The sequence below is a fragment of the Acinetobacter sp. 789_lipA genome, from assembly GCF_058242845.1.
This window is the reverse complement of record NZ_JBZAYS010000001.1, coordinates 57,458-115,128: the sequence shown is the minus strand read 5'-3', so window position 1 is coordinate 115,128 and position 57,671 is coordinate 57,458. Positions and strand designations below refer to the sequence as shown.

The window sequence follows — 57,671 nt, the reverse complement described above, 5'->3', positions numbered from 1 at the left end:
TCGGCTATAACGGTGAAACATAAAAAAGCGAAGCAGATGCTTCGCTTTTTTCGTTTAGATCAACGTTCTAAATTACTGAGCTAGAGTGTGTTCTTTTAAATAATCTTCGGTGCGTTGCATTGCGTCTTTAATGTTAAGAATTGCATTTTCAACATCGGCAAAAGTCTTGGCATTACCACCACTTAAAGCCTGACGCCATTTTCGAGCACCCGGAAGGTTTTGGAATAAACCCAAAATATGGCGCGTGATAATCGACAATGGCGCACCCTCAGCCATACGCTTTGCAATATACGGCAGCATTTGGTCAATAATTTCAAAGCGATCAGGTAGATCCAAATTCCACAGCTGTCCCAGCTCTGCCAAAAGGTAGGGATTATGGTAGGCCTCACGACCAATCATCACACCATCAACATGTTTGAGATGTTCTTGTGTTTCAGCAAAGGTTTTGATCCCGCCATTAATTTCAATCAATAGATTTGGACGTTCTTGCTTTAAACGATAGACATCTTCATAACGTAGTGGGGGAATGTCACGGTTTTCTTTCGGAGAAAGCCCCTGAAGCAAGGCAATACGTGCGTGTACGATAAAATTATCGCAGCCCGTTTTCGTGACTGTATCGACAAAATGTAGCATTTCTTCATAAGAATGCATGTCATCAATCCCGATACGATGCTTTACCGTGACTGGAATCTCCACGGCATTTTGCATTTCAGCAATACATTCAGCGACAAGGTCAGGTTCTGCCATGAGACAGGCCCCGATTTTATTATTTTGTACACGGTCGCTTGGACAGCCGACATTTAAATTGACTTCATCATAACCCCAGTCTTGTGCCATTTTGGTACAAGTGGCTAAGTCTTTAGGATTTGAGCCACCGAGTTGTAGCACAATCGGGTGTTCTTCATTGTTATAGTCGAGATGACGATTTGCACCGCCAAACAGAATCGCGCCAGTGGTCACCATTTCGGTATAAAGGATGACATTCGGGTTAAATAAGCGGGCAAAGAAACGATAATCTTTGGTCGTCCAATCCATCATCGGTGCTACGCTGATTCTCGGAGATTGAGTGTTTTCAATGTTTTTGTTAATAGTCATTAAAAATCATACCTTTAATCTATATTCTGCAACCTGCGAGAATTTGTTTGAACCTGTGTTTAGGTGGGTGAATCCATTTGCATTTACACCAAATTTTACACCATAATAGAAAAAATAGCTTTTGGTGTAAATTATGGGTTCAATTACAGCAAGGAAAGGTGCAGATGGTAAAGTTAACTATCGTGCTGCGATTCGAATCACTCGAAAGGGCTTTCCTGCTTTTTCTGAAAGTAAAACATTTCACTCAAAGAAATTAGCTGAAAACTGGATTAAGAAACGAGAAGTCGAAATTCAAGAAAATCCTGATATTTTGCTTGGCAAAGAAAAGTTGATTGATCTGACCTTATCAGATGCCATAGATAAATATTTGGATGAAGTCGGGAGCGAGTACGGAAGGACGAAACGCTATTCTCTGCTCTTAATTAAGAAGCTACCAATTGCGCGCAATATTATCACAAAAATAAAATCAGTACATTTAGCCGAGCATGTGGCTTTAAGGAAGGGTGGAATTCCGTACCTCGATCTTGAACCTATTGCGACTAGTACACTGCAACATGAGCTTTTACATATCAGAGGTGTTCTTTCTCATGCTGCTGTTATGTGGGAAATGGATATTGATTTAAATAGCTTCGATAAGGCTACTGCTCAGTTAAGAAAAACACGTCAAATATCCTCCAGTCAAAAAAGAGACCGACTGCCTTCGAGAGATGAATTGATTGCATTGACGAAGTATTTTGCAGAACGATGGAAGCTAAATCGTTATGGCTCTAAATACCCAATGCATTTGATTATGTGGTTTGCAATTTTCTCATGCAGACGTGAAGCTGAATTAACACGATTGTATCTTCGAGATTATGACCCACATCATTCAACGTGGAAAGTGCATGATTTAAAGAATCCTAATGGTTCTAAAGGTAATCATAAGTCATTTGATGTACTTGATCCTTGTAAGGAGCTGATCAAAAGACTGAAACATTCAGAAGTTCGAGAACGGATGCTAAAGCTTGGACATAATGAAAATTTGTTATTGCCTTTGAATCCCAAAATTTTGGGTAAAGAGTTTAGAGAAGCTTGTAAAATTTTGGGGATTGAAGATTTACGATTTCATGACTTGAGACATGAAGGCTGTACTCGATTAGCTGAACAGAGTTTTACTATTCCTGAAATTCAGAAAGTAAGTTTGCACGATTCTTGGGGGAGTTTACAGCGTTATGTATCAGTGAAAGCGAGAAGAAATATATTACAGTTGGAGGAGGTGCTACGCCTCATCGATGAAACGTAGCAAAATCTTTGGATGCCTCTGAATATTGCTTATCCAAGACAGCAGCAAGATCCTTAATGTGTACCAAAAATGGAGCACGTTTACTTTTATCTATTTTGAATACTGAGAAAGGGAATTGTTGATTATTCGCTTTTCTCAGTGCTTCGGCTTTGCTGAGGTGGGGATAATAGTCAGAAACTACTGTCATTAGTTCAACGGTCATAGAACGATACTTTATAAAAAGTAGTTCGGTAGTATTAATTTGAAAGCAATTCATGAAGTGGGTATTCCATACATAAAACTTTTTTAATTTGAATGGGCTTTGTTGCACAAAGATTTCATAACTATATGATTTTAAAAGTTTTGATTATTTTTTGATCCAAAATTAAATTTATTTAAATCAGATGCTTACATATTTATGCAACAAAGCCGCTTCTACAGCAAAAATTAACAGTGCACCAATAATCAGTGCAGATGCCACAACCGAAGGACTGAATAAAACTTGTTTAATAAAATCAACAGCTATAACTCCGATCACTACTGCAGGAATAAATGAAATGAAGACATTTATCGCAAAACGTCTCGCATGGTAATCACCTGATATAAAACCATGTAGTAGATTAATAATTTTTTTACGGTAGAGCCAACAAACGGCTAAGATTGTGCCCAGTTGAATGACAACTTCAAAGACACAGCCTGAGCCTGAATGAAAATCAATTAAATGGCCAAATAAAATTAAATGACCAGTACTGGAAATGGGTAAAAACTCCGTTAAACCTTCTATAAAACCTAAAAATAAGGCTTTAAGTACTGAAATTATATCCATAAATAAAGTGAGTCACAGAATAATAATAGCCATCACTTTTAAGATATTTTTCTGCATTTATAAGTGCATTGAGCTAAATTTTTACGCTTTCTTTACGCGGCATCCAAAGTTATGAATAGAGACTTTACGGTCTTATTTTTCATACTGGATTTTGGAATATCCCAATGCTTAGGATGAAAAACATGAGTGCGGTCATTCACGCGCATCAGCAGGTACAGCATCAAAAAAATTGCGTTGTACTAAATAATCAAAATAAACGTTATTTCAATATCTGCATGCAGATTTCAGCTCTGAAACATAGGAGTGAAATGCCATGTTAGAGTTTGCTTTGCTTTTAGCCATCGTCTTTGTTCTGGCTTATCCCTTGGGTAAATACCTCGCAGCAATTATGCACAACCGCGATATGAAAATTGATCCTCTATTCAATTGGATTGAAAAGCCCATTTACGCGGTTTTAGGAATCAATCCCAAACGGGGGATGAATGTCAAAACCTATTCATTCAATTTTGTCATGAGCTGTGCAGTGATCGGTTTGGTGACTTGGACTCTATTTATGGTTCAAGCCAGCCTGCCGTTGAACCCAAACCATGCACCGAATATGTCATGGGATTTGGCGCTGCATACCATGATTTCGTTTCTGACCAATACCAACCAGCAGCACTATTCAGGACAGGCGCAACTGTCTTATTTATCGCAAATGGTCGGCATTGTCGGCTTGCAGATCTTCACGCCGATGATGGGCCTGGCGATGGTGGTGGCTACAGTTCGAGCACTGTTCTACAAACAATCCAATGCACTTTCTGAAACCGATCAACAGACCAGCTTTAAGCATAAAGTGCAACAAATTAATGTCGGCAACTATTGGGCCGATGTGATTCGTCCGACGTTCCGCTTTCTGATTCCTTTATGCATGGTTTGGTCATTATTGCTCACTAGCCAAGGCGTACCATCGACTTTTCAAGGCGGCCCAGAAGTTCAAGTCATCGACCAAAGCAGCGAATTAACAACGCAAAAAATACCTTTAGGCCCTGTTGCGCCCATGGTAGCAATTAAGCAATTGGGCAGTAATGGTGGTGGCTGGTATGGTCCGAACAGCAGTGTACCTTTGGAAAATCCGACACCATTGTCAAACTTTCTGGAAATGCTTGCGATTTTACTGATCCCTGTTTCGGTGATTTTTATGCTGGGCTTTTTCACCAAACGCGCCAAATTCGCAGGCTTGGTCTTTGCTTCAATGCTGCTGATGTCGATCATTTCTGCGACTAGCGCTATCTGGTCAGAAAGCCTTTCATCGACTTCGACATTGCTTTCCGCCATGGAAGGTAAAGAAGTGCGTTTTGGCGAGGCATCATCTGCTTTGTGGTCAGCGGTCACCACCCAAGTCAATAACGGCTCAGTGGATATGATGCATGATTCATCTGCACCGCTCACAGGTATGGTGCAATTGTCCAATATGCTGATCAATGCCATTTGGGGCGGGATTGGCTGTGGTTTACAGCAATTCATTATTTATCTGTTTTTAGCAGTCTTTATTGCAGGCTTAATGACCGGCCGCACCCCAGAATTGTTTGGCCGCAAAATTGAAGCCGGTGAAATCAAGCTGCTCGCTGTTGTGATTTTGATCCAACCCATCGTCATTCTTGGTTTAACCGCAATAACTGTATTTTTTCCTGAATTGACGGGCAACAGTAATCCGCAATACCACGGCATTTCTCAAGTGCTGTACGAATATGTGTCTGCATTTGCCAACAATGGCTCAGGCTTTGAAGGGCTATCAGACAATACCGTGTGGTGGAATGTCACATGCGGTATTGCTTTATTGCTCGGCCGTTTCCCGACATTAATTATTCCTTTAATCATCGCTACACGTTTAGCTGCTAAACGCCAAGCACCTGAAAGCAGCGGCAGTTTAAAAGTCGAAACGCCAACATTCGCACTGACTTTAATTGCCATTGTGGTGATGTTGACCTTATTGCAATTTATGCCAGCCCTGGTCTTGGGGCCAATTGCTGATCATCTGTTATTGGTTCAAGGTTAAGGGGGAGTACAATGAATCATTCAAAACACACTGTTCAAACACAGCAAAACACCATAGCTTCAACCTTATTTCAAGCTGAAGCATGGAAAAATGCTTTTATTAAACTGCTGCCGCAGCATGTGATTAAAAATCCGGTGATGGCCATCGTTTGGCTTGGGACGCTGATTACACTGGTTAGTACAATTCTAGGTCAATCTAGTTTGGTTTTTGGCTTATTGGTGACGTTGATTTTATTTGTGACGGTTCTCTTTGCCAATTATGCCGAAGCGGTTGCTGAAGCCAAAGGCCGCGGACAGGCGTCATCCCTGCGTCAAGCGCGTCAGAATTTGACGGCGCGCCGGATCCATTCTAAAGATGATATGGATGGGGTGCAGATTTCAGCGGCTGAATTGAACATGCATGACTTGATTGAAGTGCGTGCAGGGGAATTGATTCCCGCAGATGGTGAAATAATTCAGGGCTTTGCTACGATCAATGAAGCTGCAGTAACAGGTGAATCTGCGCCGGTACTCCGTGAAGCGGGCACAGATAAATCTGGGGTGATTGGCGGAACCAAAGTCTTAACCGACCGGATCATCGTGCAAGTGACCGCAGAGGCGGGAAATAGCTTTCTCGACCGAATGATTGCTTTAGTCGAAGGCTCAAACCGTCAAAAAACACCGAATGAAATTGCCTTAGGTATTTTACTGACCGTGATGACTGTGACTTTTATCATCGTCGTGGTCAGCCTGCCGTTGATTGGACATTTCCTGCATATTGAAATCAGCCCGATTTTATTGGTGGCGCTATTGGTCTGCTTGATTCCAACCACCATCGGCGGCTTATTGCCAGCTATTGGAATTGCAGGGATGAACAGAGCGCTCAAAGCCAATGTGATTGCCAAATCAGGCAAGGCGGTTGAAGTTGCAGGCGATATAGATGTTTTACTACTCGATAAAACCGGAACTATTACTTACGGTGACCGTCAGGCGACTGCTTTTTATCCCTTAACAGGAGTGACGGAGTCTGAACTTCGCCAAGCGGCGGTACTGACTTCTTTGGCCGATCCAACGCCAGAAGGTAAATCGGTGGTTGCTTTGGCCAAAGAGCAAGGTGAAAGAGTGGCCGAGCCTGAACAGGCTGAATTTATCGCTTTTAATGCGTCCACACGCATTTCAGGCCTTAACTTGGCGGATGGTCATCAAGTGCGTAAAGGCGCTATGGATGCCATTCTTAAATTCGCTTCGCAAAACCTTGAAAATCATGCCGAACTGAAAGCGCGCGTAGAACAAATAGCTTCAAAAGGGGCAACGCCGCTGGTCGTGGCTAAAGACCAGAATTTGTTGGGTGTCATTGAACTATCAGACGTGATTAAGCAAGGCATTAAAGAAAAATTTGCGCGCTTACGTGAAATGGGCATTAAAACTGTGATGGTGACCGGAGATAATCCGCTCACAGCAGCGGCCATCGCAGCAGAGGCTGGTGTGGATGATTATATCGCTGAAGCGAAACCAGAAGATAAACTCACATGCATTCGAACCGAGCAAAACAAAGGACATTTGGTAGCGATGGTCGGTGACGGTACTAATGATGCACCGGCGTTGGCCCAAGCAGATATTGGCTTAGCCATGAACTCGGGAACGCAAGCAGCCAAAGAAGCAGGCAATATGGTGGACTTAGATTCTGATCCAACCAAATTGCTATCTGTGGTTGAAATAGGCAAACAGCAGCTGATTACTCGCGGTGCATTAACCACCTTTTCCTTGGCGAATGATGTATCAAAGTATTTTGCAATTTTGCCGGCATTATTCGTCGCGGCAATTCCGCAAATGCATGTGTTAAATGTCATGCAACTAGGCAGTTCTGAAAGTGCCATCCTGTCTGCGCTGATCTTTAATGCGATCATTATTCCTCTGCTGATTCCAATTGCACTGCGCGGTGTGAAATTCAAACCTTCGACATCTACCCAATTATTGCGCCGCAACATGCTGATTTATGGTGTGGGCGGGGTGCTGCTACCGTTTATTGCCATTAAAGCGATTGATCTGCTGATCAGTCCAATCTTGGCCCTATAAATTTTTTGAGGATGACAAAGTGAATATGCAAAATCATCAATTGGCAGACTCATCATGGGGTGAGAAACTGCGCGCTTCGTTTGGAATGACCATCATTGCTCTAGGCTTATGCGGCTTTGTATATAGTGCTGCTGCAACCAGCTTAGGACAAATGCTCTTTCCAAAACAAGCCAACGGCAGCTTGATTGTCGAAAATAATCAAGTGATCGGTTCACGCTTAGTGGCACAGCCTTTTGCCCAAGTTCAATATTTCCATCCGCGTCCATCTGCCGCAAATTATGATCCTATGGCGATGGCCGGAAGCAACATGGCGAGAACCAATCCTGAACTGCAGAAAGCCATAGAGGAACGGCTGAATCGAATCGCAGCGAAGGAACAGATTGAAAAATCTAAAATTCCTGCGGATCTGGTCACCGCTTCAGGCAGTGGCATCGACCCTGAAATTAGCGTGCAATCAGCCATGATTCAAGTGAAGCGGATTGCCCATGCACGGCATATGCCTGAACAGAATGTCGAAAAACTGATTCAGTCGCATACGGTTCAGCCGATTTTTGGGATTTTAGGGCAGGCACGTATCAATGTGCTTGAATTGAATTTGGCTTTGGATCGGGGCGGGAAGTGATATGAATGGCTTGAAGATTAAAATATAGTGATTGAACGCTATTAAATAATTTGAATTAAGTTACATACGATTGTTGGGCGAGGGGATGTTCTATACCTCCGCCCAACGGTGGCATCCATATTGCCCAGCAATAGCCAAGCTGACTTTAGACGCATTTAAATGAATTTAAAAACATCTTTTTAAAGCAATAAATAAAGATTACTTCTATGACTGATCAACGAACCAATAAAGCCGATGTTTTGCTGCAACATACACAGCGTTATCAGTCTGGGCGGCTGACGATTTTTTTAGGCGCAGCTCCGGGCGTGGGAAAGACCTTTGCCATGCTGGTTCGTGCGCATGAACTGGCGCTGCAGGGTATTAATATCGTCATTGGCTATGTAGAAACGCATGGCCGTAGAGAAACTGAAAATTTAATTTCTGGTTTAGATATAATTCCGCGCAAGGCTATTGAATATCAAGGGCAGCATCTGGAGGAAATGAATCTAGATGCCGTTTTGGATAAAAAGCCCAGTATTGTTTTGGTGGATGAATTTGCCCACACTAATATGCCCGGCAGCCGTCATGAAAAACGCTGGCAAGACATCAATGAATTATTAGATGCTGGTATTGATGTTTTTACCACCATGAACATTCAGCATTTGGAAAGTTTGAATGATGTGGTATATCAAATCACTGGGATTCGTGTCACTGAAACCGTGCCAGACCGGGTGTTCGAACGGATTAGAGATATCCGCTTAATTGATTTGCCTGTGAATGAGCTGTTGGAGCGCTTAAACCAAGGGAAGGTTTATGTGCCTGAGCAGGCGGAACAGGCCTTACAGCGATTTTTCAACAGCTCCAACTTAACGGCACTGCGTGAACTGGCAATGCAAACCGTTGCCAATTATGTTGATAATGATGTACGCGAAAATTTCGCCATTCAAGGGCTTGCTCAAATCCCCTTAAAAAATCATGTCTTAATTATGATTGATGGCAAAGGGCATTCTGAAGCTTTAGTTCGGACTGGATGCCGTATTGCCGAGCATCGTGCGGCAAACTGGACGGTTGTTGCTTTTTCTCATGATACGCAAATCATGAATAAACAGGAAAACTCGCAAAGCCGTGAAATAGAACGGGCTTTAAACTTAACGCGTCAAATGGGCGGAATGACAGAAGTCCTTTACGGCCAGCAACATGCTAAAACTTTATTTGATTATGTGATGGACCGCGGCATTTCAACCTTAGTTTTAGCGCAAGCGGCTCCGCAAAAGTTTTCGCTGAATTTAAGGCTCAATTTGATTGATCAATTACTGCAATACCGGCCCAGTTTTGAACTCAGTATAGTGCCGATTATTGCAGAGAATAAGCATCTGTCCTTTTTCACTCAAAGGGCATTCTTGTCGCTGAGAGAAATACAGTACGTACTAGCCACCACGGTCATCAGCATTGTGATTGCAAGCTTAGGGGAAAAGTATTTAGGGATTGAAGATCTTTCGGTGATTTTTATCACCGCTGTGGTTTTTGTGGCATCAAAAACACGGATGCTGGCTGCAGCTTTTTCAGCCATCCTATTCTTTCTAGCTTATAATTTTTTCTTTATTTCCCCGCAATTTACATTTCAGATTTCTGCACATCAGGGGATTGTCACCGTGATTGCATTTTTGGGCGCGGCTTTAATTTCGAGCCGATTAGCGTCACGTTTGAAAGAGCAGGTGACTGCACTCAAAACGGCGAACAGTTATAACAGCATTATGCAGGATTTAGGGCAGAAGCTGTCCACAGCATTAGATTTGGCACAAATCAAGGAGATTGCTGAACATAGCCTGAGTAAAAATCTCAATGCAGATGTCTGGCTGTATTTCCCAGATACTGCAGCAACTCAAGCATCATCGACTATCATGAGTAATAAAGAAAAAATTTCAGCCGATTGGACATTCAAAAACCATCAACCGTCCGGTCGCTTTACCCAAACCTTGACGGAAAATGAGTGGTGGTTTTTGCCCTTATTGGCTTCCAAGCAATGCTTAGGCGTGGTGGGGTTGAAACTTAAAGATGTGCAAGCAGTAATCAATACGGAGCAAAAACAGCTCGCTGAACTCATGGTAGAGTATCTTGCGCAGGCGATTTTCCGCACCCAGCTGACCAAGGCTTTGGAAATAGCCAATGTGAATTCTGAAACGGAAAAATTGCGCTCGGCATTATTATCATCCGTATCGCACGATTTACGCTCGCCTTTGGCGTCGATGATTGGAGCAGCGGATACTTTGAGCACTTACCGCCATTCCATGAATGAAAATGATCAGGACAGCTTGCTGGAAGCGATTCATTTAGAGGGGGAGCGTTTAGACCGCTATATTCAAAACCTACTGGATATGACCCGTTTAGGCCATGAAGGCTTAAGCTTGAAGCGGGACTGGATTGGAGTTGATGAACTGATCGGTTCAGCAGTGCGCCGTTTAAACCGTTATATGCCAGATGCATTGGTTGAAGTGCATGCGCCTCAAGAATCTTTGAGTTTATTTGTACATGCCGCCTTGATTGAACAGGCCATTTTTAATGTACTGGAAAATGCCGCAAAATTTTCACCAGAAAATAAAGCTGTGATGATTGAGGTGCAGCAGGTGAATGAAAATGAGATCGAAATTGCCATAACTGATAAGGGGCAGGGTATCCCGGAAGGTGAGCGGGAACGCATTTTTGACATGTTTTATACCATGCAGCGCGGCGACCGCGGGCAATATGGTACAGGCTTGGGCTTGACGATTGTGAAAGCGATTGTGGGTGCGCATATGGGGAAAATCATGGCATCATCAGGCAAGAACAATCAAGGAACATGTATCCGCATACAGCTTCCTATTCAGCAAATTACTTAAAGCATCTAGCAGCTTTTAGGTGGGAAAATGCCAGAACAGAATGAATCAGCCAGCTCCATGACCAATGTCTTGATTATTGATGACGAAAATCAGATTCGAAAATTCTTGGATATAGCACTCAGAGCGCAAGGCTATAAAACGCTTTTGGCTGAAAATGGCCAAAAGGGTTTGGAACTCCTAGCTTTGCAAGGCGCGGATTTAGTGATCCTCGATTTGGGTTTGCCAGATTTGGATGGTTATGAGGTTTTGTCTGAGCTTCGCACATGGTCGCACGTTCCAGTGATAGTGCTGTCTGTGCGGGCAAATGAAGAAGAAAAAGTGAAGCTTCTGGATGCTGGCGCAAATGATTATGTCACCAAGCCGTTTAGTGTTCAGGAGCTGGTGGCGCGCATTCGTGTACTGCTTAGGCAGCACCAGCATAGTACTGTTGATACTGTAATTTTTGATGATGGCGTATTAAAAATCGATTTTTCCAAACGGCAGGTTTTTTTTAATCAACAATTGCTCTCCTTAACACGCAAAGAATATCAGCTGCTGAATTTATTGGCGAAAAATAAAGGCCAATTGATTACTCAGCCGCAAATATTGAAAGAGCTGTGGGGGCCAACGCACCAAGAAGATACGCATTATTTACGGATTCTGGTGGCTAAATTAAGAGTGAAGTTAAATGATAATGCTGTGCAGCCTAAATATATTATTACTGAACCGGGAGTGGGTTTGCGATTTTTGAAGATTTATTAATATTAAATATGCCATTTATTTTACATGAGTAATTAGACCTCTTTCATAAATCATTTTTTGCTCAGTTCCAAGTTGTAGATTCCAGCGATTAAATTGAATCTCAAACTAAGCCTTTTACATCTATTTCGATAACGCTCAGCAAGGATTTTGAAGGTTTTCAGGTTGCCAAATACATGCTCAATTCCGATTCATCTTTTATTGATTTCTTGATTATAGATTTTCAATTCAGGATCCAATTTACAGTGTCTTTTGGCTTTTAATGGCAACAGGCTATTCGGATACAACACATAAATCCGCTGATAGCCTTTATCTGCCAGGATAAAAGCCCCAAAAGGAATCTGGTTTAAATTGCGTTTGAACAACTCGAAATCATGCACTGCCCCGCGACTGGCACATAAACTCAGAATTTGCTGAGTTTTGTAGTGAATCATGGCTTGTACTTTAAAGGTATGGGTCTTTTTTTTGCCGCTATAGCTTTTCTTCTGTTTTTTTAGGCCTTTGGATTGGAATTTCCGTGGCATCCACGATCACAACATTCCAGTCGATGCCTTCGCCCTCGGGTAAATCTTTGGGTAAATTAAACAGATTGGACCGAAGCAGGCAGTCTTCAACATGACGGACAATTCTTGAGGCTGTGGGCTCTGAAACCCCGTAACTCGTCGCAACGTGAAATAAGGTTCGGTATTCCCGCCAATAGCTCAGACAGAGCAGAACCTGATCCTCCAGGCTTAACTTGGGCGGTCTGTCTTTGGCAGAGACATGCTTCTGCAATTGCTCAACCATCAAATAGAAAGTTGACCATGAGATGCCTGTGTATCGCTTGAACTGAGGATCAGAAAGCTTGTTTGAATCGATGTATTTCATCCGCAGATTATGCACGGGTGGTGTATCAAAAAGTATGCTAAAAAAAAGCAGGTTGAATTTTGATAAAATAGAGAAATGCAAATAACTCTAGAAATCAAATGTCCAACCTGCCTCAGTGACAGTATAAAGAAAAATGGCATCAAAGTAGATGGGAAACAAAACTACCAATGCAAAGACTGCAAACGTCAGTTTATTGGTGACCATGCTCTGAGCTATCTAGGATGTAATTCTGGCATTACTCGTAAAATATTACAGTTAATGGTCAGAGGCAGCGGTATACGAGATATCGCTGAAGTTGAGCGCATTAGTATCGGTAAAGTCTTACGGACTTTAACTGAATCGGCCTATCAAATTCAGCCTAAACAAAGTCATTATGAATCTCTCGAAGTAGATGAATTCTGGACTTTTGTTGGAAATAAAAATAATAAACAATGGCTTATTTACGCCTACCATCGAGAAACAGGTGAGATTGTTGCTTATGTTTGGGGTAAGAGAGATTTAGCTACAGTCCAAAGGTTGAAGACAAAGCTTAAACAATTAGGTATTCACTACACCCGAATTGCAAGTGATCATTGGGACAGTTTCATCACTGCTTTTAAAAACTGCAAGCAAAGTATTGGTAAGTTTTTTACTGTAGGAATTGAAGGTAATAATTGCAAAATAAGGCATCGAATAAGGCGTGGTTTTAGAAGAAGTTGCAATTTCTCCAAAAAGCTTGAAAACCATTTTAAAGCCTTCGACTTAACCTTCTTTTACATCAATAATGGCTTCATTTAATGTCAGCATACTTTTTAAAACACCACCTATGCACGAATGCTAAGAAATCCGGAGTGCAAATATTAACCAAAAAGAAGATCGTTTTTTGATTTATGAAAGAGATCTATTGTTATTTTTATGTTTTAACTTATTTTAAATTAGCTTTTTCGTGGTTTTAATAGTTTAAAAAATAATCATATTAGTTGGGTGCTTTTTTACGGTTTATTTACGTTACATTCGGTAGAACTTGTTTTATTTTGATCATTGTTAATATTTAACAGGACAAAATAATGAGTAATTTACTCATGGCTAGACATAATATAGCTGACGAAGAAGCGGTCCCTGAATCCATGCCATCTGCGCGTCAATGCTGCGATATTGAAGATATTCTATTTTCAGAAGAAATCGAAAACTATCTGCAGCGCTATCCCAATACCCGTCATGTTGAGATTTGCCTGCACGATCTGAATGGTCATGTCCGCGGCAAGCGCATAGATATTGTCGGTCTAAAAAATATTGCACAAGGCTGTTATTTCCCAATGTCTATTTATGCCATGAGTCTTGATGGAGAAGTGATTGAAGAATCGGGTTTAGGAAAATCGATCGGTGAGCCGGATTATTTATGTAAACCTATATTGGGAAGCCTGCAGCCCTGCGCTTTAAATCCAGAGTCCAATGCACAGTTATTCCTAACCATGAAAGATGACAATCATCAAGATTGCGAAGTTGAACCGCGCAATATTTTAAAAAAAAGTTTAAGAGCGCTGCATGATCAAAACTTTTATCCTTGCATGGCCGCAGAATTGGAGTTTTATTTATTTGACAGCAATGAAAAATCTGGCTCCAATCAGATTTATTTAAATCAATGTTTTGATGTGAATGCGCAAGATAAATATCAAGACGTTCTGGATGAAATTGAACGGATTGCCCTTTTGCAGGGGATTCAGATTACAGGCTTAGTCTCGGAATCATCTTCCGGACAATACGAAATTAATATTCAGCATAGCGGTGATATTTTGAAGCTATGCGATCAGATCATGATGCTAAAGCGCACCATTAAGCAAGTCGCTGTAGAACATGGGTTACATGCAAGCTTTTTGGCTAAGCCTGATCTGAATAAAGCGGGCAGCGGCATGCACTTTCACATGAGTTTGTTAAATCAAGACCAGCAGAATATTTTCAGCATGAAGCAGAATCCTTTACCGTCACGGCAATTATTAAAGGCGATCAGCGGGCTGATAGTCTTGCTGCCGCCGTCCATGGCCGTGCTTGCCCCGAATGTAAACTCATTCCGCCGGTTTAAAGCTGGAAACCATGTGCCCTTAGAAGCTAATTGGGGCGTGAATAACCGCAATGTGGCCATTCGCATACCACGTTCGGACAATGAAAATCAACGCTTGGAATATCGTGTTGCAGGTGCGGATTGCAATCCTTATTTAACTGCAGCCCTGATTTTGATCGGCACACTGCATGGGTTGACACAGAATCTGGAAATTCCACAGCAAGCCACTCAGATAAAAAATAAACATCAGCCGCACTTTTTAAGTACGAATCAGCTGGATGCTTTAACATTTTTTCACCGGAATACTGTTTTGCAAAAATATCTCGGCAAAAGATTTATGGAATTATGGTGTGCAGTTAAACGTGCTGAGCATCAGTATATGTACAGCCAAATTACTTTGATCGAACAACATTGGGATATTTAACTGCTTAAAAATGTATAACACGATAAATAATGAAGATGATGCTAGAAATCAGAAGCTCAATGAAGAATTATATTTGAAGTATAGTTTACAGGAAATTGATTCTGACATTTTAGTAAAGAAATACCAGTATGCGTCAAAAAGTATGAAAAAAATAATTCATACTATTTTTAAAGAAAGAGGTTTTAATCGAAGTGAGATAGATCATATATTGAAATCACTCAAGTAAAATAATTATGCCAATAGTATTGCTGATACTATTGGCATTTAACTTTTAAAAAGATTTAGTCAGGGTGAATACTGCTTCAGTTTTTACCCCTTTTTTATTTTGACTTGTAAAGTCTTTGGTTTTTAAATTACTACCAACCGCTGCTAATTCTGCATTTATTCCCATTGGCTTATAGCGGTAAGTTGCACCAATTTTCCAATCAAAAAAAAGGTCTTTTGCTTCAGAACCATAAATGTCCTGATTTGCTTTGGAATAACCTAAGCTAACATTTGTGCCAAAATTAGTTTGAGCAATCGGTGTAGCATATAAGACATTAAAATACCAATTTGAGATATCTTTACCTATACTGTCACTGGCAGCTTTGCCGCCATAGTTATAGGTATAGCTTATGCTTGGTGTAAAGCTATCGTTCTGATGCAGCAACGCATTAAAGATCATTTTGAAATAGTATTCATTATAATTTAAATCGCTGTTGCCGATGTAATTGTAGCGCAGCATGCCAAGATCAACTGCAGGATGGATTGAACCTAGCGCGATTGGCGCTGTATAGCCGATCTGGGGATCCAGTTCTAAATTTACTTCGTCATCAAAATCAACATTCGATGCAAATGCAGCAAGATAAAATCCTGAAGCATGGCTTAAAACAAAGTTTCCCTGCAAGGCCGGATCATTCTGGGTTTGCGTTTGGCCGCGCCAGCGGTAGTCGCTGGCCAATGATACATTACCTGAAAAGCTTAAAGCGGGAGAGCTTTCATCTCCAGTAGCAAAAGCATAACTTGAATAGAGCGGTATAAGGCTAAAAAGTAGATGGTATAATTTTTTCATAACACTTTAAATTAGTAGTCATTGAAGTAATGTATGTTATGGTTTAATTTATTGATATATAATAAAATTATCGTAAATTTTGCGTAAAATAAGTATAAAATTTAAGATGAATATTTTTTAAAGTCGCAGATTCAAATCCCAAGTGCAACACATTTGTAGTTAGTTGAAAAAGTTAGGTGTATTCATAGAATCATTAGACTTTACCGCAAGGAAGGGTTTTGCCAATGCACGGTTTGAAACGGATATAGAGGAAGGGTTAGAGGTGCTGGAGGAATACTACCCTGAACAAGAACAAAACCGTACGGTGGAGCAACAAGCTTCGCCTGAAGGGTTTGTGCAGGGTATTCAGCAGGGGTTGCAGCGATCAGTCAGACCCGTCAATTAATCGATTGGTTGGAAAAGAGCAACTTTCTAGGTTGCTCTTTTTTTTTACGACATTATAAGACGTAGCAGTTGTTAAAGGACTATTTTAGCTAAAGTTATCCCGTTAAAATGACAGGACTTTATTAATCTCTATTTTTTTTGTTAAGTGCATGACTTTTAATAGGTCATTGATATGCTAACTTAGCAACATTGTTTAACATTAAGTATAAAACCAAAGCGGTTGATCTTGGATTGAGGAAATAAAATGCATTCATTGGAACAAAAGTTTCTAAATGACTTAGATGACAAGCTTTGGAAAGCCGCCGATAAATTACGCAGCAGTCTGGATGCCGCTAACTACAAGCATATTGTTTTAGGACTGATTTTCTTAAAGTACGTATCAGATGCTTTTGATGAACGGCAATCTGAACTCAAAGAATTGTTTGCACAAAAAGACGATCACAACATCTATTACATGCCGCGTGATCAGTACGACAGCGAAGAAGAATACCAACAGTCTATTGCTGATGAACTAGAAATACTGGATTACTACCAAGAAAAAAACGTATTTTGGGTGCCAAAAGCAGGCCGCTGGTCAAATATCCGTGATGCAGCAGCTTTACCAATTGGCTCAATCATTTGGCAAGATGAACAAGGACAGGACGTGAAGTTACGCTCTGTATCTTGGTTGATTGATAATGCCTTTGATGAAATTGAAAAAGCCAATCCAAAACTGAAAGGTATTCTGAATCGCATCGGACAGTATCAATTAGATAATGATAAGTTACTAGATCTGATTAATACCTTCTCTGATACCAGTTTCACTCAGCCTGAATACAACGGTGAAAAACTAAATCTGCACAGTAAAGATATTCTTGGACATGTCTATGAATACTTTTTAGGACAATTTGCCTTAGCTGAAGGCAAGCAGGGTGGGCAATATTACACACCTAAAAGTATTGTTACCTTAATTGTTGAAATGTTACAGCCTTATAAAGGGCGCGTATATGACCCAGCAATGGGGTCAGGCGGATTCTTTGTATCTAGTGAAAAGTTCATTGAACAACATGCACAGGAAAAGCGTTACAAAGCGTCTGAACAGAAAAAGCATATTTCTATCTATGGTCAGGAGAGCAACCCGACCACATGGAAACTGGCAGCCATGAACATGGCGATTCGCGGGATTGATTTTAATTTCGGTAAAAAGAATGCAGACAGCTTTTTAGAGGATCAGCATCCAGACTTGCGTGCCGATTTTGTCATGGCTAACCCACCTTTTAACATCAAGGATTGGTGGCATGCTTCTTTAGAAAATGATGTGCGTTGGAAATACGGCACGCCACCGCAAGGTAATGCCAACTTTGCTTGGATGCAGCACATGCTGCACCATTTGTCACCTACAGGCAGTATGGCATTGCTACTTGCCAATGGTTCGATGAGCTCAAATACCAATAATGAAGGTGAGATCCGTAAGAACCTGATTGAAGCCGATCTGGTGGAATGTATTGTTGCATTACCAGGACAACTGTTTACCAACACGCAAATTCCAGCCTGTATCTGGTTTCTAACCAAGGACAAAAAGAATGGCTTGTCTTTAGATAAAAAGAAAGCCAACCGTGAAGGCAAGACTCTGTTCATCGATGCCCGTAATTTGGGCTATATGAAAGATCGCGTACTGCGTGACTTTACCGATGCAGATATTGCTAAAATCACCAATGCTTTACATGCTTGGCAACAAGGCGAAAATTTTGAAGGCGAAGCGTATCAAGATGAGAAAGGTTTCTGCTTCTCTGCTGAGTTAAAGGATATTCAGAAGCACGATTACGTACTGACTCCGGGACGTTATGTTGGTGCAGTCGAGCAGGAAGATGATGGCGAGCCATTCGCTGAGAAAATGCTGCGTTTGACTGCTCAGCTCAAAGAACAATTTGCTGAAAGTGCTGTCTTGGAAAGTGAGATTAAAAAGAATCTAAAGGGCTTGGGCTATGAGTTCTGATCATCCTTTATTGCTGGAAATTCAGAAGGGTGAAAGTCAAGCCCTTGAATTTAAAGAGCAATTACCGAAAGGGCAACAGGTGGCAAAGACCCTGATTGCTTTTGCCAATACCAGTGGTGGTAAATTGGTAGTGGGTGTAAGTGATGATCGCCAACTCGTAGGTATTCAAGATGATATTTTTGAGTTGCAAGATCAGATCACTTCGATGATCAATGAACTCTGTATGCCCAACATTCTGCCGTATATCTATATCGAGAATATCCAAGGCATAGAGTTGCTGGTGATTGAAGTCAGCCGTGGTTCATTGTTGCCTTATTATCTCAAGCCACAAGGCAAGGCACAGGGGACTTATATCCGTTTAGGTGCAAGTAATCGTGTGGCATCGCCTGAGTATATCCAGCAACTTGAATTGCAACGTCTGAACCAGACTTTTGATGAGCAGCCGAATCCGCAATACAGTTTAGATGACATCGATTTACAGCCTTTAAAGCAAGCCTTTGCTGAGCTGGGCAAAGAACTGTCTTTGCAGAAAATGCGTAATCTTAAATTGATCATTCAGCAGAATGGACAGGATTACCCAAGTCATGGGTTACTCATTTTGTTGGGGCTTTATGAGCAGGTTGAGATTAAATGTAGCCGCTTTAAAGGCACGACCATGACGGTGTTTTTGGATAAAAAAGAATACCGTGGAGACTTATTTAGTCAGTTGAAGCAAACAGAGCAATTCATCAAGAATCATCTGCATCTACGTGCTGAAATTTTAGGGTTACAACGTACAGAAAGTTATGAAATCCCCATTCCTGCCATTCGTGAAGCCTTGGTGAATGCAGTGTTGCATCGTGACTATAGCAATGCAGGGCGTGATATCAAGGTTGGCATTTATGATGACATCCTGAATATTGTATCGCCGGGTGGTTTGCCCAATGGTCTGACTGAAGAGGATTTAGCGCAAGGTCGTTCAGAGATTCGTAACCGTGTCTTGGCCCGTGTGTTTAAAGAGCTGGGTTATATCGAGCAATGGGGCAGTGGGATTGCCCGGATCAAAGATCTTTGTTTGCAAGCAGGCAATCCCGAACCTCAACTGAAAGCACAAGGTGATTTTGTCGATTGGGAGTTTTACCGTCCTTCGATTGAGCAATTAGGTGGCTCAATAGGTGGCTCAATAGGTGGCTCAATCCAAGAAACAATGCTGACAGATCGTCAAAAAGAGATTTTAGTTTTGATTCAAAAAAATCCGAAAGTTTCCTATCGTGCTATGGCGGAGCAGCTCGGTATTAATGAGTCAGCAGTGAAAAAGCATCTGAATCATTTAAAAGATGCAGGCTGGCTTGAGCGTATGGGTGGAACTCGTGGGCATTGGGCGATTAAAAAAGAATTTGGGGAATGTAGTGAGTAATAAAAATTATGTGCCATTAAATGAATTTATACTTTTACAAAGAGGATTTGATTTGCCTCAGAGTGACAGGATTTCTGGAGATATACCTGTCGTAGCATCTACAGGAGTAGCTGGATTTCATAATGAATATAAAGTTGATGCACCAGGGGTTGTAATTGGTAGAAGTGGCAGTATAGGGGGAGGCCAATATATTAAAGAGAAATTTTGGCCTCTTAATACGACTTTGTGGGTTAAAGACTTCAAAGGACATGATGCCAGATATGTCTATTATTTGCTGAAAAGTATAGATTTTCATCGATTTAATGTTGGAACAGGTGTTCCAACATTAAATCGCAATCACTTATCAAGTGTTTTGGTCAAAAACTTAGGATATATAAATGAAAAAGTAATAGCCAAAACTCTTGGTGATCTAGATGACAAAATCCACCTCAACAATCAAATTAACCAAACCTTAGAATCGATTGCCCAAGCCCTCTTTAAAAGCTGGTTTATCGACTTTGACCCTGTCCGTGCCAAAATTGTAGCAAAACAAGAAGGGAACAATCCTGAGTTTGCTGCGATGTGTGTTATTAGCGGTAAAAGTGAAGTTGAGCTTCAGCAAATGGCTGAAGATGATTTGGCGGAATTGCGAGCAACTGCTGCACTGTTTCCTGATGAATTGGTAGAAAGTGAGTTAGGGGAAGTACCGAAGGGGTGGGAGGTTACGCGGTTTAGTAATATTGTTGAAAAGTATATTGATAATAGAGGTAAGACTCCTCCTATTCAGTCGGAAGGGATTCCTTTATTGGAGGTAAAACATTTACCAGAATTCTCTTTAAATCCTGATTTAAATACTGACAAAAAAGTGAGCTTAGAAACTTTTAATACTTGGTTTAGAGCACATTTACAGGAAAATGATTTGATAATGTCAACAGTGGGCACTATAGGTCGCCTTTGTATTGTTCCTGCTAATAGAACTCTAGCAATTGCACAAAATATATTAGGATTAAGATTTAAGTTGAATAAAGTAAATCCACTATTTATGTATTATCAAATGAATAGCGCCAAATTTAGGAATGATGTAGATGCTAGATTGGTTATTACTGTTCAATCGAGTATTAAAAGAAAAGACTTGGAAACTATAGATTTATTGCAACCAGATATTAAAATTCAAAATATTTTTGCAGAAAAGATAAAACCATTTGTATTATCACAGCAGTCAGATGAATCTTTAAAATTAATTGATATTAGAGATGCTTTATTGCCAAAGTTATTGTCGGGTGAGATTACTTTAATTTCTGATGAAGATAGAAAATAGTGTATGTGAGATGAAGAATGATTAAAGATTTTGATTTAGAGAACTATGGGCCAATTATTAGTTCTCATGGTAAAAATTTGGGACAAATTAACTTAATTTTGGGTAAAAACAGCACAGGGAAAACTTTTCTGCTCAAAGCTTTATATAGTGCGATACGTAGCCATGAGGAGTCCAATAGAGGGAAAAATAATCAAGAGTTTTCCGATGTTTTGAGTGATAAATTATATTGGACATTTCAAACAGATAAAATTGGTGACATAGTTACCAAAGGTGAGGGCAAAAAGCTCTCAGTATCAATTAGCTTGGATGACAATAGCTCACTTGGATTTAGTTTTGGAAAAGATACAACTGTTAAAGTAAGTACTATTCACAATAATCTGACCAAAAGAGAATCTAATTCAATTTTCCTACCTCCTAAAGAAGGGCAGAGTAAAACTTGAAGTGCGACATAAACCACCTAATTAATTTAAAGGGTTTATGGAGTATATAAAATTGTCATACCATCATCTTAACTTTGAAGATCGTACTGCATTAATGCTTGAGTCAAGAAAAGAAGGCTTTTCAGCCAGAAAATTTGCTGAACTTATTAAAAGACATCCTAGTACGATCTATCGTGAGCTTAAAAGAAATAGCATCAATGACGTTTATCAAGCTCAATATGCTTCTGATAACACTTTTGCTAGACGTAGACGTGGTCACAGAAAACTCAAAATCGATTCAATCCTCTGGAAATTTATTGTTGAAGCGATCCGTTGTTTATGGTCTCCTCAGCAAATAGCAAAGCGTTTAAAGACATTTCCTGATTTGGATCAAACAATGAATGTAAGCCATACAACGATTTATTCAACGATACGAGCATTACCCAAGGGTGAGTTGAAAAAAGACTTATTATCCTGTCTACGTCATGAAAATAAAAAGCGAAAAGCTAACGGTGAACCTAAAAAAGATTCTATATTACAGGATATTAAAACTATTCATGAGCGCCCAGCCGAAGTTCAAGAAAGAAAAATACCGGGTCATTGGGAAGCTGATTTAATTAAAGGTAAAGACAATAAAAGTTCGATAGCAACACTTATTGAACGAAATACACGGCTCTGTATCTTGGCAACATTACCTGATGCAAAGGCAGAATCAGTGCGCAAGGCTTTAACTGAAGCTCTGAAATATTTACCTGCAGAACTGCGTAAAACGTTGACCTATGACCGTGGACGTGAGATGTCAGAACATAAAATACTCGAAGAAGATTTAGGCATAGATGTATATTTCTGTGACCCACATTCACCCTGGCAAAAAGGCACATGCGAAAATATGAATGGTTTAATTAGGCAATATTTACCTAAAGGGATTGATTTAAATCAGGCAGATCAGCATTATTTAAATCAAGTTGCCATGTCACTGAATACTCGTCCTAGAAAAGCGTTAGATTGGCTTACACCATTAGAGAAATTTGCTCAGCTTGTTGATTATCATATGGCTTTTGAAACTGTCGCACCTCATGTTTGAATTCGCCAAGTATTGTCACTGATTGATGTTATTCATAAGTCGGCAGTAATCGATAAATTATTTGGCTTTGATGCAACTTATGTCGATCTAATTACTGCTCTTAAAATTCCTACGCAAAAGGGGCGTAATTCAGATGCGTTTGTAAGCTCTCGAAAACAGTTAGAAAATATGTTTTCAGGGAAGGTTGAATTCGATAATAAAAGCCAAAGCTGGATTTATAAAAAAGGAAATAGTAAGTACTCAATGATGGCTACAGCTGAAGGTGTTAAAAAGGTTGCAATTCTTGATACTCTTTTAGGTAATCGCTATCTTGATAAAGATTCCATTGTATTTATTGATGAACCTGAGTCTGCTTTGCATCCGACAGCAATTGTGCAACTGTTAGATATAATTAGTGTTCTTGCTAAAGCTGGTATTCAATTTTTTCTTGCTACTCACTCTTATTACGTTATCAAAAAATTGGTATTAATTGCTCATCAGTATCAAATGCCTATTCCAACTTTTATGGCAACAGAAAATGGAAGTTGGCAACAAACCTGTTTGCTTAATGATGGTCTACCTGATAATGAGATCATTAATGAGTCAATTCGACTTTTTGAAGCTGAATTTCAAGGGGTTTGATTATATATGATTTTTTTTGAAGAGTCAGGAGTGAGCTTTGGTTCTTTCCCACGTGATGATTTTTATAAAATAGAACATTCCAAAGGCCATAAATCTCTAGGTAATGGTTTTAAAATGGTTGAGTTTACTTATTTAAAAAATCAAAAGATGTTTATGGTTGAAGCTAAATCGAGTATACCAAATCCTAGGAATACATCCGATTATGAGAATTATTGGAATGAAATTTTTGAGAAGTTTGAAAATGCACTACCATTACAAATGATGGGGTGTTTAAAACAAAACTCTATTGTAGAGCAAGAGCTACCATCTAATCATAAACTTATTGATTGGCAAAAAGCTACAATTCAATTAAGGCTAATTATACCTAAAGTACCTAATCAACATTTACCCCAAATAACTGACAAATTTAGACAGCGTTTACATAAAATAAAAAAATTATGGAATATTAACGATATGAATATATTTGTAATAAACGAGGAAAAAGCACGTAAAGAAGGCCTGGTGCTTTAGAAACTTAAACTTTATCTATCAGAAAAACTTAAAGACAACATACCAGGTAATATTAATCATGAACGAAACACAACTCGAAAACCTTTGCCTTGATTGGTTCGCCGAAAATGGCTGGGAAGTCGTTCATGGTATTGATATTGCACCTGATAGTAGCACTCCTTTACGCAAAGACTATAAACAGATTTTACTGGAAGCTGATGTTCTGGCCGCTTTTGAACGCTTGAATCCGCATTTACCTGTAAGTTGTTTTGAGCAAGTTCTGCAAAAGCTGAATCAACCTGAAAGTCTGGACTTGGTGACCAATAACCGTGCCTTCCATCGTATGTTATTGGAAGGTGTATCTGTCACCTATAAGAAACAGGATGATTGGGTACATGACCATGCCTTCTTGGTGGACTTTAATCATGTGCATCAAAACCGTTTTGTTGCGGTCAATCAATTTACCATTCTAGGTGTGAAGCAGCCGCGACGCCCTGACATCATCTGTTTTATCAATGGTATTCCGTTTGCCGTGTTGGAGCTAAAAAGCCCAACCGATGAAAATGCAGATATCTGGGATGCCTTTAACCAGCTGCAAACTTACAAAGAAGAAATCTCCGATCTGTTTGTCTTTAATGAAGCCTTGGTGGTGAGTGATGGGGTAACGGCTCGTGTCGGTTCACTTACGGCGAATCAGGAACGCTTTTTACCGTGGCGTACCATTAAGAATGAAGATGATAAACCTGCTTTAGAATGGGAACTAGAGACAGTTATTCGAGGCTTCTTTGATCGAGAGTTGTTTCTGGATTACATCCGATTTTTTGTGTTGTTTGAAACAGATAGCGAAAAGACTATTAAGAAAATTGCAGGCTATCATCAGTTCCATGCAGTACGCGAAGCCGTACAGGCTACCATTACAGCAGCCAATCCAACCGGAGACAAAAAAGCAGGTGTTGTTTGGCATACCCAAGGTTCGGGTAAAAGTATTTCCATGTGCTGCTATGCGGGGAAACTCTTACAACAGCCTGCTATGCACAACCCGACCTTGTTGATCGTAACCGACCGTAATGACTTGGATGGACAGCTCTTTGAAACTTTTAGTAATGCTCAAGAACTATTAAAACAAACGCCAGTACAAGCCAATAACCGCGATGAGCTGAGACAGCTTTTAGCTGAGCGTGAGTCAGGTGGCATCATCTTTACCACGGTACAAAAGTTTGCATTATTGGAAGGTGAGAGTGAGCATCCATTACTGAATGGACGCCACAATATTGTGGTGATGTCAGATGAAGCACATCGTAGCCAATATGGTTTGAAAGCAAAACTAAATAATGATGGCACATACAAGTTCGGCTATGCCAAGCACATGCGTGATGCTTTAAAGAATGCTGCTTTTATTGGCTTTACTGGAACCCCTATTTCGAGTGAGGATAAAGATACCCGAGCTGTCTTTGGTGATTATGTTTCCATCTATGACATTCAGGATGCCGTGGATGATGGGGCAACCGTCCCGATCTACTACGAATCACGCTTGGCAAAGCTGGACATCAATCAGACTGAAATTGAAGAGCTATCTGATCAAGTCGATGAGGTTGTAGAAGATGAAGAAGATGTTGGTAACCGAGAAAAGACTAAAAGTGAGTGGAGCCGACTAGAAAAGCTGGTGGGTGCCACACCACGGCTGAAACAGATTGCTGCGGATTTAGTCGCACACTTTGAAGCCCGTACAGAAGCCACGGCGGGTAAAGGCATGATTGTGACCATGAGCCGTGAGATCTGTGTCCACCTTTACAATGAGATTATTGCCTTACGTCCAGATTGGCATGACCCTGATCCTGAAAAAGGCAAAATCAAAATTGTGATGACGGGTTCAGCTTCAGATAAACCATTATTACAGCCGCATATCTACAATAAGCAAACTAAAAAACGCCTTGAGAAACGCTTTAAGGACGTAAACGATCCTTTACAACTGGTGATTGTACGCGATATGTGGCTTACAGGTTTTGATGCACCGTGTACGCACACCATGTATATAGATAAGCCAATGAAAGGCCATAACCTCATGCAGGCCATTGCACGTGTGAACCGTGTCTTTAAAGATAAGCAGGGTGGACTAGTTGTTGACTATATCGGCATTGCTAATGAATTGAAGCAAGCCTTAAAAACCTATACCGATGCCAAAGGTAAAGGGGAACCAACATTACGTGCAGAAGAAGCTTATGCGGTTCTTGCTGAAAAGATGGATGCGATACGGGGAATGTTTGCCAAAACCAATGAACAGGTTGGCATGGATTTAAGTGCTTATGAAACTCAGGCACACCGACTGATTATCCCCGCAGCCAACTATGTGCTGAGCTTAAAGGATGGTAAAAAGCGTTTTCTTGATTTAGTCCTGGCAATCAATAAAGCCTTCTCTTTATGCAGCACCTTGGATGAAGCGAAGAACCTGCACAAAGAAATTGCCTTTTACTCAGCCATTAAAGCGGTCATTAGCAAGCATACCTCTGTAGATCGTAAACTGTCGCAAGCGGAAAAGGACAGTACACTAAAACAGATTCTGGATAATGCTGTCATTGCAGATGGGGTAACAGATGTTTTTGCAATGTGTGGTTTAGATAAACCAAACATTGGCTTGCTTTCAGATGAGTTCTTAGAAGATGTACGGCAGATGCCATACCGTAACTTGGCAGTTGAACTGTTGGAAAAGTTACTCAATGATGGCATTAAGGCAAAGACACGAAACAATGTCGTGCAGGAAAAACGCTTCTCTGATCGTTTGCAGGAAACCTTGAGGAAATACAATAACCGAGCTATTGAAACCTCTCAGGTCATTGAAGAACTCATTCAAATGGCAAAAGAGTTTCAGGCCGAAATGCAGCGTGAAGCTGCACTTGGTTTGAATCCTGATGAAATCGCTTTCTACGATGCCTTGGCGAATAATGAAAGTGCGGTCAGAGAGCTTGGAGACGATACGCTGAAACAGATCGCACGAGAGATTACAGAGAAGCTACGGAAATCAACGACTGTCGATTGGCAGGTTCGGGATAGTGTGCGTGCTCAGCTGAAAATATTAGTACGTCGTACTTTGCAGCGTTGGAAGTATCCACCTGATAAAGCAGCTGAAGCGATTGAGTTGGTGATGAAGCAGGCTGAGCAGTTGTCGAATGCTTGGACGACTAGCTAAAAAATCATTTATAAAGAACGTAATTTACACAAAATAATTTACATGCTCTTCTTGGGCGAAACCTTTGAAAAAATAGATAAAGTTACAATAACCAATGTATTTTGGGGGGAACAATGCGTATCGAAAAAGTTAGAGTTGAGGGGTATAGACTTCTTGAAGATATTGAGATTGTATTAGAAAAGAATTCAACTGTGATTGTTGGGCGAAATAATAGCGGAAAAACATCTTTTACTAGCATATTTGATTGTTTTTGTGGTGAGTCAGGAGCCCGTTTTAGGTTGGAAGATTTTTCTAGTTTGTCTCGTGAGAAGTTTTTAAATGCAAGAAAATTGAAAGAAGAGGGGGCAAGTCCAGAGCAGATATATAATACACTGCCTATAATCACTCTTTCTTTGACATTTCGATACGATAGTGATGCCCCGACTTTAGGACCTCTTTCACCATTTATCATTGATTTAGATATGGACTCTACAACAGCGATTGCTTGTATTGAATATAGGCCTGTCTTAGCAAAAATGCATTTGTTGTTTGATTTACCTCAACCACCAGTAGGTATGGAACCTCAAATACATTTTTTTAAGTGTTTACGTAATAATTTATCAAAAATTTACGAAGTGCATGTTAGTGCGATAGATCCGACGGATAAGTCTAATAAGAGAAATTTCGAGGGTACTTCAGCATTCGCAGCATTATTACAATGTAACTTTGTTCAAGCACAAAGAACTCTTGATAAGACAAAGCTTGGTGAGGCTGATGTTATCGGAAAATTACTTAGTGAATTGTTTAAAACAGCTGCTGCACCAACGGCTACAGAATCTGATCAAGAGTTAGCTGCGAAATTAAAGAAATCTGTTGAAGATATTGAGCTTAATGTTCAAAGTGATTTTGACAAAATGCTCAAAAAGTTATTACCTGTTATGGGGGTGATGGGTTTTCCAAGTCTTAATGATACTGAATTAAGGCCTGAAACTTCATTAAATGTAGAGGCACTTTTGTCTGGGCATACAAAAGTTGTTTATAGCGGTACAGATGGTGTGCATTTACCTGAGGGATATAATGGTCTTGGTACGCGAAATTTAATCTATATGCTGCTACAACTTGAAAGCTATCACAAAATTTACCGATCTCAAATTACTCGCCCTTCAGCCCATTTGATATTCATTGAAGAACCTGAAGCTCATTTGCATCCACAGATGCAGGAAGTTTTCATTAATCAATTAAATGCTGCTATTCAAAAGCTTTCGAGTGCCTATCCAGCAGAAGACGTTTGGAATGTTCAGTTTATTATTACTACACATTCTTCTCATGTTGCTAATGCGGCATGTTTTGATGCAGTAAGATATTTCTATAACCAGAAAGATTCAGTGAAAAGTATTAGAAATACTAAAGTTAAAGATTTTAAAAAGGGCATGCAAACAATATCTTCTGCTGATAAAGAGTTCTTGCATAAATACATGACTCTGACTAAGTGTGATCTTTATTTTGCAGATAAAGTGATTATGGTTGAAGGGACAACTGAACGGTTATTAATGCCTCGCCTCAGAGAATTAGTTGATATATCCTTACCAGAACATCAAAAATTAGCAAGCCAGTATGTAACTTGTATTGAAGCTGGAGGGGCTCATGCTCATGTTTTTTATCCACTCCTCGACTTTCTTGAACTTAAGACTCTAGTCATTACCGATTTAGACTCAACTAAAATGGTGGAAAAAGAAAATAAGAAGAAAGTAAAAACCAAAATATGGGAAAAATGTCCAGTAGCTCAAGGTGAGAGAACCTCTAATGCGGCTATCAAGGATTGGTTTCGTCCTAAAGATTTAGATGAAAAAGTAATTTGGCAAATATCTCCAGCTGATTTAATTGCTAAAAATGCCATAGAAAAGCAGGTTAACTTTCGTCGAATTGCCTACCAAATCCCTGAAGATCCAAAAACTAATATTTGTGCAAGAAGCTATGAAGATGCTCTTATTTTAGCGAACCTTAATCAATTTCCATTACCAAGTGAAGACGATGTTGCTACAGAAGCTTGGGAATATGCGCAGGGACTTACTAAAGCGGATTTCGCTTTAGAATATGCAATTCGTGTAAAAGAATGGGTTGTACCTCGATATATTCGAGAAGGCCTGATTTGGCTTTCTGAATCTGATGTTCCTATACAAAATTTAGAACCATTAGACAAAGGAGGAGCAGCATGAGTCAGATTAAAGAAAATCCTGCACTAGTTGCTGCACAAGAAGCTCAGAGAAAGATCAATCAGGCTCTAGATGCGGGTTATAGTTTTAGACTTGAAGCAGGTGCGGGAGCAGGTAAGACATATTCTTTGGTAGCTGCACTCAAGAGACTAATCGACGAACGTGGTTCAACGTTAGTACAGTCAGGCAAAAAAGTTGCTTGTATTACTTATACAGAAGTTGCACGCAATGAGATTGCTCAAGAAATTGAAGATCATCCGGCAATTCTTGTTGACACAATTCATGGCTTCTGTTGGGCATTCATTCGTCAATTTCAGAAGGCAATACGTGATTTGGTAATTGAACTAAAGGATAAAAAAGAGAAAGTTGAACAAAGTGGGGGGATTGGATCACAGTTAGTAGAATATGATCTGGGATTCTTTAGTGTAGATGAGATGCGCATTACACTTAATCATGATGATATTCCTGAATTGATGGCAATGCTTTTGGCTAAGGAAAAGTTTCGGATGTTATTTAGTCAGCAATTTCCAGTAATTTTTATTGATGAATATCAAGATACTCATCGTCAATTTATGGATGCTATTACTGATTATTTTTTAAAGTCGAAGACTGGACCAATCATAGGTCTTTTCGGAGATCATTGGCAGACTATTTATAGTAGTGAGTATGAATTAGCTGAATACCCAATTGAAGAAATTGCAAAGGGTTCAAATTTTCGATCAGTTCCTGCTGTAGTAAATGTTCTAAACGCTTTACGCCCAGAGCTTCCACAAGTTGTTAGCTTACCAGAAGCCAAAGGTGAAGCTCGGTTTTTCCATACTAACAGTTATAATGGGCCTAGAACGAATACAGCACATTCAAAGGAAGATTTACCTTCTGACATAGCACGTAGTTGTCGTGAAGAGTTGATGGCTAGGTTAAGAGTAGAGGGGTGGGACTTAAAAAAGACAAAAGTATTAATGCTTAGTCACAATGTTTTGGCAGTTGAACAAGGTTATCCGAAAATTGTTGAATTATTTAGAGGTCGTACAGAACAGTTTACAAAAAAGGAAGATCCGGTCATTAGGTTCTTTGCTGAAGTAATAGAGCCAATGTGCATGGCTTATAGTTCATCACATTACGGAGATATGTTTAAGATATTGGGTGCTAGACCTGCTATTACAAAACATGAAGATAAAATGTTGTGGCGTAGAGATATGGATCGATTGCTAAAGTTGAGAATAGAAGGGACTATTGGTCAAGTTATAGACCATTTAAAGATTACTAAACGTCCATCTCTGCCTGATCGTATACTTAGAAGAGAGGAAGAGCTTATTTCATTGATGGGCATACCTGAAGTTGAAATGTCTTCAAGACCACAACGTTATAAAAAATTAAGAGAAATCCCGTATAAAGAAGTTATCGAGGTTACAAGATTTATTGAAAAGTTAACCCCTTTTGCAACCCAGCATAGTGTTAAGGGTGCTGAGTTTGATAATGTATTGGTAATCTTAGGTGGAGGGTGGAATCATTATAATTGGCCTCAGCTTCTTGAGCTACTTGAAACTAAAAAGCTGACTAAGACAAATATGAAAGGTTTCTATCGTGCTCGGAATCTTTTCTATGTATCTATATCTCGCCCAATGACGAGACTTGCTGTGCTGGCAACTCAGTCATTGTCAGACACTGCACTTCTTACAGTGAGTAATCTTTTTGGAAGTGAGAATGTTGAAGAGTTAAGTTTTGGTACATAAAATAGAATTTACGCCAAATTTACACCATAAATTATTTTATACAATTTAAGTTGTTGATATTAATTTGTTATTTTATTTTAAGTGTCCAATCCATCATCGGCGCAACACTAATTCGTGGAGATTGAGGGGTTTCAATGGTTTTGTCAGTATTCATTAAAAAATCAGGCTCTTGATCAGTGTTTATCAGCTTTTGTCTGCAAAGACATGGTGAACAACCTATGTCTTAGAGCGGAAGCGGTGCAAAGAAATATGTGGGAAATTACATGAAAATCAGATGTCGCAAAGCCAAAGCGTCAATCCATTTATTGAGCAAGATACAGCACAATGTAGTGAGCTGAAATGCATTCATTACCGATAGGAGGATCTTTGGGAGTGGACGAAAAATGAAACTCGATGCTTCATTTTATTCAGGTATTTCCGATAGCACGCAATACTATCACAAAAATGGAATACATTCATTGAGAGATATTATCTGCTTTTATCAAGCTTAGAACTTATAATTAATGGTAAGAGGAGCAGCCAATATTCATTAGATACATTGAAATATAGAAAACAGAATGTTTTTTTCGATAGAACATTCACACTGAACTAGCGGGATTTATCAATCACTATGGTCCTAGCAGGATTAAATTGAATTTAGCTTAATCATTCAGTATGTTGAATACATAGAAGAATAAAGTATAGGAAAAGCCGATGTTGCTTTTAGAAGAAATTTTTAAAACTAAAAAAGTACAACAGAGTGATGAGTTTAATCTGAGAATACATCGTGGGCTGAGTTGGCTAAAGCAGGCATTACTGCTCGATCATGATCCCGATTTACAATTTATCAGCCTCTGGATTTCCTTCAATGCGATATATGCACAAGACTTGGGGCAAAGTCAGGACAAACAGAGTTTACGTCAGTTCTTGCATTTAATTTGCCAGCATGATGTCGATCATAGAATTTATAGCATTTTATGGGACAAATTTAGTCAGCCTATTCGTATGCTCTTAGACAACCAATACACCTATCAAGGGTATTGGGACTATCAAAATAAGAAAATTGGTTTAGAGATCTGTAAGGCTCAGCTTGAACAAGAAAAGAAAAAAGTGGCGAAAGCGCTACAACAGAAACATTCGGTTGATATTTTACTGGTACTGTTTAATCGTTTATATACCTTGAGAAATCAACTGATGCATGGTGGTTCAACCTATAAGAGTTCATTGAACCGCAAGCAGCTACAAGATGGCTGTCAAATTTTATCGGCTTTACTGCCCGCATTTTTGTACATTGCTTTGGAAAATGCCGATAGTCTCGATTTGGGTAAACCTTTTTACCCCGTGGCTCAGGTCAGTTAGCGCTCAAAAAGAAGTGCCCAAACCAAAAGACAATTGACTCAGTCAACTGTCTTTTTAAGGGTTAAGCAATACCCTGTTTTTTGTTATACAGGGTATCCAGCAGAGCAAAGACACCCGCCATCATCACCAGTGTAATACCGACTAAACATGTACTGCTCCAGCCGCCGTGATGCCATGCATAGACACCCAGTGCCGAGCCACACGCGCCACCAATAAAATATAATGTCATATAGATGGAGTTCACCCGAGACTTCGCATCGGGGCGTAAACGGAAAATCACGTTTTGGTTACAACTATGTGTAGTTGCAAGCCCTAAGTTAATCAGTGCATAACCGATGATGTAGCTGATGAGTGAGCTCCCGCCTAAATATAGGAACACCCAACTGAGGGCTAACGTCCCGCAGCCGACCCAAGTCAAAAGCAGGGTATAACCGCGATCGGCCCATTTACCAATCCACTGAGTGGAGAGTGCGCCAAATACGCCGACCAAAGTTACCACGCCGACTAAAACATCCGAAAGTTGAAATGGCTCAGAGGTTAAAAGTAGGGCAATGGTTGAAAACAGCATACTCATGGCAGCAAAAGCAAATCCACCCGTGATTGAGCGAAACACCAAACGAGGCTCTTGTTGCAGCAGACTCCCCATGGACTTAAAAATGTCGAAATAGGTGATTTTAAGTTTTGGTAGTTGGGGTAGTTTTCCTTTCATCAGAAGGGCCAAAGCAAACATGGCGATGCCACTCAGCACATAAATCATTTTCCAGTGCCATAAGTCTGAGAGTAATCCAGCCACACTGGTCGACAGTAAAATCCCGACCAATAAGCCACTCATGAGGAAACCGACCACTTCTCCCGTTTTTTCAGGTTTGACTGCCATCGTGGCCAGAGGAATCAGTACTTGTGCTGCGACAGAAAAGAGTCCTGTAATAATGGTGCCTAGCCAGAGCATCGATAAGTTGGTAGATGTCGCACAGATAAACAGTCCAGCAGATGCGCCAAACATCAGGAATGGAATCAGTTTGGCTTTGTTCAGCATGTCGCCTAAGGGCACAATGAACAGTAAACCCAAAGCATAGGAGACTTGCGCAAAGGTCACGGTCAAAGCCACTTGTTCTTCTGGCGCTTGAAAGCTTTGCTGAATAGAGGAAATCAAAGGCTGGCAATAATAGTTTGCCCCTGCACATAAGCCACAGACAATTGCCATCAGCCAGAGCAGAGATTTGTCTCGACTGATGTCGAAAGAGGTATTCATAATGAGCCTTTGATGAGGGAGTATTTTTTTCAGAAAGACGTTTACATCATGTTTGAGCTAAATAGATGCATCGTTTCAGAAATTGTATACGAAGCTGGGTCAAAAGCCTAAAACAGGCGAGAAAAGACTGCATAAAAAATGAGTCGAAGATGAAGACATAGAAAATAGCATGACCTGTTCTCAGGAGAGTATTTTCGTCTAATACAATCAAAAAATAATGATATTTCGAATTTCCTGTCAAAAAATGATAAAAATCTTTAAAAAATTCTGAACGCACCCGTCTATTTTGTATGAAATTGTTGCATTCGATCATTTTCACTCATAAAGCATACCAAGCATTTGGGGCTGATTGTTGAAATATTCATCTATTTAAAGTGTTTTTGCTTAATTATGGTGCATTTTTGCTTAAGGCTAGTGCGTCAATGCACGCCATTATCATCCCATAAAATATGAAAAAAACATTTTTGTTGGTCGTTCCGCGTTTTAGATCTATTTAAACGTGATTAATCCTTCCTCGTATTTTTATATGATCCACTTCAAATATACGTTTCAGTTGGACTAAATTTTGAGCATTGGCATTTTTGATCGATGAAACATAGGAACAGGCCAATTCTAAGCTTTTGCAAATGGGGCAAAACTGTCATTCAAGTCAATGCCTGCAAAGTTTGCGCGACGGCAGATGGCAAAGCTCGATGAATGACAGGTTCGGGTTAATGTGAACGTGGTGGTTCATATTCTTGGATTGGTCAAAAAGATCAATACTGCGGAATTAAAGGACTTGGTTTTGTGCAAAAAAAGTGCAGATTTTAGTGTAAAAAGATCTGTAGCTCAGAATTTGAATAGAAATAAATCAATTTTTAAGCGGATTCAAAGTAAATAAACGAGATATCACCCAATATTTTTTATGAATCACCAGTTCAGTATATGGGTATTTATTAAATAAATAGTGGGTGTTATTTTAAAAAAGTTTCATTAGAATCCAAAAATTCATAAGAACATCCTGTGAGAAAATATTGCCTAATCGGTGATGTTTACTTTAAGAAAAACTAGCTTGAGGGACGCTCATGCAGATCGGAATTCCAGCCGAAACTGTCGTCGGTGAAAATCGTGTAGCCGCAACGCCAGAAACGGTAAAAAAGTTGATCAGTGCTGGTCATAGTGTAGTGATTGAACGTAGAGCAGGTGTGAAAGCTGCTTATATCGACAGTGCTTATGAGCAAGTCGGTGCTACGCTGACAGATGATGCCTATACCGGTAGCCAAATGATTTTGAAAGTACGTGCCCCTCAGGGTGCTGAAATTCAAAAGCTTGCGCCAAATACATCGGTTATTGCCATGTTTGACCCGTACCGTAATACGGAGCTTGATCAATTTGCATCACAACACGTGTCTGCATTTGCTTTGGAGCTACTGCCACGAACTTTATCTCGTGCGCAGAACATGGACGTATTATCTTCACAAGCTAACTTGTCCGGTTACAAGTCTGTGCTTCTTGCTGCGGCAGAGTACCAGCGCATGTTCCCAATGTTGATGACGGCTGCGGGTACTGTAAAACCTGCACGTGTCGTGATCATGGGGGTTGGTGTTGCAGGTCTACAAGCGATTGCGACAGCAAAACGTTTGGGTGCTGTGGTTGAAGCAACGGATTTACGTCCGACGGCGAAAGATCAGGTGGAATCTTTGGGTGGCAAATGGTTAGACGTACCTATGTCAGCAGAAGAGCAGCAAAAAGCAGCCGATGCTGCGAAAAATGGTTATGGCTGGATGCCAGGTGAAGACTATATCCGCGATCAAGCCATTATTGTGGACAAAGCTGTATCGAATGCTGACATCGTGATTACCACTGCACTTTTACCAGGTCGTAATGCGCCACGTCTGATTAAGGCGGAAACGGTTGCCAAAATGAAACCAGGTTCAATCATCCTTGATATGGCGGTTGAAACAGGCGGTAACGTTGAAGGTTCTAAGAATGGTGAAAATGTTGTGACTGACAACGGTGTGACCATTCTAGGGATTCCAAACATTCCGTCTACGGTTTCAACTGAAGCTTCTGCTTTGTATGCACGAAATGTCTTGAACTTTTTAGATACTTTATTTGATGCAGAGAAAAATTTTGCTATCAATCCTGAAGAAGAAATTCAAAAAGCCCTTCTAGTAACTCATGGCGGTCAAGTACTGCTGAAGCGTGGTTAAGGAGATAGATCATGGTTGAAACAATTACAATTTTCGTCCTTGCCATCTTTGTAGGCTACTACGTTGTGTGGGGCGTTACGCCTGCACTACATACACCGCTTATGGCAGTAACCAATGCGTTGTCATCGATCATCGTGGTCGGTGCAATGATTCAAACGGTGGGGATTCCTGCAATTGGTGTTGATGCGAATGTTGCATTCCAAAGTGTGAATGTGGTGAGCATCTTAGGTGCGATTGCTGTGTTCTTAGCAAGTATCAATATTTTCGGTGGCTTCGCAGTAACAGCGCGTATGCTTGAAATGTTCAAGCCAAAGCAAAAGAAAAAAGAGGGCTAATATATGGAATTCATTCGAGACTATGCGGATTGGTTCTACCTGATTGGTGCTGTCCTCTTTATCTTAACTTTACGTGGTTTGTCTGGCCCGAAGACGGCAATTCAAGGTAACCGTTATGGCATGATCGCAATGGCGATTGCTGTCGTGACTACTTTCTTCGTGGCTGATCATCCTGTGATTTGGATGATTGGTGGTGCGATGGTGCTAGGTGCGATTGTGGGTATTGCTCGTGCGCGTACTGTACCTATGACGCAGATGCCTGAAACTGTTGCTTTAATGCACTCATTGGTGGGCTTGGCTGCGGTATTAATTGCAATAGCTGCAATTCTACATAACAACCAACTGACTGCTTTATTTGCACAAAATGAAACTGCATTAACTGCTGCGGGTGTGCAACATGCACACATGAGCAAGGTTCATTTATTTGAATTGTTCGTGGGCTGTTTCGTCGGAGCGATTACCTTTACAGCGTCTGTATTTGCTTATGGTAAGTTGGCTGCGAAAAAATGGGCAAAAACCATTTCTGGTGCATGGGTTAAACCTGTACAAGCACTGATTTTCCTTGCAATGTTGGCATGTGGTGTGTACTTCTTCACAACAGGCAACATGAATGCATTCTGGGCTATGACTGCACTTGCACTTGCATTTGGTTGGGTGTGGATTGCACCAGTCGGCGGCGGTGATATGCCAGTGGTGGTATCGCTATTGAACTCCTTCTCTGGTTGGGCAGCAGCAGGTATTGGTTTCACACTTGAAAACAATATGTTAATCGTTGCGGGTTCACTGGTGGGTTCTTCAGGTGCGATTCTGTCTTACATCATGTGTAAAGCCATGAACCGTTCAATCATCAACGTTTTGTTTGGTGGTGCAATGGGCGGTACAGCGGTAGCTTCTGCGGACAAAGGCGAACAAGCACAGCGTAACCATCGTTCTGGTTCAGCAGATGACGCAGGCTTCTTGATGTCAAATGCAGACAGCGTTGTGATCGTACCAGGTTATGGTATGGCGCAAGGTCGTGCACAAAATGCTGTGAAAGAACTGTGTGAAATCTTGAAAGAACAAGGTGTAAAAGTGCGCTTTGCCATTCACCCAGTTGCAGGTCGTATGCCGGGTCACATGAACGTACTTTTGGCTGAAGCAGACGTGGCTTATGAAGACATCTTAGAGATGGATGAGATTAACTCAGACTTCCCTGCAACAGATGTGGTGCTTGTGATTGGTGCGAACGACGTGGTGAACCCTGCGGCGAAAGACGACCCAACATCTCCAATCTATGGCATGCCAATTCTTGAAGCACATAAAGCACGTACCATTATGGTCATCAAACGTTCTATGGCGACAGGTTATGCAGGTCTAGACAACGATTTGTTCTATAACGAAAAAACCATGATGATCTTCGGTGATGCGAAGAAAGTGGTTGAAGATATGACCAAAGCAATCAATGGTGGTGGACACTAATCCTCCTCCTAGAGTGTATAAAGACCACCTTCGGGTGGTTTTTTTATGTTTGCAGCTTTTGCTAAGATGATGTTTAACTTTTCAATAAGAAAACAATATGAACATAAATCAGATCTGGTTTCAGGTGCTGCTGATCTTTGGTGGGTGCGTTTTGAGTCAAGCTACTCAGGCTCAGGTCTTCGAAATAAAAAATGCATCGAAACGCTATGATGTAAAAATGACGACGAACTGCACGGACAGTAGCTGTGATGGACAAGCCAATATTGATCTTTACCTAAAAGGGACAACACAGCACTTTCAGCATTTTTCCTCGGCTGAATTGACGATAGATTTGGACGAAACTTACAAACCGTCTGTCAATGTGGTGCAGCTTTATGGTGAGCAAAGCGCATTAATTTTTGCTGACTTTAACTTTGACGGGAGTGAGGATGTAGCCATCCGTAATGGTAACTATGGTGCCTATGGTGGACCAACCTACGATGTTTATGTCTTTCATCGAACCAAGAATAAATTTGTTTTGAGTGAGGAGTTGTCGGCCTTAACCCATGAAAATTTGGGCATGTTTGAGGTCGATCCAAAACAGAAAAGAATCTTAACCTTCAATAAAAGTGGGTGTTGTTATCACATCCGTTCGGAATATATCGTGATTCCTAAACATGGCTTGAGTTTAGTCAGAGAATTTATTGAAGATGCAACAGTTCAAGCGGGAAAGGTTAAAGTGACAGAGCGAACGCTGAATCTTGGTCGTTGGATAGAGAAGGTCCACTATTATGCTGTGGATGAGTACTATAAAAACTAAAAGCTATGTTTTATCAATCCGCTTATAAATTCATTTTGACCTCTTGTATGGTGTATCGCTTTTTCACCTTGTTTGAATTGTCCATTTATATTGGTGGGCATGGATCATGATTAAATATCTGTAAGGTGTTGGAACACTGGCATTGATTTTGCAGTTGAGATGAATAATCTTTGGGGGATTATTCATGAAAAAAATAAAATACTTACTCTTCTTTGTGTGCTGTATTGCCTTACCCAGTTTTGCCGCAGAGTCCCTGCCAACACAGACTCAAAATATTCAAGAAATTCGCCTCTCGCTTGACAGTGTCTGGGTGGTGCTGGGTGGCATTTTGGTGTTTTTCATGCAAGCAGGTTTTGCCCTGATTGAAAGTGGTTCGGTGCGCTCTAAAAACACCATTAATGTACTCATGAAAAACTATATGGATGCGTGTTTAGGGGGCCTGGTCTTTTGGTTGATTGGCTTTGGTTTGATGTTTGGTGTCAATTCGAGTGGTTGGATAGGGACCTCGCATTTTGCACCCAATGCCATGGATGACTGGCACTGGAACCTCTTGTTCTTTCAAATGATGTTTGCTGCCACCGCCACGACGATTGCCAGTGGGGCGATGGCTGAGCGGATTCACTTTGTGGCGTATATCGTGAGTGCTGCGGTGGTCAGTGGCTTGATCTACCCGATTTTTGGTGCATGGGCTTGGGGGAGCTTATTTGATGGCGAAGGTTGGCTAAAAGCTATGGGCTTTATCGACTTTGCTGGTTCAACAGTGGTGCATTCGATTGGTGGATGGGTGGCTTTAGCGGGAATTATTGTGTTGGGGCCTCGTTTAGGGCGGTTTGGGCGCAATGGACAGGTCCATTATTTGGCAGGACATAATTTACCGTTAGTGGCCCTAGGCGGTTTTGTTCTATGGCTAGCATGGTTTGGTTTTAATGCGGCCTCTACTGTGAAGGCAGATGTGAGTATTGGGCGGATTGCCTTGAATACACATTTGGCGGCGTGTGCTTCGGCGGTTGCCTATATGGTTTATACCCTAATACGTGGTAAAGCAATTTTAATGCGCGGCACCATTAATGCCTCACTAGGCGGACTTGTTACAATTACGGCGGGCTGTGCAACCATGAGTCCAGTGTATGCCATCATCAGTGGTGCGGTTGCAGGTGTGCTGGTCAGTATTTTACCAGTGGTGATGGAAAAACTTCGCTTGGATGATGTAGTCGATGCGGTGACTGTGCATGGTTTTTGTGGAGCATGGGGCACATTGGCTGCGGGGTTGTTTTTTGAAAACCAAATGTTTAATGCGGGGATCATTGCGGTACAAGGCTTGGGTATTTTAACAGCCTTTGCTTGGGGTTTTGGTGTGGCGTTGATCGTCTTTAAAGTTTTAGACGTCGTGCTTGGTGGTTTGCGGGTGAGTAAACAACATGAACAACGTGGCTTGGACTATACCGAACATGCAGAACTGTCTTATCCCGAGTTTCAGCGTGATGTGACGTTTGAAACTGATGATATGACCAAACGTCATTAATGAAAGAGGATAGCTCATGTCGACCGAAACATTAACTATTTTACAAAAACGCCAAGCGATCGAACGTGGATTGAGTCAGTACTTACAAGGAACACTTTTAGAGCAAGTATTGAATCACTGGGAAGCGAAATATGGTGATCAACCCTCCTTTGTCCTGAATCGTTTTTTGAGTGAAATTTGCACCACAGAGGAATTACGTTACTTCCGAAAAGACATGCTCAAAAATGTCTTGGCAGAGATGGCCCAAGTTGAAAAACAAGTGTTGTTGAACCCATCTGCAAAAGCATCGAAAAGTGAACAAGGGGGAGCAGTGTTACTCGATGCATTGACGTTTTTTATGCAAAATATCTGTCAAGCAGTCAAAGCCGTTGATGTGCAGGAGTTTGAGCGTGAGGTGAAAACGCAGCTAGGCGCTTTATCCATTGTGGTCGATAAGTATCAGGCCTTGAATGATCGAGCAGTACTCGAAGCTTTGCCCATGACTCAATATGCGCAGGTCTTGACAGTCTGTTATGAAAATTATTGTGAATTTTATGGTCCAGCAAAAGCAGATCAACTCTATGCCCATGTGAAGCGCCAAGTGAAAGAGCGTTACCCAATGGTCGATATGCATCGCTTAATTTAAAGAAAATTAGACATAAAAAAAGCGACCTTCAGGTCGCTCTTTTCATATTAGGCTACAGTTTCTTCTGGGGCTGCACGCCAAAGGCTTTCTAAGTCGTAGAAACGACGTGCTGTTGGCAACATCACGTGCACAACAACAAAGCCAAGATCAATCAAGATCCATTCTGCATCACGTTCGCCTTCGACACCGAGAGGGCGGAAGCCTGCTTTACGTGCTTCTTCAGCAACGTTATCAGCAAGTGCTTTGATGTGACGCGTTGATGTACCGCTTGCAATCACAATTGCATCAGCGACGTTGCTGATTAGGCTGACATCAATCGCTAAAATATCTTTTGCTTTTACATCTTCAAGGGCTTCATGTACAACTTTTAAGCAAGCTTGTACGTCGGCAGCTTGGGTATTCATTGCGAAATCGTGAGAATTAGAAGCGCTGGGCGATGGTTCTAAATTCATAAAGGGAATTTTTCCGGACAATAACTCATCTTATAATATAGCGTTTTTAGGCGAAAATTTCAAATCCGCAATGGTTCAACTTTGAGGATGTGCAGCAAAGTATTTTGCCTTCCATGCAAAGGACTGAGTTGAAACAGTTTTTGGTCGATATTCCGCCGCAATAAAACCGTCATAACTGCTGTGTTGTAGCCATTCAAAAATATTTGCATACATAATTTGTGCAGTATCTGGTTCATGCCGTCCCGGACAGTCTGCAAATTGGATATGACCAATATCTTGAATATTTTCTTGTAGCCCTTGCAACACATCTTCACCCATCATGGCCATGTGATAGCAGTCGTATTGCATTTTAAGCGCAGGGTGTTGTACTGCTTCTAGCATTTCCTGTGCTTGGGCAATATTTTGTACTAAGAAGCGTGGCATATCTGTGCCGTTGATCATTTCAAAGACAGGTTGAATGTCATGTTCACTGAACATGTGGCAGGCCAGTTTCAGGTTTTTGGACAAGGTATTTAAACAGGGCAGTAGGTCGGCATCTAGGGGTTGTTTACCCGCAAGGATATTCACACTTGGCACTTTGAGTGCGCTGGCATATTGTACTGCTAACTGAAGAGCGCGATGAAACTCTAACTCTTTGCCGGGGACACCTGTGAGCCCATTTCCACCAGTCATTAAGTCGCCCGCAGGAACGTTAATGAGGCAGAGGCTTAAGTCATGAAGCGTAAGCTGAGTTTGAATTTGTTCAATGCTGAGTTCGTAGGGAAATTGGATTTCCACATGTTTAAAGCCTGCGGTTTGAGCCAAAGCAAAACGCTCAAGCAGCGGCACTTCGGTAAAAATCATGGATAAATTTACAGCAAGTTTGGTCATGATTTTCTCCTGATTTTATTTGGCTTTTTGTTCTACTTGTAATATGACTGAGGCAAGATCAGCTTCAGCATAGCCTTGTTGTTGGTGTGCTTGCAATTGCTGAAGTGCTCGCGCTGCAACAGGAATGTCGAGTTGGTGCTGCGCAGCAAGTTGCACAGCATTGTTCAAGTCTTTGGACAGGGTTTGAACTTTCCACTGTACGGGCTCAAACAGGTGAGTCGCCATACGTGGACTTAAAATTTGAAAGGGTTTCGAATCGGCAAAACCGCCTGCAAGCGCAGGTGCAAGTAAGCGAGTGTCCACGCCAGCTTTGGCTGCTAAAGCAACTGCTTCTGCAATCAGAGTGCTATTGGCTGCCACAATCAGTTGATTACAAATTTTGGTGGCTTGTCCTGTTCCAGTGTTACCCATACAGGTGACACGTTGAGACAAGATATTATAAATCAAAGACAAGTCTTGAATCGTCTGTGTATCGCCACCAGCAAAGATGACCAGCGTACCTTGTTCCGCACCAATAGTTCCCCCTGAAACAGGTGAGTCGATCCATTGCACCTGTTTTTGTTCGGCACGTGCTGCAAGACTCAGGGTTTGTTCCACTGAAAGACTGGAAAAGTCGATGATCACTTGCTTCGCCGTCAAAAACGGTTCGATTTGTTCATAAACGCTGAGTGCGGCTTTGTCGTCCGCTAAACAGGTCAGAACTACTGGATATTCGGCAATATTTTGTAGCGCTAAGTCTGTCGCTCCCAAATCAATGAGTGCATCGCAGGCACTACTGGTGCGGTTCCATACAGCGACCTCAAGACCTGCTTGAAGTAAGCGGGTGGCCATACGGCTGCCCATGAGTCCCATGCCGAGAAATGCAATTTTAGTGTGTCGATCGAAACTCATGGGACCCTCTTTGATTGTCAGTGCTTAAATACTCTTATTTGTATTGGCGTGGTAGATACTGCACGTCGGGTTGTTTATCTTTTTTACGTGCGATTTGGCTGTTTTTACCTAACAGTAATTTGAGTTGCCAAATTTTTTCCAAACGTAAGGATTTTTTAGGCTCATGCTGCATGGCATCCAGCACATATTTTGAGGCCATAAGTGCATCTGGTGAGCGTTGTAACATTTCTTCTGCAATGGCTTGGGCTTTAGCAAGCGGTGATTCATCAAGATGTGTGACTAAGCCAATTTCTTTGGCATAAGTTGCATCGAAAATACGTGCCGTAAGTGTTAATTCTTTGGCAAGATCTAGTCCGATTAGACCTTTCAAAGAGCGCGTCAGTCCCATATCCGGAACCAGTCCCCAACGGCTTTCCATAATCGACATTTGGGTTGCAGGATGTGCCACACGAATATCCGCCGCTAAAGCCAATTGCATGCCAGCGCCAAAGCAAAACCCTTCAATCGCGGCAATCACAGGAACAGGCAGTTCTTGCCAAATTAGGAAGGCTTTTTGAAAGAGGCTTTGTCCAGGTTTGATCAGTTCCCACGCGGCATAGGCACGATTCTTCGGATTGTTCAAATCGGCAAGATCAATGCCTGCACTAAAGACTTGCGCTTCACCAGTGAGGATGACACAACGAATGCTGCGGTCTTTTTTAATTTTTTCAGCAGTTTTAACCAACTCGCGCAACAGGTCGAAACTCATCGCATTGCGTTTGTCTGGGCGGTTAAGTGAAACAGTGGCAATGCCGTTTTTGTTTTCAATGCGAAGTAAAGCCATGATGAGAACTCTTATTTTTTGCTCGCATGGAGCATAGCATAGCTCTCGTGCGGATAAATGACACCAAGAGTCACGTCGCAATTTGTCTTTCGTGCCATGCTCTTTTGAATGTTTTATGGGATATGTTTGATTAAAATTTGCTGTGCCGCATGTTGTACTTGTTCAATCACAACTTTGAGTTCATTGAAACGCTTTATGGTTTCTTGAACAAATTGTTCATCGGCTTTACGACGTTCTTTACGTAAGGTTGAAACAAACTGTTCAAATGTCCCTGTTGCTTCTTGTAAGTTGGGTACACCGACATAGCGTGTTGCACCATACAGACGGTGTAGCACATGCTCCAATTGTGGGAAATCTTCCATTTCAATCAACTGCTTCATTTCATGCAGCTCAGTATCAAAACTATCCATTAACATACGCAGTAAGTCGACTGCTAAGTCTTCTTTGTTGGCGGCTAACTGTAAGCTTTGCTGCCAGTCGAGTACCTTCGGATCAAGTGCTTCAATCACGATGGCTTTTTCAACGGGTGAGCCTTTGTTGAAACGATCAGTGGTCCAATGGGTCAGGATTTGGATAATCTGATCAATTTGAATCGGTTTGGTGACATAGTCATCCATGCCGACTTGCAGTAGTTTTTGTTTTTCATCGGCCAATGCATGTGCGGTGAGGGCAATGATGGGCAAACGCTTATGGTTTTCAATGGTTGACTCCAGCGCACGAATGGCACGTGTGGTATCGACACCCGACATGACAGGCATTTGAATATCCATAAATACCAAATCAAAAGCTTTGCTGTCGTGTTCAGCGCTCTCTTGTAAAATCTCTAAGGCTTGTTGGCCGCTTAAAGCTTTTGTTGTCGTGACATTCAATTCGCCTAGTAGTGCTTCAAGGACAATCAGGTTAGGGAGATGGTCATCCACCGCTAAAATATGTAAGCCTTGACCATTGAAGGACTCCATTTCGTCTTCTTCAAATAGCGGTTGATTGCTGAGCAATTGAATCAAAGCACTCCGACTGAGCGGTTGGTATAATGGTCGTGCGCGATATTCATTCAGCGTGGTCAAATCGAGTGACATCTGGTAACCATAAACCGCAAGGTTACCGCTATAACGCTGACGAATTTCTTTTAATAAGGCTTCGGTATCACCACTGTGATCAACAATTAACCATGTATTTTCCACATCTTGAGGCAGTCTGTTGAGGTGGCTGAACAAGTCTAAAATTGAACTCGATTCGATGTGTTCCACAGCATAGTCTTCAAGATAATGACGCAGAATATTGGCCGTTGCAGGATGCGCCAAATACGAGACCACTTGCATGTCGCTAAATTGAGGATGTTCAACGTACTCATCTTCTTCATTGACCATAAACATGGCGGTAAACCAGAAGGTGGAACCTTTTTCGGTGGGCGCGCGTTCTTGGTTGTCCTCAAATCCAATTTGCCCCTGCATCAAATGCACCAGCTGTTTGGAAATCGCTAAGCCTAGACCTGTGCCGCCAAATTGACGCGTGACCGAAGCATCACCTTGCGAGAAAGACTCAAACAGTTTTTTACGGTCGGTTCCACTGAGTCCGATACCGCTGTCTTGTACACTAAAGTGCAATAGGCACTGTCCAATATCATCTTGTTCCATTCTTGCGCGGACGATGATCTCACCATCAGGAGTAAACTTAATGGCATTGGAAATCAGGTTGGTTAAAATTTGTTTGAAGCGTAGGGCATCTCCAACCACATGCTTTGGCACATTGTCGGCATAGTAAAAGGCCATATCGATATGCTTTTGTGCAGCAAGAGGAGACAGCATATCCATAACATCAAAAATTGCTTCTTCTAAATCAAAAGTTGCAGTATCGAGTTCTATTTTACCTGCATCAATTTTTGAAAAATCTAAAACATCATTAATCAGTGCCAGTAAGTGTGCAGATGATTTTCGGATGGTTTGTAAATACAGGTTTTGATCATTGTTGAGGTTGTCTTGACGCAGTAACAGGTGAATAAAACCATCAATACTGTTCAGTGGCGTGCGCAGTTCATGGCTGATATTGGCCAAGAATACAGACTTGGACTGACTTGCTGAAATGGCTTGGTCACGCGCTTGACGATAGGTAATGTTTTGCACTTCTAAAGTGTCAAGGGTTCGACGTAAATCGTCTTCCGTTTGCTCAGTGTGTTCTTTCAATTCTAAAAAACTAAAATGCAGGCGTTTCACCACATTGGCAATATCGCGCTGTAGTAAGCGTAATTCACCGGTGCTGTTAATCAGCATGTGTTGATCGAGGGTGTCGGCATTTAAACGTTGCAGCTGCATGCGAATTTCATACATCGGCGCAATCCAGCGACGCGAGTAGAAATTTAAACAGAGTAAAAGTAGTAATAGTGTCAACAGACCTGTCGCAATCAACACAATCAACACGCGATAACGGGCAATTTGTAAGGGCTGGTTATCTAACTCAACCACCAACTGCGCAGGCGTGCCTGTAAATTGGTTGATGGGCAAACCATATACTGTATTACCTTTAAAATTCATTGGGCCAAAAAAATCAGTATTTTTTTTCAGCGCAGGCCACGGCGCTTGGTCTTGGTAGCCAATGCTGAGTTTGTTATTGCCTTTTTCATCAATAATTGCGGCACGAATCAGATGTTTTTCATCTAACATCTTTTGCATCAAATAACGTGCATTTTCATACTGCCAAGGGGAGGCATTCACCAAATTGATCGCCGCTTCCGCATCTAGCTGATAGCGCGTTAAAATCGCTATCGCCATTTGTCGCTGTTGGGCTTTGGCGGCATTTGAAGTTTCGGTAATAACCAGTAATGCACCTACACAAGCCAAGATCATAATCGGCACGAAAATAAGTGCAATGAGCTGTCCATAAGCATGGTTTAAGTGCAGACGATTAAATAACTTTTTATTGATATTTGACATGGTGCAAGTGATTTATTCCCTATGCTTTGAAGTGTAGCACGCTTTATAAAAAATCGATGGTGCTTTAATCACTTTCACGAAAAAGCACGCTAAATGGGTGCAGGGACTGGCATTTTTCCATACAATAGGCGCACCTCGATCAAGGTGCAAAGAATGAGTACTACATCCACTGATTTTCAAGCAGACGAATTTTTGTTAGATCACTATGTTGGAAAAACTCCACTGGTGCGTTTACAGCGTCTGGCAAGTCACACTCAAGCAACAGTATTGGCAAAGTTAGAAGGCAACAACCCCGCAGGTTCTGTCAAAGACCGTCCCGCGTATAATATGATTATGCAAGCGGAAAAGCGAGGGCAAATCCAGCCGGGCGATACCTTGATTGAAGCGACCAGTGGAAATACCGGCATTGCACTGGCGATGGTTGCTGCGATGCGTGGCTATCAGATGAAACTGATTATGCCCAACAACATGAGCCAAGAACGTAAAGATGCAATGCGTGCTTATGGCGCGGAACTGATTGAAGTGACCAAAGAACAGGGCATGGAAGGTGCACGTGATTTGGCTTTGCAAATGCAAGAAGAAGGCAAAGGGCATGTACTCAACCAGTTTGGTAATCCTGATAATGTTGAAGCACATTATTTAACGACTGGGCCTGAACTTTGGCAGCAAACAGGTGGCAAAATCACTCACTTTGTAAGTTCAATGGGCACTACAGGTACCATTATGGGGGTCTCTAAATATCTCAAAGAGATGAACCCCGACATTCAAATTATTGGCTTACAGCCATCGGATGGTTCAAGTATCGCAGGGATTCGCCGCTGGCCTGAAGAATATTTACCAACGATTTTTGACCGCAGTCGGATTGATCAAATTATTGATATTCCGCAAATTGAAGCGGAAAAAACCATGCGTAAATTGGCGCAAAAAGAAGGGATTAGCGCAGGAACTTCTTCAGGTGGTGCGGTGTGGGCATCGATTAAAATTGCTGAAGAAAACCCTGGTGCTGTCATTGCGTGCATTATTTGTGACCGTGGTGACCGTTATTTATCGACGGGTCTTTTCTCTGTGGTCGATCCTGAATAAAACAATAAAAGAGAGTCCTGCTATGCGTTTACCTGTTCTCACCTTTGATATTGAAACAATGACAGATTTGAGATCGGGGGCGCATTTATATGGTTTAGATTTGCCTGAGGCTGATTTGGAGGCGGCACTGACCAAATTGCGTCGCCAAGAGTCTGGCATGGATTTTCAGCGTTTGGCTTTGCATGAAATTGTGTGTATTTCAGGCTTATGGCTGGATGACCAAGGCCAGATGAAACTTTTTTCTTTTAACCGTGAGCAATATTCGGAAGCAGAAATCCTCAGTAAGTTTTTATCCATATTTGATAAGCGCTTACCAACTTTAGTGAGCTGGAATGGTGCTCAGTTTGACTTACCTGTAATCATGCTTCGTGCTATGTATCATGGTTTAACTGCACCTGCTTTGTTCGATCAGGGCGAAATTGACACACAAAAGCGCTATAATAACTATCAGAACCGTTATCATCAGCGTCACATCGATCTGATGGATGTGATGGCAATGTTTAATGGACGTCATTTCCAAAAGCTAGATGATGTTGCTCATTTATTGGGGTATCCCGGTAAACGAGGCGATGGGGCTTATCATGTACCTGAATATGTTCGGGCTCAGGAATGGCTCAAACTCACCAGTTATTGTGAAGGTGATGTGCTAAATACATGGTTGGTGTATTTGCGTTGGCTCTTGCTCAAAGGGCAATTGCTCGCTCAAGACCACCGTCATTTTATCGATCAAACCATCCAGTTTTTACAGGCTCAACCGCAGCATCAAGACTTTTTGTCGGTGTGGCGTGAGACCTCACAGCAGACGGCTTTTACCGCTGCCGATTTTTCTCCTTCCCATCTTTAGGTACACATGAAACATAGAGCCAAACCTCGTCCAACTCAACAGCCCAGTTATATTTTTCAGGTTGAGTCACTTTCGCATGAAGGACGCGGCATAGCGCACTATGGTTCGCATCCAGACCATCCTGCGGACAAGCAGGGTAAAAAAGTCTTTATTAGCTATGCGTTGCCGGGTGAAACGGTTAAAGCGCAGATTACCCATGCGGTAAAGCGTTTAGAGGAAGCCGATGCTGTTCAACTCCTCAGTGAAGCCTCTACTTTTCGTGTTGAGCCGAAGTGCCCGCATTTTAAAAGCTGTGGTGGCTGTAATATGCAGCATATTCATCCCGATGAACAAATTCGCTTAAAGCAAGATGTGCTTAAATCACATTTGCAGCATTTTGCGGGGATTCAACCTGAACAATGGTTGCCGCCTTTGCGCTCTTTACGTGAAGACTACCGTCGTAAAGCACGCATTGGGGTACGTTATTTGCCGCACAAAGACCAATTGGTCGTGGGTTTTCGAGAGCGTCAAACCAATAAATTGACTTCAATTGATCGTTGTTTGGTGTTAGATCAAGCGTTTGGTTCGATCACACGCTTAAAGCAGTTACTCCAAAGTCTAACAGCCAAAGCGGCTATTGGTCATATAGAATTGGCCATGGGGGATTGTGACATCGCCCTCACGGTGCGACATACTGAAAAATTAAACACAGAGGATGTCAACCGATTAAAACAATTTGCGTTAGACAGAGGGTGGCAGTTGTATTTACAAGCTGCAGGCCCAGACAGTCTAAAGCGTATGGATGATGAACATGCAGAGATGCGTTTACATTATCGTTTAAATGATTTTGATGTGGCATTTGGATTTAACCCACACGACTTTACTCAAGTAAACTCAACCATTAACCCGCAAATGGTGAAATTGGCATGTGACTTGCTAGATTTAAAACAAGGAGAACGTGTTCTCGATTTGTTCTGTGGTCTAGGAAATTTCTCTTTGCCTTTGGCTCGATGCGTGGGTGAAACAGGACAAGTGGTTGGTGTTGAAGGCAGTGAAGAAATGGTTCAACGTGGTGCAGAAAATGCGGAACGTAATGCTCTTGGCCAGTTGAAGTTCTTTTCACAAGATTTAACAAAAGATTTCTCGCATCATTCTTGGGCAAATCAAGGATTTGATGCATTATTGATAGATCCTCCACGTGCAGGCGCAGAGGAAATAATGCATTATATGCCTAACTTTGGTGCAAAAAGAATCGTTTACGTGTCGTGTAATCCAGCGACACTCGCAAGGGATGCGGGGCTGTTGGTACAACAGGGTTATCGATTAGTCAAAGCCGGTGTGATGGACATGTTTACCCACACAGGTCACGTTGAGTCGATAGCATTGTTTGAAAAAGATAATGAGATAAACGATTAAAGAATATGAAGCGTAAAAGTGTAGGAGAAGGGTATGGTCACAGTACGTGAGCAACTACCTGGGCGACTTAATGAGTTGTCTCAGGAGGCGACTGTAGAGCATGCCGAACAAGCTCAACATGATTTGGCTGAATGGTTAGATCGTGTTCGAAGCATATTAGATGATGCGAAGCTTGAGCAACTCGAAGAAGTTGCCAATTTGACTTTACAAAAAGAGTTAGAAACCACGGTTAATCATCGTTCCAATACCTTTTATACCGGTATTGAAATGGCGGATATTCTGGCCCATTTACATGTCGATGAAGACACCTTGGCTGCTGCGATGCTCTATCGTGGTGTACGCGAAGGCGTGATTCCATTGGCGGAAGTGCAAGAGCATTTTGGCGAACAAGTGCATGCACTGGTCAAAGGCACTTTGGCCATGGGTAAGTTGTCCGACCTCATTGAGCAGAATAAACGCCTCGAAGATCACTTTAATAACAATCAGCGCGAGCACTTAAACGGCATTTATAAAATGTTGATTTCAGTGACGGAAGACGTGCGCGTTGTACTGATCAAATTGGCTGAGCGAACTTATGCACTGCGTGAATTGGCGACTTCATCTAAAGAACGTCAAGAGCGTGTAGCACGAGAAATCTTAACCATTTACTCACCTCTGGCACACCGTTTAGGGATTGCGCAGTTAAAGTGGGAACTGGAAGATTTAGCCTTTCGCTATTTAGCACCCGATCGCTATAAAGAAATTGCGACGCTGCTGAATGAAAAGCGACTGGAGCGTGAGCAATATATTCAGTTTGTGATTGATACATTGCGTGCATCTTTGAATGAGCATGGTATTGAAGCTGAAATTAGTGGCAGGGTAAAACACATTTATTCGATTTATCGAAAAATGAAAAGTAAGAACCTGAGCTTCGATCAGCTCTATGACATTCGTGCCGTTCGAGTCTTGGTTAAAACCGTACCTGAGTGCTACCACTCGCTGGGGATTGTGCATCAAATTTGGCGGCATATACCGCATCAGTTTGATGACTATATTACCAATCCCAAAGCCAATGGTTACCGCTCACTGCATACGGCTGTGATTGCGGAAAACAAATCACTGGAAGTTCAGATTCGTACCAAGAGCATGCATGAAGAAGCAGAGCTTGGGGTGTGTTCGCACTTTAACTATAAAGAGGGCGGTAAGAATACTGATCGCTCTTTTAACCATCGTTTACATTCATTGCGTGCAGTACTTGAACACTATCAAGAGCGCAATGATGCGAATGTACATAAGTCTGATGAAGACTCTGAAAATTTTGAGCAAATTCAAGATTTTGAAGACTTTGAGAAGATTTATGTATTTAGCCGTGATGGAGATATTAAAGAGCTCCCACGTGGTTCGACCGTACTCGACTTTGCTTATCATGTGCACACTCAAGTCGGTAATAAGTGTTATGCCGCGCGGGTGAATCAGCGTTATGTTCCGCTGACTTATACCTTAAAAACGGGTGAGCAAGTTGAGATTTTAACCAAGAAAGACCGTGAGCCAAACCGTGATTGGTTGGTGAACTCTTTAGGTTATATCAAGACGGCACGTGCGCGTGACAAGCTGCGTCATTGGTTTAGACAACAAGACCGCAGCAAAAACTTGGAAGTGGGCCGTGACCTGCTCAACAAAGAACTTTCACGTTTGGCAATTCACCCAAAAAGTATTGATTTGAATGATTACTGCAATCATTTCAATGTCAAAGCGGGTGAAGATATTCTGATTGCACTGGTCAATGGTGACATTAGTCTGCATGCCTTGATCAATCAGGTGAACCGCCATATGCATTTGGATCAGGACGAACCTGAACTGGTGCTGAAGCCGACGTTGAATCCACGTGCTAGTCATACCTTGTCAGCGCATGGCATTCTGATTGATGGTTTAGATAACGTTGAGCTGCATGTGGCGCAGTGTTGTCAGCCTGTGCATGGTGAGTCAATTGCGGGTTATATCACCTTGAACCGTGGGGTGAGCATCCATAAAGTGGCGTGTCCTGACTACTTACGCATGATTCAAAATGAACCTGAACGTGCAGTAGAAGCCGACTGGGAAATGCAGCCAACGCGTGGTCAGAGTGTGCAAATTGTGGTGGAAGCTTATGATCGCCGTGGTTTGCTCAAAGATTTGACTCAAGTGATTTTCTCCGATCAAATCAATATTCGTCAGGTTAATACCATCTCTGAAGCAGACGGTATTGCCAATATGAAATTGTTGATTGAAGTGAAAGGTTTATCGCAACTATCAAAACTGTTGGCACGATTGGAGCAACAACCAGGCATCATTAGTGCGCGTCGTTTGGTGCAAGGTAACTAAGCGAATTGAAAAGAAAGAGCCTGCAATTGCAGGCTCTTTTTATTTGGAAAGGTACAAGTTGGTCAGGCGATTGAGAAATTGGGGGCTGATTTTACTCAGTTGAAATAAAAGCTTGGCTCTGGCACCCACGGCTTGATGCGTTGCAGTGAGTGTCGTATCTTTTGCAACAGCACGTTGGAAAACGTGTTGCGCTACATCTTCTGCAGTTAAGTGTACCCCCATGTTTTGAATACTCTTCGCTTGCATATCTTGCACCATGGCAGTTTGTACAAATAGAGGCATCACATCCAACACGCGAATGCCATATTTCTGCCATTCGGTATCTAAGCCTTCGGTGATGCCGCGTACCGCAAACTTACTGGCAGAGTACGAGACCAAATCAGCTTGACCATAGATGGCTGAAGCCGATGAAAGGTTGATGATACGAGCAAAATTCGCTTGTTTGAGGTAGGGTAATGCAGCGTGGCAGCCATTCAGTACACCATTGACATTGATCGACATGGTTTTGTGATGTGCGCTGATCTCTGTGTGTTCAAAAGGCCCTGAGAATAGAATTCCTGCATTATTGACCAAGATATTGAGCTCGCCTGCCCATGTGACAAACTCGGCTAAAGCAGTTTGCCAGTCTTGATAGTTGGAAACATCGAGCTGCCCTGCTTTGGCATTCGGGCCGAGGCTGGCTGCCAGCTGTTGGGCTTGAGCGCTATTGATGTCATAAATTCCCACTTTGTACTGATGTGCATAAAATAAGCGGGCGATCGCTGCACCAATACCTTGGGCTGCACCGCTAATCAAAATACTGCGCATTGAAACTGCTCCTTGTTGCTCTTTTTCTTGATGTTATTGTTGTGATTGGATTGAGCATAACAAATGAATGCCGTCATAATGTAATTTTTATCAATATGATTTTTGAAGAGAGATAAACATGGAACAATTGCTGAACGTGATGCGTGAATTACGTGAAAAGTGTCCATGGGATCAACAGCAAACCCCAGAAAGTTTAACCCGCTATGCTATTGAAGAGGCTTATGAAGTTGAAGCCGCTGTGCGTTCAGGTAAAGCTGATGAGGTACGCGATGAGTTGGGGGATTTACTGTTACAGGTGGTGTTCCAGTCACAGATGTATGCCGAGCAAGGGGCTTTTAATTTTCAAGATGTGGTTCATGCCATCACAGAAAAACTGATTCGTCGTCATCCCCATGTCTTTCAAGCACAGCAGTTTTCAGCTTTGTCTGCCGAAGATGTAGGCGAGCTTTGGAAGCAAATTAAACAACAGGAAAAGCAGGGTAAGGCACAGTCACGATTAGACAGCATCAAACATGGTCCAGCCTTACAACAAGCGGAACAGATTCAAAAAAATGCAGCACAAATCGGTTTTGACTTTCCTGATGTAGCAGGCGCTTATACCAAGCTTGAAGAAGAATTAGCTGAATTGAAACATGCGGTTCAACAGCAAAATTCCGATGAAATAGCAGATGAATTTGGCGATTGTTTATTTTCAATGATCAATGTTGGGCGTAAACTGGGCGTCTCAAGCGAAATGTCGCTTTTGAGTACGATTCATAAATTTCGTACTCGTTTTGCTTTCATTGAAGATCAAGCTTTGCAACAACAAAAAAAGATTGAGCAGATGTCCTTAGAAGAAATGGATCAACTGTGGGAGCAAGCCAAATTACAACTGAAATAATAAAAATGGTGGCTTGAATTGATAAAAATAAAAGTAAGTTTGTTGATCATTGCGTTGTTATTACTGAGTCTACTGGCTTGGGTACCCAGTAGTTATGCACAGTCTTTTGATCAGAACTACCTGAACTGGAAAGCAGAGCAGCAGGCGTGGGATGATCGTATTCAAGCGCCAAAGAGCGTGAAACGTGCTGTGTCTCCTGTTCAGGCTCAACCTGTGTTGAGCGCAAATAAAATTAGTTTAAATCAAGCCAGTGTCGATCAATTACAGCAGCTTCAGGGTGTGGGTTTAAAAAAGGCACAGGCAATTGTGGCCTATCGCCAGAAACAAGGGCCATTTAAGACCATAGATGAACTACAACAGGTGCGCGGGATTGGACCGGCAATTTTTGCAAAAAATAAAACTCGTTTGGGCTTGTGAAAAAAGCGGTGTCATTTATTGGTGAATTGATCAGAATCCTGCTTTGCTTTCGATAATCAAATTGCCCTTTGATTGTGTTAGATATATGATTAGCGTCATCTTAGAATTTTACGTTTAGGCGTAGGAGACAGCGGCTTTTGCAAACTTTGCGCGCGTCAAAATGTGGTTTATCAACCGCTCAATTACCTTCTTACATTTTAGATGTGATCGATGCATTAACTAAGGCAGGCTATGAAGCGTATATCGTCGGTGGCGGTGTCCGCGACATGATGCTTGGCCTAAATCCCAAAGATTTTGATGCAGTGACCAATGCAACACCGTCACAGGTAAAAGAAGTTTTCGGACGACGTTGCCGTATTATCGGGCGCCGTTTTGAGCTGGCTCATGTCTATTCAGGTCGTGAGTTGGTTGAAGTTGCAACTTTCCGTGCACCGCCGAAGAAAGAAGTCACCTCTGCACAAGGCATGATTTTGCGTGATAACAATTGGGGTACGATTGAGCAAGACTTTGCCCGCCGCGACTTTTCAATTAATGCGATGTACTATCAGCCACGTAAGGGCGTTGTCTTAGATTTCTGTCATGCTGTGGATGACATTAAAGATAAAACCTTACGTCTACTGGGCGATGCACAAACACGTTTTGAAGAAGATCCTGTGCGAATGCTGCGGACTTTACGTTTTGCTGCAAAATTAGGTTTCTCAATTGATCAGCAAATTCTTGACGTTTTTACCTTGGAAATGACGCAGTTACTGCGTGATGTTTCGCCGCACCGTTTGTATGATGAATCTCAGAAGTTGTTCACGATGGGACATTTAAATCGTGTGTTGCCAATGTTGATCGATTTCGGCATTTGGAAGCAGTTATTTGCAGATATCCAACCGAATATCACCCCATTTATTGAACGTGCCGCTAAAAATACCGATCAGCGTATTCAAGTGGGCAAAACCATCAACCCAGCATTTTTCTATGCGGTGTTGTTATGGCAGCCGTTCTTAGAGCGTTGTGAGTTTTATAGCAGTAAAGGTATGGTTGCGGCTGAAGCTCGTGCACAAGCGGGACTTGATGTATTAAAACGCCAAGCCACGCGTACTATTATTCCGCGCTTTGCCGAAACCTTCATTCGTGAAGTGTGGGAAATGCAAACTCGACTACTCAACCCGAAAGCACAGCAAATTCAAGCCTTATCTAGCCATGCACGTTTCCGTGCAGGCTTTGACTTCTTGTTGCTTCGCGAAAAATCCGGTGATGAGGGTACGCTCGGCATGGGACAGTGGTGGGATGCCTATCAGTTGATGAGCACCGATGAAAAAGAACGTGCCATCAGCCAATATAACCGCCAACGTGCAAAATCACGTCGCAGTGGTAAAGCAAGTGCTGAAGAAGCGGCGATTGCCAAAACGGTAAGTCATGAAATTGAGCCTTTGGTGCAAGAGCAAGAATCACGCAGTCGCCGTGCACGTAAACCGAAGCAACACGCTGAAGCCCGTACCCAGACTGGTAAGGGAACAGGTCACAGCTCAACCGAGATTGGCGCAGATCACCCAATTTTAAAACGTAAACGTGTTCAGCGTGATTTAAGCAGCGTGATTTTTGGACCGACACAATGAGCATCGTCACGTATATTGGTCTAGGTAGCAACTTAGGCGACTCTAAAGTGATTTTGACTGAAGCGGTGCACAAGTTGGCTAGTCTTGGCGATGTGAAGATCTCCAAGCTGTATCAAAGCCCACCGATGGGGCCGCAAGACCAACCCAATTATTTAAATGCCGTGGTGCAACTCAGCACAAACTTGGCACCGTTGGCCTTGCTGGATGAATTGCAACGTTTTGAACAAGAGTCGGGACGTGTACGTTTACGCCATTGGGGTGAACGTACTTTAGATTTAGATTTACTGATCTATGCAGAAGAGAAAATTCAGCATGAACGCTTAACTGTGCCACATGTCGGTGTGATGGAGCGTGATTTTGTGTTGATTCCATTGCTGGATTTAGACCCAGATTTACACATTGATGGTATTGCGTTGAAACAGTTGCCTGTTGTACAACAACCCACGTTGAGCGTGCTGGATGCAGGCAATTGGGCAGAGATTTAATTTAGCCGAGCTAAAGATGTTGAAAGGAATAGTTTGATGATTAGTTTAAATGACTTAAGAAAATTTAAAGCAGAAGGTCGCAAATTTTCCTGCCTGACTTGCTATGATGCAAGTATGGCAAAGGCAATGGAACTTGCTGAAATTGATACCATTTTAATTGGCGATTCGCTCGGTATGGCCATTCAAGGTCGTGATTCCACTTTGCCTGTTACAGTTGAAGATATGGCTTACCATACCGCAGCTGTACGCCGTGGTAACCAGCATGCCTTGATCATGACTGACTTACCGTTTATGAGCTATGCCACCTTAAATGATGCTTTGCAAAGCTCAAAAGTAGTGATGCAAGCGGGCGCGCAAATGGTCAAAGTCGAAGGTGGAGCATGGCTGGCTGAAACGGTTCAGGTTTTGACACGGACCGGTATTCCTGTATGTGTACATTTAGGTTTAACCCCACAGTCTGTACATGTGTTTGGTGGCTATAAATTACAAGCACGTACACGTGAAGCGGCAGACCAACTGATTGCGGACTGCCAAGCGGTGGTTGATGCGGGCGCTGCGGTGCTGTTATTAGAGTGTGTACCTGCGCAGCTCGGCAAAGAAATTAGTGAGTTGTTCCCACATGTACCTGTCATTGGCATTGGCGCAGGTGTGGATACCGATGGTCAAGTCTTGGTGGTACAAGACATGCTTGGACTGACTTTTGGTCGTGTTGCAAAATTTGTGCGTAACTTTATGAAAGAACAAGCAGGGGAAACGGCAATTTTGGATGCGTTCAAGGCATACCATGCAGCGGTGCTAGATAGCTCATTCCCTGCAAAAGAACAAACATTCCAAGTCGAGCTGTAAAACATGAAAACTGAAACCACGATCCAAGGCCTATCAGCATCATTGAACCCTGCGCGAACGGCTCGAAAAAGTATTGGTTTCGTCCCGACCATGGGCAACTTGCATCAGGGGCATTTGAACCTTGTACGCGAAGCGAAAAAACTCTGTGATGTGGTTGTAGTCAGCATTTTTGTGAATCCGATTCAATTTGGACCCAATGAGGATTTTGACAGTTACCCACGCACCTTGGAACAAGATCAGCGCTTGTTGGCCGAGGTTGGTTGTGACATCGTGTTTGCACCATCGGTTGAGCAAATGTATGGCAACAGTCCACGTTTGACCAATATTACTGTTTCAGATATCACCAATGATTTGTGTGGTCTACAACGCCCAGGTCATTTTGATGGTGTCGCTGTTGTGGTGACGAAACTGTTCAATATTGTGCAACCTAATTTTGCTTTCTTTGGTGAAAAAGACTATCAACAGTTGGCTGTGATTCGTCAGTTTGTTCGTGATTTGAATATGCCGCTTGAAGTGATGGGTGTGGCAATTGCACGTGCAGAAGATGGTTTGGCTTTAAGTTCACGTAATGGTTATTTAAGCGAAGAAAACCGTCAAAAAGCACCGACCATTTATCAAAGTTTAAAAGCTGCAGAACAGTCGCTACAAACTGGTACCGCTTTAGCTGATGTGTTAGCAAATATAAAGGCGACATTGACACAGGCTGGTTTTGTTGTGGATTATGTGGAAGCACGCACACCTGCATTGCAGAAATTGGATGCGTTTGACCAAGATGTGGTGCTTTTTGTTGCGGCAAAACTCGGGGCAACTCGTTTAATTGATAACTTGAAAGTGAAACAT

At 41.8% G+C, this 57,671-nt stretch carries 49 protein-coding genes and 2 pseudogenes (2 of these 51 running past the window's edge); 38 read left to right on the top strand and 13 right to left on the bottom strand.

What is annotated here, in order from left to right:
* Positions 1–10 carry the 3' end of a hypothetical protein gene (locus tag AC4CUZ_RS00545; RefSeq protein WP_005400791.1) on the top strand. 500 nt of this gene lie to the left of the window's left edge, so the window shows 10 of its 510 coding nt (coding positions 501–510); the start codon falls outside the window, past its left edge; the stop codon is at positions 8–10.
* A gap of 62 nt (positions 11–72) precedes the next feature.
* Here the strand turns inward: AC4CUZ_RS00545 and dusA are convergent, their stop codons facing one another.
* Positions 73–1,095, bottom strand: a complete 1,023-nt coding sequence (dusA, locus tag AC4CUZ_RS00540) for a tRNA dihydrouridine(20/20a) synthase DusA (protein ID WP_424904590.1) — start codon at positions 1,093–1,095, stop codon at positions 73–75.
* A 133-nt stretch (positions 1,096–1,228) separates the two neighbouring features.
* On the opposite strand from dusA, the gene AC4CUZ_RS00535 reads away from it, so the two are divergent.
* Positions 1,229–2,377: a site-specific integrase gene (locus AC4CUZ_RS00535; RefSeq protein ID WP_005400789.1), complete on the top strand. Its 1,149-nt coding sequence runs from the start codon at positions 1,229–1,231 to the stop codon at positions 2,375–2,377.
* Here AC4CUZ_RS00535 and AC4CUZ_RS00530 read toward each other — a convergent pair.
* Positions 2,361–2,633 (bottom strand): pyocin activator PrtN family protein, encoded by a 273-nt coding sequence (locus AC4CUZ_RS00530; protein WP_004644614.1) that lies wholly within the window; start codon positions 2,631–2,633, stop codon positions 2,361–2,363. The genes AC4CUZ_RS00535 and AC4CUZ_RS00530 overlap by 17 nt on opposite strands.
* 153 nt (positions 2,634–2,786) lie before the next feature.
* Positions 2,787–3,182, bottom strand: a pseudogene (locus AC4CUZ_RS00525) (undecaprenyl-diphosphate phosphatase); the annotation flags it as partial.
* A gap of 313 nt (positions 3,183–3,495) precedes the next feature.
* Here AC4CUZ_RS00525 and kdpA point away from each other — a divergent pair.
* From kdpA to AC4CUZ_RS00500, 5 genes are all read left to right on the top strand, one after another.
* The gene (gene kdpA, locus AC4CUZ_RS00520) at positions 3,496–5,220 is read left to right on the top strand and encodes a potassium-transporting ATPase subunit KdpA (RefSeq protein WP_039890241.1); all 1,725 of its coding nucleotides are present in this window, start codon (positions 3,496–3,498) and stop codon (positions 5,218–5,220) included.
* Between the two features lie 11 nt (positions 5,221–5,231).
* The gene (gene kdpB, locus AC4CUZ_RS00515; protein WP_004281624.1) at positions 5,232–7,274 is read left to right on the top strand and encodes a potassium-transporting ATPase subunit KdpB; all 2,043 of its coding nucleotides are present in this window, start codon (positions 5,232–5,234) and stop codon (positions 7,272–7,274) included.
* 19 nt (positions 7,275–7,293) lie between these two features.
* Positions 7,294–7,896: a potassium-transporting ATPase subunit KdpC gene (gene kdpC / locus AC4CUZ_RS00510; protein WP_004679624.1), complete on the top strand. Its 603-nt coding sequence runs from the start codon at positions 7,294–7,296 to the stop codon at positions 7,894–7,896.
* Between the two features lie 206 nt (positions 7,897–8,102).
* A complete protein-coding gene (locus AC4CUZ_RS00505) occupies positions 8,103–10,751 on the top strand; it encodes a sensor histidine kinase (RefSeq protein WP_005400786.1) in 2,649 nt (882 codons plus the stop codon).
* A gap of 27 nt (positions 10,752–10,778) precedes the next feature.
* A complete protein-coding gene (locus AC4CUZ_RS00500; protein WP_490747133.1) occupies positions 10,779–11,492 on the top strand; it encodes a response regulator in 714 nt (237 codons plus the stop codon).
* Positions 11,493–11,680: 188 nt separating this feature from the next.
* On the opposite strand, the gene AC4CUZ_RS00495 is transcribed toward AC4CUZ_RS00500, so the two are convergent.
* Complete coding sequence (locus AC4CUZ_RS00495) at positions 11,681–12,013, bottom strand: transposase (RefSeq protein WP_004692353.1); 333 nt, start codon at positions 12,011–12,013, stop codon at positions 11,681–11,683.
* Positions 11,961–12,275 carry a transposase family protein gene (locus AC4CUZ_RS00490; protein WP_026057330.1) on the bottom strand — a complete coding sequence of 105 codons (315 nt, stop codon included), beginning with the start codon at positions 12,273–12,275 and terminating at the stop codon, positions 11,961–11,963. Before AC4CUZ_RS00490 ends, AC4CUZ_RS00495 begins: the two co-directional genes overlap by 53 nt.
* A gap of 156 nt (positions 12,276–12,431) precedes the next feature.
* On the opposite strand from AC4CUZ_RS00490, the gene AC4CUZ_RS00485 reads away from it, so the two are divergent.
* The 3 genes from AC4CUZ_RS00485 to AC4CUZ_RS00475 all read left to right on the top strand — a co-directional run bounded on the left by AC4CUZ_RS00485 (position 12,432) and on the right by AC4CUZ_RS00475 (position 15,044).
* Complete coding sequence (locus AC4CUZ_RS00485; RefSeq protein ID WP_004282344.1) at positions 12,432–13,133, top strand: IS1 family transposase; 702 nt, start codon at positions 12,432–12,434, stop codon at positions 13,131–13,133.
* A gap of 269 nt (positions 13,134–13,402) precedes the next feature.
* Positions 13,403–14,818 carry a glutamine synthetase family protein gene (locus tag AC4CUZ_RS00480; RefSeq protein WP_004692352.1) on the top strand — a complete coding sequence of 472 codons (1,416 nt, stop codon included), beginning with the start codon at positions 13,403–13,405 and terminating at the stop codon, positions 14,816–14,818.
* Between the two features lie 10 nt (positions 14,819–14,828).
* Positions 14,829–15,044, top strand: coding sequence for a hypothetical protein (locus AC4CUZ_RS00475; RefSeq protein WP_004692350.1), 216 nt, complete (start codon positions 14,829–14,831; stop codon positions 15,042–15,044).
* 45 nt (positions 15,045–15,089) lie between these two features.
* On the opposite strand, the gene AC4CUZ_RS00470 is transcribed toward AC4CUZ_RS00475, so the two are convergent.
* Complete coding sequence (locus AC4CUZ_RS00470) at positions 15,090–15,869, bottom strand: TorF family putative porin (RefSeq protein WP_005400784.1); 780 nt, start codon at positions 15,867–15,869, stop codon at positions 15,090–15,092.
* 196 nt (positions 15,870–16,065) lie between these two features.
* Here AC4CUZ_RS00470 and AC4CUZ_RS00465 point away from each other — a divergent pair.
* The 12 genes and pseudogenes from AC4CUZ_RS00465 to AC4CUZ_RS00410 all read left to right on the top strand — a co-directional run.
* A pseudogene (locus tag AC4CUZ_RS00465) lies at positions 16,066–16,254 on the top strand (hypothetical protein); the annotation flags it as partial.
* 243 nt (positions 16,255–16,497) lie between these two features.
* Entirely contained in the window at positions 16,498–18,228 is a 1,731-nt protein-coding gene (locus AC4CUZ_RS00460) for a class I SAM-dependent DNA methyltransferase (protein WP_005400782.1), read from the top strand.
* The gene (locus tag AC4CUZ_RS00455) at positions 18,218–19,624 is read left to right on the top strand and encodes an AlbA family DNA-binding domain-containing protein (RefSeq protein WP_005400781.1); all 1,407 of its coding nucleotides are present in this window, start codon (positions 18,218–18,220) and stop codon (positions 19,622–19,624) included. The genes AC4CUZ_RS00460 and AC4CUZ_RS00455 overlap by 11 nt, the downstream gene beginning before the upstream one ends.
* Entirely contained in the window at positions 19,617–20,921 is a 1,305-nt protein-coding gene (locus AC4CUZ_RS00450; protein WP_005400780.1) for a restriction endonuclease subunit S, read from the top strand. Before AC4CUZ_RS00455 ends, AC4CUZ_RS00450 begins: the two co-directional genes overlap by 8 nt.
* Positions 20,922–20,938: 17 nt before the next feature.
* Complete coding sequence (locus AC4CUZ_RS00445) at positions 20,939–21,361, top strand: hypothetical protein (RefSeq protein WP_490747132.1); 423 nt, start codon at positions 20,939–20,941, stop codon at positions 21,359–21,361.
* A gap of 37 nt (positions 21,362–21,398) precedes the next feature.
* The gene (locus AC4CUZ_RS00440; protein WP_001988464.1) at positions 21,399–22,424 is read left to right on the top strand and encodes an IS30-like element ISAba125 family transposase; all 1,026 of its coding nucleotides are present in this window, start codon (positions 21,399–21,401) and stop codon (positions 22,422–22,424) included.
* A 12-nt stretch (positions 22,425–22,436) separates the two neighbouring features.
* Positions 22,437–23,045, top strand: coding sequence for an AAA family ATPase (locus AC4CUZ_RS00435; RefSeq protein WP_490747130.1), 609 nt, complete (start codon positions 22,437–22,439; stop codon positions 23,043–23,045).
* 6 nt (positions 23,046–23,051) lie between these two features.
* Complete coding sequence (locus AC4CUZ_RS00430) at positions 23,052–23,555, top strand: hypothetical protein (protein WP_005400778.1); 504 nt, start codon at positions 23,052–23,054, stop codon at positions 23,553–23,555.
* A gap of 58 nt (positions 23,556–23,613) precedes the next feature.
* Positions 23,614–26,718, top strand: coding sequence for a type I restriction endonuclease subunit R (locus AC4CUZ_RS00425; RefSeq protein WP_005400777.1), 3,105 nt, complete (start codon positions 23,614–23,616; stop codon positions 26,716–26,718).
* Between the two features lie 113 nt (positions 26,719–26,831).
* Positions 26,832–28,913, top strand: coding sequence for an ATP-dependent nuclease (locus AC4CUZ_RS00420; RefSeq protein ID WP_005400776.1), 2,082 nt, complete (start codon positions 26,832–26,834; stop codon positions 28,911–28,913).
* A complete protein-coding gene (locus AC4CUZ_RS00415; protein WP_005400775.1) occupies positions 28,910–30,643 on the top strand; it encodes a UvrD-helicase domain-containing protein in 1,734 nt (577 codons plus the stop codon). Before AC4CUZ_RS00420 ends, AC4CUZ_RS00415 begins: the two co-directional genes overlap by 4 nt.
* A 693-nt stretch (positions 30,644–31,336) precedes the next feature.
* The gene (locus tag AC4CUZ_RS00410; protein WP_005400774.1) at positions 31,337–31,981 is read left to right on the top strand and encodes a HEPN domain-containing protein; all 645 of its coding nucleotides are present in this window, start codon (positions 31,337–31,339) and stop codon (positions 31,979–31,981) included.
* Positions 31,982–32,042: 61 nt separating this feature from the next.
* Here the strand turns inward: AC4CUZ_RS00410 and AC4CUZ_RS00405 are convergent, their stop codons facing one another.
* Positions 32,043–33,233, bottom strand: coding sequence for an MFS transporter (locus tag AC4CUZ_RS00405; protein ID WP_005400773.1), 1,191 nt, complete (start codon positions 33,231–33,233; stop codon positions 32,043–32,045).
* A gap of 1,064 nt (positions 33,234–34,297) precedes the next feature.
* Here AC4CUZ_RS00405 and AC4CUZ_RS00400 point away from each other — a divergent pair.
* From AC4CUZ_RS00400 to AC4CUZ_RS00375, 6 genes are all read left to right on the top strand, one after another.
* Positions 34,298–35,425 (top strand): NAD(P) transhydrogenase subunit alpha, encoded by a 1,128-nt coding sequence (locus tag AC4CUZ_RS00400; RefSeq protein WP_005400772.1) that lies wholly within the window; start codon positions 34,298–34,300, stop codon positions 35,423–35,425.
* Between the two features lie 11 nt (positions 35,426–35,436).
* Positions 35,437–35,760: a proton-translocating transhydrogenase family protein gene (locus AC4CUZ_RS00395; RefSeq protein WP_004692331.1), complete on the top strand. Its 324-nt coding sequence runs from the start codon at positions 35,437–35,439 to the stop codon at positions 35,758–35,760.
* Between the two features lie 3 nt (positions 35,761–35,763).
* A complete protein-coding gene (locus tag AC4CUZ_RS00390) occupies positions 35,764–37,218 on the top strand; it encodes an NAD(P)(+) transhydrogenase (Re/Si-specific) subunit beta (protein WP_114836402.1) in 1,455 nt (484 codons plus the stop codon).
* A gap of 97 nt (positions 37,219–37,315) precedes the next feature.
* A complete protein-coding gene (locus AC4CUZ_RS00385) occupies positions 37,316–38,017 on the top strand; it encodes an XAC2610-related protein (protein WP_490747129.1) in 702 nt (233 codons plus the stop codon).
* Between the two features lie 184 nt (positions 38,018–38,201).
* A complete protein-coding gene (locus AC4CUZ_RS00380; protein WP_490747128.1) occupies positions 38,202–39,539 on the top strand; it encodes an ammonium transporter in 1,338 nt (445 codons plus the stop codon).
* A gap of 16 nt (positions 39,540–39,555) precedes the next feature.
* The gene (locus AC4CUZ_RS00375; protein ID WP_005400768.1) at positions 39,556–40,164 is read left to right on the top strand and encodes a hypothetical protein; all 609 of its coding nucleotides are present in this window, start codon (positions 39,556–39,558) and stop codon (positions 40,162–40,164) included.
* Positions 40,165–40,211: 47 nt separating this feature from the next.
* On the opposite strand, the gene rsfS is transcribed toward AC4CUZ_RS00375, so the two are convergent.
* From rsfS to AC4CUZ_RS00350, 5 genes are all read right to left on the bottom strand, one after another.
* On the bottom strand, positions 40,212–40,616 hold the full coding sequence (gene rsfS / locus AC4CUZ_RS00370) for a ribosome silencing factor (protein ID WP_004692321.1): 405 nt from the start codon (positions 40,614–40,616) through the stop codon (positions 40,212–40,214).
* 75 nt (positions 40,617–40,691) lie between these two features.
* On the bottom strand, positions 40,692–41,486 hold the full coding sequence (locus AC4CUZ_RS00365; RefSeq protein ID WP_005400767.1) for a hydroxypyruvate isomerase family protein: 795 nt from the start codon (positions 41,484–41,486) through the stop codon (positions 40,692–40,694).
* Between the two features lie 15 nt (positions 41,487–41,501).
* Positions 41,502–42,377: an NAD(P)-dependent oxidoreductase gene (locus AC4CUZ_RS00360; protein ID WP_005400766.1), complete on the bottom strand. Its 876-nt coding sequence runs from the start codon at positions 42,375–42,377 to the stop codon at positions 41,502–41,504.
* A 34-nt stretch (positions 42,378–42,411) separates the two neighbouring features.
* Positions 42,412–43,200, bottom strand: coding sequence for a crotonase/enoyl-CoA hydratase family protein (locus AC4CUZ_RS00355; RefSeq protein ID WP_005400765.1), 789 nt, complete (start codon positions 43,198–43,200; stop codon positions 42,412–42,414).
* A gap of 113 nt (positions 43,201–43,313) precedes the next feature.
* Positions 43,314–46,127, bottom strand: a complete 2,814-nt coding sequence (locus AC4CUZ_RS00350) for a GacS-like sensor histidine kinase (protein WP_490747127.1) — start codon at positions 46,125–46,127, stop codon at positions 43,314–43,316.
* A gap of 153 nt (positions 46,128–46,280) precedes the next feature.
* Here AC4CUZ_RS00350 and cysM point away from each other — a divergent pair, with 153 nt between their 5' ends.
* Genes cysM through AC4CUZ_RS00330 form a run of 4 tightly spaced genes read left to right on the top strand, consistent with a single transcriptional unit; the run spans position 46,281 to position 51,789 of the window.
* Complete coding sequence (gene cysM / locus AC4CUZ_RS00345) at positions 46,281–47,210, top strand: cysteine synthase CysM (protein WP_005400763.1); 930 nt, start codon at positions 46,281–46,283, stop codon at positions 47,208–47,210.
* A gap of 22 nt (positions 47,211–47,232) precedes the next feature.
* Complete coding sequence (locus AC4CUZ_RS00340) at positions 47,233–48,054, top strand: 3'-5' exonuclease (RefSeq protein WP_005400762.1); 822 nt, start codon at positions 47,233–47,235, stop codon at positions 48,052–48,054.
* A gap of 6 nt (positions 48,055–48,060) precedes the next feature.
* Entirely contained in the window at positions 48,061–49,449 is a 1,389-nt protein-coding gene (rlmD, locus tag AC4CUZ_RS00335; RefSeq protein WP_005400761.1) for a 23S rRNA (uracil(1939)-C(5))-methyltransferase RlmD, read from the top strand.
* A 33-nt stretch (positions 49,450–49,482) separates the two neighbouring features.
* Positions 49,483–51,789, top strand: a complete 2,307-nt coding sequence (locus tag AC4CUZ_RS00330) for a RelA/SpoT family protein (RefSeq protein WP_004979149.1) — start codon at positions 49,483–49,485, stop codon at positions 51,787–51,789.
* A gap of 39 nt (positions 51,790–51,828) precedes the next feature.
* Here AC4CUZ_RS00330 and AC4CUZ_RS00325 read toward each other — a convergent pair whose 3' ends face one another.
* A complete protein-coding gene (locus AC4CUZ_RS00325) occupies positions 51,829–52,596 on the bottom strand; it encodes an SDR family oxidoreductase (RefSeq protein ID WP_078388728.1) in 768 nt (255 codons plus the stop codon).
* Positions 52,597–52,714: 118 nt separating this feature from the next.
* On the opposite strand from AC4CUZ_RS00325, the gene mazG reads away from it, so the two are divergent.
* The 6 genes from mazG to panC all read left to right on the top strand — a co-directional run.
* Positions 52,715–53,476: a nucleoside triphosphate pyrophosphohydrolase gene (mazG, locus tag AC4CUZ_RS00320; protein WP_114836791.1), complete on the top strand. Its 762-nt coding sequence runs from the start codon at positions 52,715–52,717 to the stop codon at positions 53,474–53,476.
* Positions 53,477–53,494: 18 nt separating this feature from the next.
* The gene (locus tag AC4CUZ_RS00315; protein ID WP_114836792.1) at positions 53,495–53,893 is read left to right on the top strand and encodes a ComEA family DNA-binding protein; all 399 of its coding nucleotides are present in this window, start codon (positions 53,495–53,497) and stop codon (positions 53,891–53,893) included.
* A 137-nt stretch (positions 53,894–54,030) separates the two neighbouring features.
* On the top strand, positions 54,031–55,500 hold the full coding sequence (gene pcnB / locus AC4CUZ_RS00310) for a polynucleotide adenylyltransferase PcnB (RefSeq protein ID WP_419380892.1): 1,470 nt from the start codon (positions 54,031–54,033) through the stop codon (positions 55,498–55,500).
* Positions 55,497–55,985, top strand: a complete 489-nt coding sequence (gene folK / locus AC4CUZ_RS00305) for a 2-amino-4-hydroxy-6-hydroxymethyldihydropteridine diphosphokinase (RefSeq protein ID WP_419380891.1) — start codon at positions 55,497–55,499, stop codon at positions 55,983–55,985. Before pcnB ends, folK begins: the two co-directional genes overlap by 4 nt.
* A 36-nt stretch (positions 55,986–56,021) precedes the next feature.
* Positions 56,022–56,831: a 3-methyl-2-oxobutanoate hydroxymethyltransferase gene (gene panB / locus AC4CUZ_RS00300; RefSeq protein WP_419380890.1), complete on the top strand. Its 810-nt coding sequence runs from the start codon at positions 56,022–56,024 to the stop codon at positions 56,829–56,831.
* 3 nt (positions 56,832–56,834) lie between these two features.
* Positions 56,835–57,671: the 5' portion of a pantoate--beta-alanine ligase gene (gene panC / locus AC4CUZ_RS00295; RefSeq protein WP_004979164.1), read on the top strand. Its footprint extends 6 nt past the window's final position; 837 of the gene's 843 nt are visible here — the first part of the coding sequence; the start codon lies at positions 56,835–56,837; the stop codon falls past the right edge of the window.

What these genes read in the sequence shown, in the direction of transcription:
- AC4CUZ_RS00420 (WP_005400776.1), top strand. Translation starts at nt 26,832, where the DNA reads ATGCGTATCGAAAAAGTTAGAGTTGAGGGGTATAGACTTCTTGAAGAT.
- AC4CUZ_RS00375 (WP_005400768.1), top strand. Translation starts at nt 39,556, where the DNA reads ATGTCGACCGAAACATTAACTATTTTACAAAAACGCCAAGCGATCGAA.
- AC4CUZ_RS00460 (WP_005400782.1), top strand. Translation starts at nt 16,498, where the DNA reads ATGCATTCATTGGAACAAAAGTTTCTAAATGACTTAGATGACAAGCTT.
- AC4CUZ_RS00480 (WP_004692352.1), top strand. Translation starts at nt 13,403, where the DNA reads ATGAGTAATTTACTCATGGCTAGACATAATATAGCTGACGAAGAAGCG.
- kdpA (WP_039890241.1), top strand. Translation starts at nt 3,496, where the DNA reads ATGTTAGAGTTTGCTTTGCTTTTAGCCATCGTCTTTGTTCTGGCTTAT.
- AC4CUZ_RS00500 (WP_490747133.1), top strand. Translation starts at nt 10,779, where the DNA reads ATGCCAGAACAGAATGAATCAGCCAGCTCCATGACCAATGTCTTGATT.
- AC4CUZ_RS00440 (WP_001988464.1), top strand. Translation starts at nt 21,399, where the DNA reads ATGGAGTATATAAAATTGTCATACCATCATCTTAACTTTGAAGATCGT.
- folK (WP_419380891.1), top strand. Translation starts at nt 55,497, where the DNA reads ATGAGCATCGTCACGTATATTGGTCTAGGTAGCAACTTAGGCGACTCT.
- AC4CUZ_RS00325 (WP_078388728.1), bottom strand. Translation starts at nt 52,596, where the DNA reads ATGCGCAGTATTTTGATTAGCGGTGCAGCCCAAGGTATTGGTGCAGCG.
- AC4CUZ_RS00535 (WP_005400789.1), top strand. Translation starts at nt 1,229, where the DNA reads ATGGGTTCAATTACAGCAAGGAAAGGTGCAGATGGTAAAGTTAACTAT.
- AC4CUZ_RS00470 (WP_005400784.1), bottom strand. Translation starts at nt 15,869, where the DNA reads ATGAAAAAATTATACCATCTACTTTTTAGCCTTATACCGCTCTATTCA.
- AC4CUZ_RS00390 (WP_114836402.1), top strand. Translation starts at nt 35,764, where the DNA reads ATGGAATTCATTCGAGACTATGCGGATTGGTTCTACCTGATTGGTGCT.
- AC4CUZ_RS00475 (WP_004692350.1), top strand. Translation starts at nt 14,829, where the DNA reads ATGTATAACACGATAAATAATGAAGATGATGCTAGAAATCAGAAGCTC.
- AC4CUZ_RS00415 (WP_005400775.1), top strand. Translation starts at nt 28,910, where the DNA reads ATGAGTCAGATTAAAGAAAATCCTGCACTAGTTGCTGCACAAGAAGCT.
- AC4CUZ_RS00400 (WP_005400772.1), top strand. Translation starts at nt 34,298, where the DNA reads ATGCAGATCGGAATTCCAGCCGAAACTGTCGTCGGTGAAAATCGTGTA.
- AC4CUZ_RS00455 (WP_005400781.1), top strand. Translation starts at nt 18,218, where the DNA reads ATGAGTTCTGATCATCCTTTATTGCTGGAAATTCAGAAGGGTGAAAGT.
- AC4CUZ_RS00330 (WP_004979149.1), top strand. Translation starts at nt 49,483, where the DNA reads ATGGTCACAGTACGTGAGCAACTACCTGGGCGACTTAATGAGTTGTCT.
- AC4CUZ_RS00485 (WP_004282344.1), top strand. Translation starts at nt 12,432, where the DNA reads ATGCAAATAACTCTAGAAATCAAATGTCCAACCTGCCTCAGTGACAGT.
- cysM (WP_005400763.1), top strand. Translation starts at nt 46,281, where the DNA reads ATGAGTACTACATCCACTGATTTTCAAGCAGACGAATTTTTGTTAGAT.
- AC4CUZ_RS00490 (WP_026057330.1), bottom strand. Translation starts at nt 12,275, where the DNA reads ATGGTTGAGCAATTGCAGAAGCATGTCTCTGCCAAAGACAGACCGCCC.
- AC4CUZ_RS00355 (WP_005400765.1), bottom strand. Translation starts at nt 43,200, where the DNA reads ATGGCTTTACTTCGCATTGAAAACAAAAACGGCATTGCCACTGTTTCA.
- AC4CUZ_RS00530 (WP_004644614.1), bottom strand. Translation starts at nt 2,633, where the DNA reads ATGAATTGCTTTCAAATTAATACTACCGAACTACTTTTTATAAAGTAT.
- AC4CUZ_RS00405 (WP_005400773.1), bottom strand. Translation starts at nt 33,233, where the DNA reads ATGAATACCTCTTTCGACATCAGTCGAGACAAATCTCTGCTCTGGCTG.
- AC4CUZ_RS00360 (WP_005400766.1), bottom strand. Translation starts at nt 42,377, where the DNA reads ATGAGTTTCGATCGACACACTAAAATTGCATTTCTCGGCATGGGACTC.
- AC4CUZ_RS00495 (WP_004692353.1), bottom strand. Translation starts at nt 12,013, where the DNA reads ATGCCACGGAAATTCCAATCCAAAGGCCTAAAAAAACAGAAGAAAAGC.
- kdpB (WP_004281624.1), top strand. Translation starts at nt 5,232, where the DNA reads ATGAATCATTCAAAACACACTGTTCAAACACAGCAAAACACCATAGCT.
- AC4CUZ_RS00425 (WP_005400777.1), top strand. Translation starts at nt 23,614, where the DNA reads ATGAACGAAACACAACTCGAAAACCTTTGCCTTGATTGGTTCGCCGAA.
- AC4CUZ_RS00385 (WP_490747129.1), top strand. Translation starts at nt 37,316, where the DNA reads ATGAACATAAATCAGATCTGGTTTCAGGTGCTGCTGATCTTTGGTGGG.
- AC4CUZ_RS00340 (WP_005400762.1), top strand. Translation starts at nt 47,233, where the DNA reads ATGCGTTTACCTGTTCTCACCTTTGATATTGAAACAATGACAGATTTG.
- mazG (WP_114836791.1), top strand. Translation starts at nt 52,715, where the DNA reads ATGGAACAATTGCTGAACGTGATGCGTGAATTACGTGAAAAGTGTCCA.
- panB (WP_419380890.1), top strand. Translation starts at nt 56,022, where the DNA reads ATGATTAGTTTAAATGACTTAAGAAAATTTAAAGCAGAAGGTCGCAAA.
- dusA (WP_424904590.1), bottom strand. Translation starts at nt 1,095, where the DNA reads ATGACTATTAACAAAAACATTGAAAACACTCAATCTCCGAGAATCAGC.
- rlmD (WP_005400761.1), top strand. Translation starts at nt 48,061, where the DNA reads ATGAAACATAGAGCCAAACCTCGTCCAACTCAACAGCCCAGTTATATT.
- AC4CUZ_RS00410 (WP_005400774.1), top strand. Translation starts at nt 31,337, where the DNA reads ATGTTGCTTTTAGAAGAAATTTTTAAAACTAAAAAAGTACAACAGAGT.
- AC4CUZ_RS00395 (WP_004692331.1), top strand. Translation starts at nt 35,437, where the DNA reads ATGGTTGAAACAATTACAATTTTCGTCCTTGCCATCTTTGTAGGCTAC.
- AC4CUZ_RS00505 (WP_005400786.1), top strand. Translation starts at nt 8,103, where the DNA reads ATGACTGATCAACGAACCAATAAAGCCGATGTTTTGCTGCAACATACA.
- AC4CUZ_RS00365 (WP_005400767.1), bottom strand. Translation starts at nt 41,486, where the DNA reads ATGACCAAACTTGCTGTAAATTTATCCATGATTTTTACCGAAGTGCCG.
- rsfS (WP_004692321.1), bottom strand. Translation starts at nt 40,616, where the DNA reads ATGAATTTAGAACCATCGCCCAGCGCTTCTAATTCTCACGATTTCGCA.
- AC4CUZ_RS00380 (WP_490747128.1), top strand. Translation starts at nt 38,202, where the DNA reads ATGAAAAAAATAAAATACTTACTCTTCTTTGTGTGCTGTATTGCCTTA.
- AC4CUZ_RS00445 (WP_490747132.1), top strand. Translation starts at nt 20,939, where the DNA reads ATGATTAAAGATTTTGATTTAGAGAACTATGGGCCAATTATTAGTTCT.
- AC4CUZ_RS00350 (WP_490747127.1), bottom strand. Translation starts at nt 46,127, where the DNA reads ATGTCAAATATCAATAAAAAGTTATTTAATCGTCTGCACTTAAACCAT.
- AC4CUZ_RS00430 (WP_005400778.1), top strand. Translation starts at nt 23,052, where the DNA reads ATGATTTTTTTTGAAGAGTCAGGAGTGAGCTTTGGTTCTTTCCCACGT.